Annotated in this window: 54 protein-coding genes (2 of these 54 running past the window's edge); 23 read left to right on the top strand and 31 right to left on the bottom strand. The window is 65.8% G+C overall.

The genetic code is table 11. The features are described 5' to 3' along the window. The 16 genes from hemN to ureG all read left to right on the top strand — a co-directional run. Window positions 1-868, top strand: the 3' portion of a protein-coding gene (hemN, locus tag WS54_RS17380; RefSeq protein WP_059779503.1) for an oxygen-independent coproporphyrinogen III oxidase. Its footprint begins 524 nt before the window's first position; 868 of the gene's 1392 nt are visible here — the last part of the coding sequence; its start codon lies beyond the left edge, outside the window; its stop codon occupies window positions 866-868. A 95-nt stretch (window positions 869-963) separates the two neighbouring features. Further along, the gene (locus tag WS54_RS17375; RefSeq protein WP_006488573.1) at window positions 964-1221 is read left to right on the top strand and encodes a hypothetical protein; all 258 of its coding nucleotides are present in this window, start codon (window positions 964-966) and stop codon (window positions 1219-1221) included. A gap of 104 nt (window positions 1222-1325) precedes the next feature. Then, window positions 1326-1982 (top strand): protein-L-isoaspartate O-methyltransferase family protein, encoded by a 657-nt coding sequence (locus tag WS54_RS17370; protein ID WP_006476691.1) that lies wholly within the window; start codon window positions 1326-1328, stop codon window positions 1980-1982. A 14-nt stretch (window positions 1983-1996) separates the two neighbouring features. Beyond that, complete coding sequence (locus WS54_RS17365; RefSeq protein WP_059779501.1) at window positions 1997-2320, top strand: rhodanese-like domain-containing protein; 324 nt, start codon at window positions 1997-1999, stop codon at window positions 2318-2320. A 347-nt stretch (window positions 2321-2667) separates the two neighbouring features. After that, a complete protein-coding gene (gene urtA, locus WS54_RS17360; RefSeq protein WP_034206613.1) occupies window positions 2668-3975 on the top strand; it encodes an urea ABC transporter substrate-binding protein in 1308 nt (435 codons plus the stop codon). 134 nt (window positions 3976-4109) lie between these two features. Beyond that, window positions 4110-5729, top strand: a complete 1620-nt coding sequence (urtB, locus tag WS54_RS17355; RefSeq protein ID WP_059779499.1) for an urea ABC transporter permease subunit UrtB — start codon at window positions 4110-4112, stop codon at window positions 5727-5729. A gap of 1 nt (window position 5730) precedes the next feature. Further along, window positions 5731-6918: an urea ABC transporter permease subunit UrtC gene (gene urtC, locus WS54_RS17350; protein ID WP_059779497.1), complete on the top strand. Its 1188-nt coding sequence runs from the start codon at window positions 5731-5733 to the stop codon at window positions 6916-6918. Beyond that, complete coding sequence (urtD, locus tag WS54_RS17345; protein ID WP_034206610.1) at window positions 6915-7772, top strand: urea ABC transporter ATP-binding protein UrtD; 858 nt, start codon at window positions 6915-6917, stop codon at window positions 7770-7772. The genes urtC and urtD overlap by 4 nt, the downstream gene beginning before the upstream one ends. Before the next feature lie 4 nt (window positions 7773-7776). Beyond that, the gene (gene urtE / locus WS54_RS17340; RefSeq protein WP_059779496.1) at window positions 7777-8469 is read left to right on the top strand and encodes an urea ABC transporter ATP-binding subunit UrtE; all 693 of its coding nucleotides are present in this window, start codon (window positions 7777-7779) and stop codon (window positions 8467-8469) included. Window positions 8470-8659: 190 nt separating this feature from the next. Next, entirely contained in the window at window positions 8660-9535 is an 876-nt protein-coding gene (locus WS54_RS17335; RefSeq protein ID WP_059779494.1) for an urease accessory protein UreD, read from the top strand. 234 nt (window positions 9536-9769) lie between these two features. Beyond that, on the top strand, window positions 9770-10072 hold the full coding sequence (gene ureA, locus WS54_RS17325) for an urease subunit gamma (protein ID WP_006406310.1): 303 nt from the start codon (window positions 9770-9772) through the stop codon (window positions 10070-10072). 8 nt (window positions 10073-10080) lie between these two features. Then, window positions 10081-10386 carry an urease subunit beta gene (locus WS54_RS17320; protein ID WP_034206607.1) on the top strand — a complete coding sequence of 102 codons (306 nt, stop codon included), beginning with the start codon at window positions 10081-10083 and terminating at the stop codon, window positions 10384-10386. Window positions 10387-10415: 29 nt separating this feature from the next. Beyond that, window positions 10416-12122 carry an urease subunit alpha gene (gene ureC / locus WS54_RS17315; protein WP_059779492.1) on the top strand — a complete coding sequence of 569 codons (1707 nt, stop codon included), beginning with the start codon at window positions 10416-10418 and terminating at the stop codon, window positions 12120-12122. Window positions 12123-12140: 18 nt separating this feature from the next. Further along, window positions 12141-12755: an urease accessory protein UreE gene (ureE, locus tag WS54_RS17310; protein WP_059779490.1), complete on the top strand. Its 615-nt coding sequence runs from the start codon at window positions 12141-12143 to the stop codon at window positions 12753-12755. Continuing rightward, window positions 12742-13422, top strand: a complete 681-nt coding sequence (locus tag WS54_RS17305; RefSeq protein ID WP_034206604.1) for an urease accessory protein UreF — start codon at window positions 12742-12744, stop codon at window positions 13420-13422. The genes ureE and WS54_RS17305 overlap by 14 nt, the downstream gene beginning before the upstream one ends. A gap of 16 nt (window positions 13423-13438) precedes the next feature. Beyond that, window positions 13439-14086, top strand: coding sequence for an urease accessory protein UreG (gene ureG, locus WS54_RS17300; RefSeq protein WP_034206603.1), 648 nt, complete (start codon window positions 13439-13441; stop codon window positions 14084-14086). 65 nt (window positions 14087-14151) lie between these two features. On the opposite strand, the gene waaA is transcribed toward ureG, so the two are convergent. The 4 genes from waaA to WS54_RS17280 all read right to left on the bottom strand — a co-directional run bounded on the left by waaA (window position 14152) and on the right by WS54_RS17280 (window position 19011). After that, on the bottom strand, window positions 14152-15504 hold the full coding sequence (gene waaA / locus WS54_RS17295; protein ID WP_059779489.1) for a lipid IV(A) 3-deoxy-D-manno-octulosonic acid transferase: 1353 nt from the start codon (window positions 15502-15504) through the stop codon (window positions 14152-14154). A gap of 37 nt (window positions 15505-15541) precedes the next feature. Further along, the gene (locus WS54_RS17290) at window positions 15542-16426 is read right to left on the bottom strand and encodes a Kdo hydroxylase family protein (protein WP_059779487.1); all 885 of its coding nucleotides are present in this window, start codon (window positions 16424-16426) and stop codon (window positions 15542-15544) included. Between the two features lie 23 nt (window positions 16427-16449). Beyond that, window positions 16450-17445 (bottom strand): lipopolysaccharide heptosyltransferase I, encoded by a 996-nt coding sequence (waaC, locus tag WS54_RS17285; RefSeq protein ID WP_059779486.1) that lies wholly within the window; start codon window positions 17443-17445, stop codon window positions 16450-16452. A gap of 171 nt (window positions 17446-17616) precedes the next feature. Further along, on the bottom strand, window positions 17617-19011 hold the full coding sequence (locus WS54_RS17280; protein WP_059499854.1) for a phosphomannomutase/phosphoglucomutase: 1395 nt from the start codon (window positions 19009-19011) through the stop codon (window positions 17617-17619). Between the two features lie 244 nt (window positions 19012-19255). On the opposite strand from WS54_RS17280, the gene WS54_RS17275 reads away from it, so the two are divergent. Genes WS54_RS17275 through WS54_RS17255 form a run of 5 tightly spaced genes read left to right on the top strand, consistent with a single transcriptional unit; the run spans window position 19256 to window position 24693 of the window. Beyond that, a complete protein-coding gene (locus tag WS54_RS17275; RefSeq protein WP_034206599.1) occupies window positions 19256-20512 on the top strand; it encodes a lipopolysaccharide biosynthesis protein in 1257 nt (418 codons plus the stop codon). After that, entirely contained in the window at window positions 20509-21333 is an 825-nt protein-coding gene (locus tag WS54_RS17270) for a glycosyltransferase (protein ID WP_059779484.1), read from the top strand. Before WS54_RS17275 ends, WS54_RS17270 begins: the two co-directional genes overlap by 4 nt. Window positions 21334-21384: 51 nt before the next feature. Next, the gene (locus WS54_RS17265) at window positions 21385-22521 is read left to right on the top strand and encodes a glycosyltransferase family 4 protein (RefSeq protein WP_059779482.1); all 1137 of its coding nucleotides are present in this window, start codon (window positions 21385-21387) and stop codon (window positions 22519-22521) included. Window positions 22522-22536: 15 nt separating this feature from the next. Further along, entirely contained in the window at window positions 22537-23559 is a 1023-nt protein-coding gene (galE, locus tag WS54_RS17260) for a UDP-glucose 4-epimerase GalE (RefSeq protein WP_059779480.1), read from the top strand. A 27-nt stretch (window positions 23560-23586) separates the two neighbouring features. After that, window positions 23587-24693 (top strand): MraY family glycosyltransferase, encoded by a 1107-nt coding sequence (locus WS54_RS17255; RefSeq protein ID WP_034206595.1) that lies wholly within the window; start codon window positions 23587-23589, stop codon window positions 24691-24693. 87 nt (window positions 24694-24780) lie between these two features. Here the strand turns inward: WS54_RS17255 and WS54_RS17250 are convergent, their stop codons facing one another. From WS54_RS17250 to rfbB, 17 genes are all read right to left on the bottom strand, one after another. Further along, window positions 24781-26664: a polysaccharide biosynthesis protein gene (locus tag WS54_RS17250; RefSeq protein ID WP_059779478.1), complete on the bottom strand. Its 1884-nt coding sequence runs from the start codon at window positions 26662-26664 to the stop codon at window positions 24781-24783. 12 nt (window positions 26665-26676) lie between these two features. Further along, complete coding sequence (locus tag WS54_RS17245) at window positions 26677-27693, bottom strand: MraY family glycosyltransferase (protein ID WP_059779475.1); 1017 nt, start codon at window positions 27691-27693, stop codon at window positions 26677-26679. A gap of 7 nt (window positions 27694-27700) precedes the next feature. After that, the gene (locus WS54_RS17240; protein WP_059779472.1) at window positions 27701-28666 is read right to left on the bottom strand and encodes a UDP-glucose 4-epimerase family protein; all 966 of its coding nucleotides are present in this window, start codon (window positions 28664-28666) and stop codon (window positions 27701-27703) included. Beyond that, entirely contained in the window at window positions 28663-29499 is an 837-nt protein-coding gene (locus WS54_RS17235; RefSeq protein ID WP_059779470.1) for a glycosyltransferase family 2 protein, read from the bottom strand. Before WS54_RS17235 ends, WS54_RS17240 begins: the two co-directional genes overlap by 4 nt. A 779-nt stretch (window positions 29500-30278) precedes the next feature. Beyond that, a complete protein-coding gene (locus tag WS54_RS17230) occupies window positions 30279-35174 on the bottom strand; it encodes an FkbM family methyltransferase (protein WP_236872797.1) in 4896 nt (1631 codons plus the stop codon). Window positions 35175-35219: 45 nt separating this feature from the next. Next, complete coding sequence (locus tag WS54_RS33685; RefSeq protein WP_159086682.1) at window positions 35220-35357, bottom strand: hypothetical protein; 138 nt, start codon at window positions 35355-35357, stop codon at window positions 35220-35222. Then, the gene (locus tag WS54_RS17225; RefSeq protein ID WP_059779466.1) at window positions 35354-36244 is read right to left on the bottom strand and encodes an NAD-dependent epimerase/dehydratase family protein; all 891 of its coding nucleotides are present in this window, start codon (window positions 36242-36244) and stop codon (window positions 35354-35356) included. The genes WS54_RS33685 and WS54_RS17225 overlap by 4 nt, the downstream gene beginning before the upstream one ends. Before the next feature lie 4 nt (window positions 36245-36248). Further along, window positions 36249-37283 (bottom strand): GDP-mannose 4,6-dehydratase, encoded by a 1035-nt coding sequence (gmd, locus tag WS54_RS17220; protein ID WP_059779463.1) that lies wholly within the window; start codon window positions 37281-37283, stop codon window positions 36249-36251. Window positions 37284-37393: 110 nt separating this feature from the next. Next, window positions 37394-38836 carry a mannose-1-phosphate guanylyltransferase/mannose-6-phosphate isomerase gene (locus WS54_RS17215; protein ID WP_059779461.1) on the bottom strand — a complete coding sequence of 481 codons (1443 nt, stop codon included), beginning with the start codon at window positions 38834-38836 and terminating at the stop codon, window positions 37394-37396. A gap of 98 nt (window positions 38837-38934) precedes the next feature. Then, on the bottom strand, window positions 38935-40812 hold the full coding sequence (locus WS54_RS17210) for a glycosyltransferase family 2 protein (RefSeq protein WP_059779459.1): 1878 nt from the start codon (window positions 40810-40812) through the stop codon (window positions 38935-38937). Window positions 40813-40854: 42 nt separating this feature from the next. Further along, complete coding sequence (locus WS54_RS17205) at window positions 40855-41607, bottom strand: ABC transporter ATP-binding protein (RefSeq protein WP_059779457.1); 753 nt, start codon at window positions 41605-41607, stop codon at window positions 40855-40857. Between the two features lie 10 nt (window positions 41608-41617). Then, window positions 41618-42400 carry an ABC transporter permease gene (locus tag WS54_RS17200; RefSeq protein ID WP_059779455.1) on the bottom strand — a complete coding sequence of 261 codons (783 nt, stop codon included), beginning with the start codon at window positions 42398-42400 and terminating at the stop codon, window positions 41618-41620. Between the two features lie 45 nt (window positions 42401-42445). After that, window positions 42446-43345, bottom strand: a complete 900-nt coding sequence (locus WS54_RS17195; RefSeq protein ID WP_442861318.1) for a glycosyltransferase family 2 protein — start codon at window positions 43343-43345, stop codon at window positions 42446-42448. 1 nt (window position 43346) lies between these two features. Continuing rightward, the gene (gene rfbD / locus WS54_RS17190) at window positions 43347-44246 is read right to left on the bottom strand and encodes a dTDP-4-dehydrorhamnose reductase (RefSeq protein ID WP_059779453.1); all 900 of its coding nucleotides are present in this window, start codon (window positions 44244-44246) and stop codon (window positions 43347-43349) included. Beyond that, a complete protein-coding gene (gene rfbC, locus WS54_RS17185; RefSeq protein ID WP_059779446.1) occupies window positions 44239-44790 on the bottom strand; it encodes a dTDP-4-dehydrorhamnose 3,5-epimerase in 552 nt (183 codons plus the stop codon). Before rfbC ends, rfbD begins: the two co-directional genes overlap by 8 nt. Then, window positions 44775-45668, bottom strand: a complete 894-nt coding sequence (gene rfbA, locus WS54_RS17180; protein ID WP_034206577.1) for a glucose-1-phosphate thymidylyltransferase RfbA — start codon at window positions 45666-45668, stop codon at window positions 44775-44777. The genes rfbC and rfbA overlap by 16 nt, the downstream gene beginning before the upstream one ends. A gap of 11 nt (window positions 45669-45679) precedes the next feature. Then, window positions 45680-46741: a dTDP-glucose 4,6-dehydratase gene (rfbB, locus tag WS54_RS17175; RefSeq protein WP_059779444.1), complete on the bottom strand. Its 1062-nt coding sequence runs from the start codon at window positions 46739-46741 to the stop codon at window positions 45680-45682. Between the two features lie 343 nt (window positions 46742-47084). Here rfbB and WS54_RS17170 point away from each other — a divergent pair, with 343 nt between their 5' ends. Next, window positions 47085-47924 carry a symmetrical bis(5'-nucleosyl)-tetraphosphatase gene (locus WS54_RS17170; RefSeq protein ID WP_059779442.1) on the top strand — a complete coding sequence of 280 codons (840 nt, stop codon included), beginning with the start codon at window positions 47085-47087 and terminating at the stop codon, window positions 47922-47924. Between the two features lie 32 nt (window positions 47925-47956). Here the strand turns inward: WS54_RS17170 and WS54_RS17165 are convergent, their stop codons facing one another. The 8 genes from WS54_RS17165 to WS54_RS17130 form a co-directional block, all read right to left on the bottom strand. Next, window positions 47957-48814, bottom strand: coding sequence for a lysophospholipid acyltransferase family protein (locus tag WS54_RS17165; RefSeq protein ID WP_059779440.1), 858 nt, complete (start codon window positions 48812-48814; stop codon window positions 47957-47959). A gap of 19 nt (window positions 48815-48833) precedes the next feature. Next, window positions 48834-50111, bottom strand: a complete 1278-nt coding sequence (locus tag WS54_RS17160) for a dihydroorotase (protein WP_059779437.1) — start codon at window positions 50109-50111, stop codon at window positions 48834-48836. 60 nt (window positions 50112-50171) lie between these two features. Next, on the bottom strand, window positions 50172-51203 hold the full coding sequence (locus WS54_RS17155) for an aspartate carbamoyltransferase catalytic subunit (RefSeq protein ID WP_006476735.1): 1032 nt from the start codon (window positions 51201-51203) through the stop codon (window positions 50172-50174). A 73-nt stretch (window positions 51204-51276) separates the two neighbouring features. Next, window positions 51277-51789, bottom strand: a complete 513-nt coding sequence (gene pyrR / locus WS54_RS17150; protein ID WP_059779436.1) for a bifunctional pyr operon transcriptional regulator/uracil phosphoribosyltransferase PyrR — start codon at window positions 51787-51789, stop codon at window positions 51277-51279. Then, on the bottom strand, window positions 51776-52225 hold the full coding sequence (gene ruvX / locus WS54_RS17145) for a Holliday junction resolvase RuvX (RefSeq protein ID WP_059779434.1): 450 nt from the start codon (window positions 52223-52225) through the stop codon (window positions 51776-51778). The genes pyrR and ruvX overlap by 14 nt, the downstream gene beginning before the upstream one ends. Continuing rightward, window positions 52222-52800 (bottom strand): YqgE/AlgH family protein, encoded by a 579-nt coding sequence (locus WS54_RS17140; protein WP_034206570.1) that lies wholly within the window; start codon window positions 52798-52800, stop codon window positions 52222-52224. Before WS54_RS17140 ends, ruvX begins: the two co-directional genes overlap by 4 nt. Before the next feature lie 182 nt (window positions 52801-52982). Further along, window positions 52983-54284, bottom strand: a complete 1302-nt coding sequence (locus tag WS54_RS17135; protein ID WP_059779432.1) for a hypothetical protein — start codon at window positions 54282-54284, stop codon at window positions 52983-52985. Between the two features lie 104 nt (window positions 54285-54388). Continuing rightward, window positions 54389-54559: a rubredoxin gene (locus tag WS54_RS17130; RefSeq protein ID WP_004186709.1), complete on the bottom strand. Its 171-nt coding sequence runs from the start codon at window positions 54557-54559 to the stop codon at window positions 54389-54391. Between the two features lie 254 nt (window positions 54560-54813). Between WS54_RS17130 and WS54_RS17125 the strand changes: the two genes are divergently transcribed. Further along, entirely contained in the window at window positions 54814-55680 is an 867-nt protein-coding gene (locus WS54_RS17125) for a hydroxymethylpyrimidine/phosphomethylpyrimidine kinase (protein WP_034206568.1), read from the top strand. Window positions 55681-55865: 185 nt separating this feature from the next. Here the strand turns inward: WS54_RS17125 and groL are convergent, their stop codons facing one another. Together groL and groES are read right to left on the bottom strand one after the other, a co-directional pair. Then, the gene (gene groL / locus WS54_RS17120; RefSeq protein ID WP_034206567.1) at window positions 55866-57506 is read right to left on the bottom strand and encodes a chaperonin GroEL; all 1641 of its coding nucleotides are present in this window, start codon (window positions 57504-57506) and stop codon (window positions 55866-55868) included. Window positions 57507-57551: 45 nt separating this feature from the next. Further along, a protein-coding gene (groES, locus tag WS54_RS17115; protein WP_004186661.1) for a co-chaperone GroES crosses the window boundary here: on the bottom strand, window positions 57552-57671 show its end. It continues 174 nt past the right edge of the window; 120 of the gene's 294 nt are visible here — the last part of the coding sequence; the start codon falls outside the window, past its right edge; it ends in the stop codon at window positions 57552-57554.

The following is a 57671-nucleotide window of genomic DNA, read 5'->3' as shown; positions in this document are numbered from 1 at the left end:
CCTCGGCGTGCAGGATTTCGACCCGGTCGTGCAGCAGGCGATCAACCGCATCCAGCCGCGCGCGATGACCGCCGACCTGCTCGCCGCCGCACGGGCGACGGGCTTCCATTCGGTGAGCGTCGACCTGATCTACGGGCTGCCGCACCAGACGGTCGCCGCGTTCGCGCGCACGCTCGAGACGATGATCGAGCTCGCGCCCGACCGCCTGTCGGTGTTCGGCTACGCGCACATGCCGCACCTGTTCAAGATGCAGCGGCAGATCGACGATGCGGCGCTGCCGCCGCCGGAAACGCGCATCGCGCTGCTCGGCCTCGCGATCGACATGCTGACGTCGGCCGGCTACGTGTACATCGGGATGGATCACTTCGCGCGGCCGTCCGACGAACTCGTGCGCGCGCAGCGCAACGGCACGCTGCAGCGAAATTTCCAGGGCTACAGCACGCGCGCGGATACCGACCTGATCGGCTTCGGCGTGTCGTCGATCGGCAAGGTCGGCGACGTCTACGCGCAGAACGCGAAGGACCTGCCCGCCTACGGCGCCGCGCTCGACGCGGGGCGGCTGCCGATCGCGCGCGGCGTACGGCTCACGCCGGACGACCGGCTGCGCCGCGACGTGATCACGCAACTGATGTGCAACCTCGATCTGCCGTTCTCGCATGTCGAGGCCGCGCACGGCATCCGCTTCGCCGATCATTTCGCGCGCGAGCTCGACGCGCTGCGCCGGTTCGAGCGCGACGGGCTGCTGACGATCGCACGCGACCGGCTGACGATCCATCCGGCCGGCCGCATGGTCGTGCGCAACATCGCGATGGCGTTCGATGCGTACCTCGGCCAGACGCCGCGGCAGCGCTATTCCCGCACCGTCTAGGGTGCGGTTCGCGCGGGCGCCGGGCGGGCGCCGAACGCACGCGGGCGACCGGTTTGATAGAGTGTGAGGCTTACATCCGCTTCGCCCCTCCCAAGATGCGCACCACCAAAGCGACCCACGCGGTCGAACGCCTGAAGACCCGCTCCGGCAACCCGCAATTCGCGGCCGTCGCGATGGCGGGCGGCCTGTTCTATCTCGTCGACCGCTCGGGCGGCACCGCCGAGAAACGCTGCGAGCCGCTGCCGCTCGACGAGTTCGTCAAGTTCGTCGACGAATTCGGCCCCAAAAAGCCGCGCAAGGCGAGCAAGCTCGACCTCGCCTTCGAGGCGCAGATCAAGAAGAGCAAAGGGTAAAGGTCCGTTGCAGGCCGCCTGAAGGCTTCGCGGCCGTGCCGTTTGGTACAATCACGAAGTTTCTCTATCCCCGCTGATGGCCGACCAGGCTGCGTGACCACACCATGAATATCGAAAACGCGCGTTTCAACATGATCGAACAGCAGATCCGTCCGTGGGACGTGCTGGATCTGGATGTCCTGGGCCTGCTGTCGATCGTCAAGCGTGAAAACTACGTGCCGGCCGAATACCGCGATCTCGCGTTCGCCGATCTCGAACTCCCGCTGCCCGGCGGCGCCAGCAAGATGCTGTTCCCGCGCGTCGAAGCGCGCGTGCTGCAGGAACTGGCCGTCAAGAAGCACGAGAACGTGCTCGTGATCGGCGCGGGCTCGGGTTACCTGGCCGCGCTGTTCGCGCACCGCGCGCAGCACGTGACGGCCGTCGAGATCGATCCGACGATCGCGAAGTTCGCGGAAGACAACCTGCGCAACGACGGCGTGACCAACGCCGAAGTCGTGCTCGGCGACGGTTCGCGCGGCTGGGCCGCGAAGGCGCCGTACGACGTGATCTGCGTCGCGGGCGGCCTGCCGGTCGTGCCGCAGGAAATGCTCGAACAGCTGAAGATCGGCGGCCGCCTGTCGGCGTTCGTCGGCGGCCGTCCGGTGATGAAGGCGCAGATCATCACGCGTATCGACGACAAGCAGTACCGCGTCGCCGACGTGTTCGAAACGTACATCGACCACCTCGTCAACGCGATCGAGCCGTCGCGCTTCAAATTCTGAGCGGCGGAGCCTCCATGCAGATCCTGACACCCGCGATGCTCGCGGAATGGCTCGGCGACACGGCGCGCCCCGCGCCGATCGTGCTCGACGTGCGCGAGCCGTGGGAAATCGCGACCGCGCAGATCGCCGGCAGCGTGGCGATTCCGATGCAGCAGATTCCCGCACGCAGCGAAGAGCTCGACGACGAAGCCGAAATCGTCTGTGTGTGCCATCACGGGATGCGCAGCGCACAGGTCGCGATGTTCCTCGAATCGCGCGGCTTCACGAAGCTGTACAACCTGCAAGGCGGGATCGACGCGTGGTCGCGCGACGTCGATCCGTCCGTGCCGCGCTACTGATCGATCCTTCCGGCGGCGCATCACGCGCCGCCGCGCCGCCCGGCACCCTGCCGCCGGCCGCACGAAATCGCCGAACGGGCGCGCACTGCGCGCCCGTTTCTCTTTTCCGCTCCTCCGTTTCCTGCGTTGCGACGCCGCAGCACCGCCGTGCACCATTTGCGCCCGTGCGTCTGCACCGCAACGGACCGCGCATGCTGCACGGCGCGTCATCCGCACCGTCCCGATGCTCGCCCGCACCCCGCGCAGGCACGCCAGGCGTGCATCCGCACGACTGGCACATGCCTTGCGTTACACGATGGCCGGCGCCGCCACGGCGCACGCACATCCAACACGACAAGGGGATCCCGATGAAACGTCGCAGTCTGTTGAAGTTCGGTTCGATGGCCGGCGCACTCGCGCTGGCGGGCAAGAGCCCGTTCGCGCACGCGGCCGATGCGGGCACCGGCCCGATCAAGGTCGGCATCCTGCATTCGCTGTCGGGCACGATGGCGATCTCGGAGACGTCGCTGAAGGACACCGCGCTGATGACGATCGCCGACATCAACAAGAGCGGCGGCGTGATGGGCCGCAAGCTCGAACCGGTGGTGGTCGATCCCGCGTCGAACTGGCCGCTGTTCGCCGAGAAGGCGCGCCAGCTGCTCACGCAGGACAAGGTCGCGTGCGTGTTCGGCTGCTGGACGTCGGTGTCGCGCAAGTCCGTGCTGCCGGTGTTCGAGGAACTGAACGGGCTGCTCTACTACCCGGTGCAGTACGAAGGCGAGGAAATGTCGCGCAACGTGTTCTACACGGGCGCCGCGCCGAACCAGCAGGCCATTCCGGCCGTCGAGTACCTGATGAGCGCGGAAGGCGGCGGCGCGAAGCGCTTCTTCCTGCTCGGCACCGACTACGTGTATCCGCGCACGACCAACAAGATCCTGCGCGCGTTCCTGAAATCGAAGGGCGTGAAGGACGCCGACATTCAGGAGGTCTACACGCCGTTCGGCCACAGCGATTACCAGACCATCGTCGCGAACATCAAGACTTTCTCGCAAGGCGGCAAGACGACCGTGGTCTCGACGATCAACGGCGACTCGAACGTGCCGTTCTACAAGGAGCTGGGCAACCAGGGGATCAAGGCGACCGACGTGCCGGTCGTCGCGTTCTCGGTCGGCGAGGAAGAGCTGCGCGGGATCGACACGAAACCGCTCGTCGGCCACCTCGCCGCGTGGAACTACTTCATGTCGGTGAAGAACCCGACCAACACGAAGTTCAAGGACCAGTTCGCCGCGTGGGTGAAGGCGAACAACCTGCCGGGCGGCGCGAAGCGCGTGACCAACGATCCGATGGAAGCCACCTACGTCGGCATCCATATGTGGAAGCAGGCCGTCGAGAAGGCGAAGAGCACCGACGTCGACAAGGTGCGCGTCGCGATGATCGGCCAGACCGTGGCCGCGCCGTCGGGCTTCACGCTCGCGATGGACGGCAACCATCACCTGCACAAGCCGGTGATGATCGGCGAGATCCGCGGCGACGGGCAGTTCAACGTCGTGTGGAAGACGAAGACGGCCGTGCGCGCGCAGCCGTGGAGCCCGTTCATCGCGGGCAACCAGGGCAAGCCGGACGTCGTCAGCTCGATTCCGGCGTTCCTGCGCCGGCAACGCGCGGCGCTGGCCTGACGCAAAGCGGCACGTCGCGCTTCGTGCGCGACGTGCCGCTCGGCCGCCCGCTGCCGATGCGCCGGCCGCGCTTGCCGTGACGAACCGCCCGCGCCGGCGCCGCTCCACTTCCCCACGCCCGACAGGACTTCCCGATGCCTACACGCTTTCGCCGAGCCGCCCGCGCGATCGCGGCATGCGCCGCCCTCGCGGGCATGCTGCCGCACGCCGCGTTCGCGCTGACGGCGGCCGATACCGCCGCGCTCGCCGGCGACGACTTCGACGCGAAGACGGCCGCGATCGAACGGCTCGCCGCCGACACCGATCCGCGTGCCGTTGCGGTGCTCAACGCGCTGTCGAGCGGCGATGCGCTCGCGACCGGCGACGGCCGCCTGCTGATCCAGGCCGGCGACACCGCGCACGACGCGCTTACGCAGGCCGCGACGCCGGCCGGCGACGCGCAGCCGGTGATGCTGAACAACCTGCTGCGCACGAAGATCGCCGGCGCGCTGTCGGGCCTCGCGCTCGCGTCGCCCGACGCCGCCGCGCGCCGCGACGCGATCGACGCGCTGCTGAAGTCGCCCGACCCGGCGCTCAAGCCGATGATCGACCGCGCCCGTGCAAAGGAAACCGATCCGGCATTGAAACGTCGTCTCGATGCGCTGTGGGCGATCGCCGCGCTGCACGACGCCGATCCGGCCAAGCGCCTCGAAGCCGTGCAGGTGGTGGCCGCGCGCAGCGATCTCGACATGATCGAACAACTGCGCCCGCTGGTCGCGAAAAACGCCGACGGCAGCTACGCGGAACCCGATGCACAGGTCCGCGCCGCAGCGCAACAAGGACTCGACGCGCTCCACGCGCTGCAGCGCCGCGGCGAAATCGCCGGCACGCTGTTCGCCGGCCTGTCGCTCGGCAGCGTGCTGCTGCTCGCCGCGCTCGGCCTCGCGATCACGTACGGGCTGATCGGCGTGATCAACATGGCGCACGGCGAATTCCTGATGATCGGTGCGTACGCAACCTATGTCGTGCAGACGCTGATCCAGCGCTACGCGCCCGGCGCATTCGACTGGTATCCGCTCGTCGCCGTGCCCGTGTCGTTCGCGGCGGCCGCGCTCGTCGGCATCGTGCTCGAGCGGCTCGTGCTGCGGCACCTGTACGGCCGCCCGCTCGAAACGCTGCTCGCGACCTTCGGCGTGAGCCTGATCCTGATCCAGGCGACGCGCATGCTGTTCGGCGCGCAGAACGTGCAGGTCGCGAACCCGTCGTGGATGAGCGGCGGCGTGACGGTGATGCAGAACCTGATCCTGCCGTACAACCGGCTCGCGATCCTCGCGTTCGCGCTCGCGGTGGTGTTCGTTGCGTGGGCCGTGCTGACGAAGACGCGGCTCGGGCTGTTCGTGCGCGCGGTCACGCAGAACCGCCGGATGGCCGCCTGCGTCGGCGTGAAGACCGCACGCGTCGACGCGTATGCGTTCGCATTCGGCGCGGGCATCGCGGGCCTCGGCGGCTGCGCGCTGTCGCAGATCGGCAACGTGGGCCCCGATCTCGGCCAGAACTACATCATCGATTCGTTCATGGCCGTCGTGCTGGGCGGCGTCGGGCAGATCGCCGGCACCGTGTTGGGCGGCTTCGGGCTCGGGCTCGCGAGCAAGGCGATCGAACCGTTCTGGGGCGCCGTGCTCGCGAAGATCGCGGTGCTCGCGATGATCGTGCTGTTCATCCAGAAACGCCCGCAGGGCATGTTCGCCCCGAAGGGCCGCAGCGCGGAGGCTTGACGTGACTTCATTCACCGATTCGATGCCGAACCCGGTCGCCGATACGTCGAAGCCCGCCGCCGGCGCGCGCGCGGCGGACGGCTTCGCGCTCGGCCTGCCGCCCCGCCCTGCGCTGCTGTCGCGCCGCGCGTGGCTCGCGCTCGTCGCGCTGTGCGTGGCGATCGGCATCGGCGTGCCGCTCGCCGCGCTCGTCGTGCCGGAAACCAGCGCGCTGCATCTGTCCGCGTACACGATGACGCTCGCCGGAAAGCTGATGTGCTACGCGATCGCCGCGCTCGCGCTCGATCTCGTGTGGGGCTACTGCGGGATCCTGAGCCTCGGCCACGGGTTGTTCTTCGCGCTCGGCGGCTATGCGATCGGCATGTACCTGATGCGCGAGATCGGCCGCGACGGCAAGTACGGCAGCGACCTGCCCGACTTCATGGTGTTCCTCGACTGGCACCAGTTGCCGTGGTACTGGAACGGCACACAGCATCTCGCGTGGGCGCTCGCGCTCGTCGTACTCGTGCCGGCCGTGCTCGCGTGGGTGTTCGGCTTCTTCACGTTCCGCTCGCGCGTGAAAGGCGTGTACCTGTCGATCATCACGCAGGCGCTGACGTTCGCCGCGATGCTGCTGTTCTATCGCAACGAGACGGGCTTCGGCGGCAATAACGGCTTCACGGATTTCAAGCGCATCGCCGGCTTCGCGATCACGTCGCCGGGCACGCGCACGGTGCTGCTGCTGCTGACGTTCGCGACGCTCGTGCTCGCGTTCGTCGCCGCGCGCGCGATCGTCACGAGCAAGCTCGGGCGCGTGGTGACCGCGGTGCGCGACGGCGAGACGCGGCTGATGTTCCTCGGCTACAGCCCGCTCGCGTACAAGCTGTTCGTGTGGACCGTGTCGGCCGTGCTGTGCGGCGTCGCCGGCGCGCTGTACGTGCCGCAGGTCGGCATCATCAATCCCGGCGAGATGTCGCCGGGCAACTCGATCGAAATGGCGATCTGGGTCGCGGTGGGCGGGCGCGGCACGCTGATCGGGCCGATCGTCGGCGCGTTCGCGGTGAACGGCGCGAAGAGTTTCTTCACCGCATACTTCGCCGAATACTGGCTGTTCTTCCTCGGCCTGATCTTCGTGCTCGTGCCGCTGTTGCTGCCGCGCGGCATCATGGGCCTCGTCGAAACCGTGCTCGCAAAGGGGAAACGCGCATGAACGGAACGGCGCTCTACCAGTTCACGCCGCCGCCCGAAGACGAACTGCTCGCCGTCAGCGGCAGCGCGTCGATGGGGCGCGTCGTGCCGCCCGGCATCGACACGTCGCACGGCACGATCCTGTATCTCGAGGATATCGAGGTGAGCTTCGACGGCTTTCGCGCGCTGAAGAAGCTGTCGCTCGCGATCGACGCGGGCGAGCTGCGCTGCGTGATCGGCCCGAACGGCGCGGGCAAAACGACGATGATGGACGTGATCACCGGCAAGACGCGGCCCGATGCGGGCAAGGTGTTTCTCGGCCAGACGATCGATCTCGCACGGATGAACGAGCCCGAGATCGCGCGTGCGGGCATCGGCCGCAAATTTCAGAAGCCGACCGTGTTCGAACAGCATCCGGTGTGGGAAAACCTCGAACTCGCGATGCAGACCGACAAGGGCTGGCTCGCGTCGCTGCGCGCGCGGCTCGACCGCACCGCGCAGGCGAAGATCGAGGAGACGCTCGCGCTGATCGGCCTCGAAAGCCACGCGTATCGCGCGGCCGGCGAACTGTCGCACGGGCAGAAGCAGCGGCTCGAAATCGGCATGCTGCTGATGCAGCGCCCCGCGCTGCTGCTGCTCGACGAGCCGGCGGCGGGGATGACCGACCACGAGACGATGGAGCTCGCCGAGCTGCTGAACACGCTGCGCGGCACCTGCTCGATGATGGTCGTCGAGCACGACATGGAATTCGTCGCGGCGCTCGCGGGCGACACGGGGCGCGTGACGGTGATGGCCGAAGGCGCGGTGCTCGCGCACGGCACGCTCGACCAGGTCAAGCGCGACGACGCGGTGATCGAGTCTTACCTCGGACGATGATGCGATGCTGAAAATCGAAGCGCTGAACCAGTACTACGGCGGCAGCCATATCCTGCGCAACGTGAACCTCGCCGCCGACGACGGCCAGCTCACCGTGCTGCTCGGCCGCAACGGCGTCGGCAAGAGCACGCTGCTGCGCTGCCTGATGGGCGTCGTCGCCGCGAAGAGCGGCAGCGTGTGGTGGCGCGGCACCGCGCTCGGCGCACTGCCGCCGTATGCGCGCGTCGCGGCCGGGCTCGCGTACGTGCCGCAGGGCCGCGACATCTTTCCGCGGCTCACCGTCGAGGAGAACCTGCTCGTCGGCGCGGCGAGCCGCAAGGCGCCCGCGAAGGTGCCCGATCGCATCTACGACCTGTTCCCGGTGCTGAAGGACATGCGCGCACGGCGCGGCGGCGACCTGTCGGGCGGCCAGCAGCAACAGCTCGCGATCGGCCGCGCGCTGATGAGCGAGCCGCAGTTGCTGATCCTCGACGAGCCGACCGAGGGCATCCAGCCGTCGATCATCCAGGACATCGGTCGCACGCTGCGCCAGCTCGTCGACGAATCGAAGATGACCGTGCTGCTCGTCGAACAGTATTACGATTTCGCGCGATCGATCGCCGATCGCTACTGGGTGATGAGCCGCGGCGAGATCGTCGCGGGGGGCGATGCGCGCGACATGGAGACGAACGGCGTGCGCGAGCTGATCGCGGTGTGACGCGCGGCACGGCGGTAGGCACGGCGGTAGGCACGGCGGCTGGCACCGCGCATGACGACGCAGGCCGCACGGGCGGCCGGCTCGCGGAGCGTCCGCACGCGGCGCTTTCGGCGAACGCGGCATCTGCATTATTGTTCCGGTAGCATCCACGTTCTTCACGCCCGTTTCCTTCGTTTCCCGTTCGCCGCCGATGTCCGCCCCCGATTCGCATGCCTCGCTGTCCCGCCCTGCCGTCGCCAAGTCGTGGCGCGGCCGCCTCGAACTCGGCTTCGAGCGGCACGGCGCGCGCACGACGCTCGCGCACCGGCTGCACGACGGCCCGTTGCGCGTGCAACGGCCGCTGTACCCGGAAGGCGACGCGATCTGCCACGCGGTGATCGTCCATCCGCCGGGCGGCGTCGCGGGCGGCGACCGGCTCGACATCGACGTCGCGCTCGGCGACGGCACGCACGCGGTACTGACGACGCCCGGCGCGACCAAGTGGTACAAGTCGAACGGGCTCGATGCGACGCAGCGCATCGGCGTGACCGTCGGCGAGCACGCGAAGCTCGACTGGCTGCCGCAGAACAACCTGTTCTTCGACGCCGCGCACGCGTCGCTCGACTTCACGGTGACGCTCGGCGCCGGCGCGAGCGCGATCGGCTGGGACGCGACGCAGCTCGGCCGGCAGGCGGCCGGCGAAACCTGGTCGGCGGGACGCCTCATGTCGACCTCGGCGCTCGTCGATGCCGACGGCCGGCCGCTGTGGACCGAGCGCGCACTGCTCGACGCGCGCGACCCGCTGCGCGGCGCGCTGCAGGGCCTCGCCGGCTTTCCCGTCTACGGCACGCTGTGGGCCGCGGGGGCCGCGTGCGACGCCGCGCTCGCCGAATCGCTTGCTGCGCGCATGCCGTTCGACGACACGCTACGTGCGGGCGCCACCTGCGTGACGCCCGGCGTCGTGCTGGTGCGTGCGCTCGCGACGTCGATGGAAGCGCTGCAGCGCCACTTCGCCGACTGCTGGCTGCAGTTGCGGCCGATCGTGCACGGCGTCGACGCGCGACCGCTGCGTCTCTGGCAAACCTGAACGCGCTCGCGCCACGCACCGTTTCGGCGCATTCCACGTCGGGCGCCGCACGTTACCCATGCATCGCGCACCACGAACGCGCATTGCGCTGCATTCGATGCCCATGGCACGCGCCTTGCTGCTTACATAACCGATACACGGCGCGCACCGAACAGCGCGGTGCTACGATGCCCGTGCATCCGTCCGGTTACGGGTGCATCGACAAAAATTACGTTTTACTGAACGTCTGCCTTCATGAAACTGACTCCCCGCGAAAAGGACAAGCTGCTGATCTTCACGGCGGCGCTGCTCGCCGAACGCCGCCGCGCGCGCGGCCTGAAGCTCAACTATCCGGAGGCGGTCGCGTTCATCACCGCCGCGCTGATGGAAGCCGCGCGCGACGGCAAGACGGTCGCCGAGGTGATGCACTACGGCACGACGCTGCTCACGCGCGACGACGTGATGGACGGCGTGCCGGAAATGATTCCCGACATCCAGGTCGAAGCGACCTTCCCCGACGGCACGAAGCTCGTGACCGTCCACCACCCGATTCCGTGAGGCACCGCATGATCCCCGGCGAAATCCTCACCGACGACGGCGAGCACGAACTGAACGCGGGCCGCGAAACGCTGACGCTCGTCGTCGCGAACACCGGCGATCGCCCGGTGCAGGTCGGCTCGCACTACCACTTCTTCGAAGTCAACGACGCTTTGTCGTTCGACCGCGCGGCCGCGCGCGGCTTCCGGCTCAACATCGCGGCCGGCACGGCCGTGCGCTTCGAACCGGGCCAGACGCGCACCGTCGAGCTCGTCGCGCTTGCGGGCGAGCGCGCCGTCTACGGTTTTCAGGGCAAGGTGATGGGGCCGCTGTAAGCCGCGCCCCGCTCTTCAGGAACAGCAACATGACACTACGCTTGAGCCGCCGCGCGTACGCGGAAATGTTCGGGCCGACGACGGGCGACCGCGTCCGGCTCGCCGATACCGAACTGCTGATCGAGATCGAGCGCGATTTCACGACCTACGGCGAGGAAGTGAAATTCGGCGGCGGGAAAGTGATCCGCGACGGGATGGGCCAGTCGCAGCGCGTGGCCGCCGACGTGCCCGACACGGTCGTCACGAACGCGGTGATCCTCGATCACTGGGGCATCGTGAAGGCCGACATCGCGATCAAGCACGGCCGCATCGCCGCGATCGGCAAGGCCGGCAACCCCGACATTCAACCGGGCGTGACGATCGCGATCGGCGCCGCCACCGAAGTGATCGCCGGCGAAGGGCTGATCGTCACCGCGGGCGGCATCGACACGCACATCCACTTCATCAGCCCGCAGCAGATCGACGAGGCGCTCGCGTCGGGCCTCACGACGATGCTCGGCGGCGGCACGGGGCCGGCCACCGGCACCAATGCGACGACCTGCACGCCGGGCCCGTGGCACATGGAGCGGATGCTGCAGGCCGCCGACGGCTGGCCGATCAATCTCGGCTTTCTCGGCAAGGGCAATGCAAGCCTGCCGCAGCCGCTCGTCGAGCAGATCGCGGCCGGTGCGATCGGCCTGAAGCTGCACGAGGACTGGGGCACGACGCCCGCCGCGATCGACAACTGCCTGTCGGTTGCCGACGACACCGACACGCAGGTCGCGATCCATACCGACACGCTGAACGAAGCCGGTTTCGTCGAATCGACGGTCGCGGCGTTCAAGGGCCGCACGATCCATACGTATCACACCGAAGGCGCGGGCGGCGGCCATGCGCCCGACATCCTGAAAGTGTGCGGCGAGGCGAACGTGCTGCCGTCGTCGACCAATCCGACGCGCCCTTACACGATCAACACGCTCGACGAGCATCTCGACATGCTGATGGTGTGCCATCACCTCGATCCGTCGATCGCCGAGGATCTCGCGTTCGCCGAATCGCGGATCCGCCGCGAGACGATCGCGGCCGAGGACATCCTGCACGATCTCGGCGCGCTGTCGATGCTGTCGTCCGATTCGCAGGCGATGGGCCGCGTCGGCGAAGTGATCATCCGCACGTGGCAGACCGCGCACAAGATGAAGGTGCAGCGCGGCGCGCTGCCGGAAGACGGCGCGCGCAACGACAACTTCCGCGCGAAGCGCTACGTCGCCAAGTACACGATCAACCCGGCGCTCACGCACGGCATCGCGCACGAAGTCGGCTCGATCGAACCCGGCAAGTGGGCCGACCTCGTGCTGTGGGAACCGGCGTTCTTCGGGATCAAGCCGTCGATGATCCTGAAGGGCGGGATGATCGCCGTCGCGCAGATGGGCGACCCGAACGCGTCGATCCCGACGCCGCAGCCGGTTCACTATCGCGAGATGTTCGCGACGCGCGGCGGTGCGCTCGCGCGCACGTCGCTGACCTTCGTGTCGCAGATGGCGGCCGATGCGGGCATCGCGCAGCGCTATGGCCTCGCGAAACGCATCGTGCCGGTGCGCAACTGCCGCACCGTGACGAAGGCCGACATGATCCACAACGCATGGCGTCCGTCGATCAGCGTCGATCCGGAAACCTACGACGTGATCGCCGACGGTCAGTTGCTCACCTGCGAACCGGCAACGGTGCTGCCGATGGCGCAGCGCTACTTCCTGTTCTGATTCGGAATCCTTGGTTTCATGCGCACCCTCGACAAACGCATCGCCCCGAACGTGAAACTCGCCGCGTCGCTCGTCGCACGCGCGCCGACGCTCACGCTCGCCTATGACGCCCGCTGCAAGAGCCGCCTCGCGGCGACGCTCGACACCGGCGAGGACGTCGCGGTCCTGCTGCCGCGCGGCACCGTGCTGCGCGACGGCGACGTGCTCGTCGCCGACGACGGCGCGCTCGTGCGCATCGCCGCGGCGCCCGAAACCGTGCTGCTCGTGCGCGCGGCCGACCCGCTCACGCTGATGCGCGCCGCGTATCACCTCGGCAATCGCCACACGCCGGTCGAGATCGGCGAAGGCTACCTGAAGCTCGAGGCCGATCCGGTGCTCGCGGACATGCTGCGCCGGCTCGGCACGCAGGTCGAATCCACGCGTGCGCCGTTCCAGCCGGAAGCCGGCGCGTACGGCGGCGGTCACAAGCATGGGCACGACGCGACGTTCGCCGAGGATTACGCGCTCGCGCAACAGGTGTTCGGCGAACACCACGGGCACTCGCACTCGCACGATCACGATCACGATCACGATCACGATCACCAGCATGGTCCCGGCTGCACGCACGGCCACCACGGTCATGACCACCACTGAACTCGTCGCGCTGCTGCACCTCGCGTCGCCCGCTTTGCCGATCGGCGCGTACAGCTATTCGCAGGGCCTCGAAGCCGCGCTCGACGCGAACCTGATCCGCGATGCCGACTCCGCACGCGACTGGATCGCGAGCGGCCTGACCGACGTGCTCGCGCACGGCGAATTGCCGTTCCTCGCGCATCAGCTCGCGCGCTGGCAGACGCACGACACGCACGCGCTCGCCGCCGAAAACGCCTGGTTCGTCGCCAGCCGGGAATCGGCCGAACTGCGCCGCGAAACCGAACAGATGGGCTGGTCGCTCGCGCAGCTGTGCGCGTCGCTCGAATGGGGCGACGCCGCACGTCGCGCGACGCTCGCATCGCTGTCGCCGGTCGCGCTGCCGACCGCGTTCGCGTATGCGGCCGCCGCCCACGACGCCAGCGCCGACGCGACGCTCGCCGCGTACGCATTCGGCTGGGTCGAGAACCAGACGTCCGCCGCGCTGAAGGCCGTGCCGCTCGGCCAGCTCGCCGGGCAACGCATCGTCGTCGCGCTGCGCGGCGCGATCGACGCGGCCGTGCGCCGCGCGCTCGCGACGCCGCCCGACGCCGTCAACACGTTCGCGCCGCAGCTCGGCATCCTGTCCGCGCGGCACGAAACCCAGTATTCGCGGTTGTTCCGCTCCTGAACCTCATCGCCCGACCATGAACGCACCTGCACCCTCCTCCGCTCGCCGCACGAAGAAACTGCCGCCGCTGCGCGTCGGCATCGGCGGCCCCGTCGGCTCCGGCAAGACCACGCTGCTCGAAATGCTGTGCAAGGCGATGCGCGAGCGCTACGACCTCGTCGCGATCACGAACGACATCTACACGAAGGAAGACCAGCGGCTGCTGACGGTCGCGGGCGCGCTGCCCGAGGAACGCATCATGGGTGTCGAGACGGGCGGCTGCCCGCACACGGCGATCCGGGAAGATGCGTCGATCAACCTCGAAGCCGTCGACCGGATGCTCGCGCGTTTTCCCGATGCCGACATCGTGTTCATCGAGTCGGGCGGCGACAATCTCGCGGCGACCTTCAGCCCCGAGCTGTCGGACCTGACGATCTACGTGATCGACGTCGCCGGCGGCGAGAAGATTCCGCGCAAGGGCGGCCCCGGCATCACGAAGTCCGACCTGCTCGTGATCAACAAGACCGACCTCGCGCCGCTGGTCGGCGCGAACCTCGACGTGATGGCGTCCGATACGAAGAAGATGCGCGGCGAGCGGCCGTACGTGATGACGAACCTGAAGGCGCTCGACGGCGTCGCGGACGTGATCGCGTTCATCGAAAAGAAGGGCTTGCTGACTGTGTGAGCCGCGTGGCGGCGCGCGGCGACGCTGCCGCGCGTGTCCGGGCGGCATCGCGCCGCCCGTTCCGTCTATGCGTCGTCGTCGGCGGCGTCCGGCAACGCGCGCGCGCCGGCTTCGGCGGGCGGCAGCAGTGCGGCGAGCACGTCGACCGTGCGCGCGGTCGCGCCGCGGTGACGCGACGCGAAGGCCGCACCGGCCGCGCCCATCGCGATGCGCCGCGCCTTGTCGGCGAACAGCGCGTCGAGCACGTGCGCGAGATCGAGCGGATCCTCGACCTGCATCGCGGCGCCTGCCGCGACCGCATCGGCGGTCGCCTGCGTGAAGTTGAACACGTGCGGCCCGATCAGCACCGGCACGCCGACCGCGCATGCCTCGATCAGGTTCTGCCCGCCGAGCGGCAGCAGGCTGCCGCCGATGAACGCGATGTCGGCCGCCGCGTAGTACGCGCCGAGCTCGCCCATCGAATCGCCGAGCAGCACCGTCACGTCGTCCGGCAGCGGTTCGGCGGCCGGACGGCCCGCCGCGAGCGCGGCCGCATCGGCGGCCCAGACGGAGCGCCGCACGCACTTGAGCCCGCTGCGCGCGACGAGCGCCTCGACTTCCGCGAAGCGCTGCGGATGACGCGGCACGAGCACCAGCAGCGCGCCGGGCGTGCGCATTTCCGCGAACGCCTGCAGCACCAGCGCTTCTTCGTTCTCGCGCGTGCTGGCGGCGACCCACACCGGCCGCGCGCCGATCGCCTCGCGCCACGCATGGCCGCGCGCCGCGAGTTCCGGCGGCGTCGTCATGTCGAACTTCAGGTTGCCGAGCACGGTCACGTTGCGCGCGCCGAGCGACGTGAGCCGCTCCGCGTCGGCCGGGCTCTGCGCGAGCACGCGCGAGAAGCCGCCGAACACGTCGCGCGTCGCCGCGCCGAATTTCGCCGCGCGCCGGAACGAACGCGCGGACATCCGCGCATTGGTCAGCACGAGCGGCACGTCCGCGCGGCGGCACTCGTCGATCAGCGTCGGCCACACCTCGGTTTCCATCACGAGGCCGAGCGTCGGCCGCCATGCGTGCAGGAAGCGCCGCACCGCGCCCGGCATGTCGTACGGCAGGTAGCAGCGCAGCACCCGGTCGCCGAAGATCTGTTCGCCGGTCGCGCGGCCGCTCGGCGTCATGTGCGTGAGCAGGATGCGTGCATCGGGACGGGCGCGCAGCAGCGCATCGATCAACGGCTGCGCCGCGCGCGTCTCGCCGACCGACACCGCATGCACCCAGATCAGCGGCGCGCGGTCGTCGCGCGAGCGGCCCGCGACGTGGCCGAAGCGCTCGCCGATATGCTCGCGATAGCCGCGCTCCTTGCGCGAGCGCACGTAGAGCCGGATGACCGCGGCCGGCGCGACGAGCCACCACAGCGCACGATAGATCGCCCTCAGCATGCGGCCGCCCGGGTGTGGCGTCGAAGCAGGTGCGCGCTCAAACCAGCGCCCTGCCCGTCAGGCGCTCGAGAATGCCGAGCGGCGCGCACTCGCGGCGGACCATCGCGTCGACCGGCAGGAAGAAGGTCTGCTCGAGCATGAACTGTCCGGACATCACAGCGTGCGAAGTCTGATCCGAGAAACATATCCACACGCTGCCCGGCGGAAACGGCATCGTCTGCTGTGGGCAAGTCTTCTGGTAGTCGAGATCGGCCTTCATCCCGTCGTGCAGGTTCAGCATCAGATGGTCGTACGCGCTGCGCGGCGATTTCGTCACGTGCAGCAGGTTCAGCAGCCACGCCGAGCCCGGGAACTGCGGCCGGATCTTCGGCAGGAAGCGCTTCGTGACGTCCTCGAACGGCTCGCCGACACGCCATACGCGCGGCACGCCGGCCGGATTCACGTTCGTGAACACGCGCAGGATGCGCTCGCCGTAGTTCGGCCGCGACGGGAACGCGTCGACGTGCAGCCGGCTGTCGTCCTTGCGCCACGACGTCTGGCGCGTCTCGACCTGCATCAGCCGCAGGCTCGTCGGCGCGACGCGCAGCTTGCCGCGGTATTCGGGAAAGAGGCCGTCGACGAGCGTGCCGGCCTGCTGCTGGAAGCGCGCGACGAGCGCGCGCACGGCCGATTGCGTGACGCTGTCGCCCAGCACGCCGGCGAGCGCGCCGCCGTTCGGCGCGAGGCTGATGTTCTTGCGTTTCGGATCGGCGAGCGCCGGATCGAGCAGCGCTTCCTCGCCGCCTTCGATCGCGAAACGCAGGTGCGGGAAATACAGCACCTTGCCTTCCTCGACCGCGGCCAGCAACTGCTCGCGCGGCGCCGACAGGTTGTGTCCGCTCCAGTCGGCGGACGGGACTTCGATGATCTGGGATTCGCTCATGATCGGTTCGCGTGTGGACAGCGTTACAGGAGACCGAAGCCCGCGAGCGCCGACTTCACCTGCGCGATCGACGGGGGCTGCCCCGCCGTGCCGAGATTGACGACGTTCGGCGACCAGTAGCCGCCGGTCCGCCAGGCCGTCGCGAAATTGTACAGTTCGATCGTCGGACGCTTCAGCGCGGCCGCGATGTGAACCAGACCTGTGTCAACCCCGACCGTCGCGGCCGCACCGTCGATCAGCCCGACCACGGCCGGCAGCGACAGCTTCGGCGGCACGATCGCCGCCGCGCCGAATTCCTTCGCGAGCCGCTCGCTGGTCGCCCGTTCCGCATCGTTGCCCCACGGCAGCACGAGCGACGCGCCGCGCCGCACGAGCGCCTGGCCGAGCTCGATCCATGCGGCGTCCGGCCACTGCTTGTCGGCGCGCGACGTCGCATGGACGAACACGACGTACGGCACCGGCAGGTTCAGGCCGAGCGCGGCCACCGCGCGCGCCGCCGCGCGCGTGTCGAGGCCGAATTCGACCGGATGGGCCGGGGTCGGCGCCGGGTCGTCCAGCGCGGCCGCGACGAGCTGGCGCGAGCGCTCGACCACGTGCGTGCGCGGCGCGATCGGCACGCGCTTGCGGTAGAAGAAACGCACCGGCCATTCGTAGCCGGCGCCGTCGGTGCGGTTGCCGAGCCCGACGAGCGGCCCGCGCGCCCAGCTCGCGACCCACGCCGTCTTGATGAGGCCCTGGCAGTCGATCACGAGGTCGTACTGCTCGGCCGCGAGCCGCCGACGGAAGGCGCGGATCTCGCGCCACGTCGCGCCCGAGAACGGCTTCTTGCGCCAGCGGCGCAGCGAGAACGGCAGCACGTTGCGCACGCCGTCGACGAGCCGCACGAGGTCGACGAAGCTTTCCTCGACGAGCCAGTCGATCTGCGCATCGGGGTGACGGCGCCGGATATCGGCGATCACCGGCATGTTGTGCACGACGTCGCCCAGCGACGACACGCGCACGATCAGGATCTTTTGCACGCTGAAAAAACGCCGGCTGGCAGCCGGCGACGGACATAAAGGGGGGATTTTATCCCGGCCGAAGCGCCGGATAGACAAAAAGCGGCCGCGCGCCGAGGGCGCGCGCCGCTTTTCGGGACGAGCACGGCCGATGGACGGCCGTCGTACGGGCGGCCCGCCGGCCGCCGGCGCTCAGAACGGCAGCTTGACGTCCGGCTTCGCGGCCGTCAGCACGCGGCGGAAGTCTTCCTGGATGCGCTTGAGCCCTTCCTGCGTCTCGGCCTCGAAACGCATCACGACGACCGGCGTCGTGTTCGACGAACGCGCGAGGCCGAAGCCGTCCGGGTACTCGACACGCAGGCCGTCGATCGTCACGACTTCCTCGGCGCCGTCGAACTTCGCCTCTTTCTGCAGCTTGTCGATCAGGCGGAAATTCTCGCCTTCGTCGAGCCAGAGCTGCAGTTCGGGCGTGCTCATCGCGTCCGGCAGGCTGTTGAGCAATGCGCTCGGATCGGCCGTCTTCGCGAGGATCTCGAGCAGCCGTGCACCGGTGTACAGGCCGTCGTCGAAGCCGTACCAGCGATCCTTGAAGAACACGTGGCCGCTCATTTCGCCGGCGAGCGGCGCACCCGTCTCGCGCAGCTTCGCCTTCACGAGCGAGTGGCCCGTCTTCCACATCAGCGGCTCGCCGCCCTTCGACTTCACCCACTGCGCGAGGTGGCGCGTGCACTTCACGTCGTAGATGATCTGCGCGCCCGGGTTGCGCGACAGCACCTCTTCCGCGAACAGCATCAGCTGGCGGTCCGGATAGATGATCTGGCCGTCCTTCGTGACGACGCCCAGGCGGTCGCCGTCGCCGTCGAACGCGAAGCCGAGCTCCGCATCGGTGTCCTTCAGCGCCTGGATCACGTCCTGCAGGTTTTCCGGGTGGGCGGGATCGGGGTGGTGGTTCGGGAACGTGCCGTCGATGTCGGTGAAGCGCTCGACGAGTTCGCAGCCGAGCGCCTTGAACAGGCGCGTCGCGAGCGGGCCCGCGACGCCGTTGCCGGCGTCGACCACGAGCTTCAGCGGCCGTGCGAGCTTCACGTCGCCGACGATGCGTGCGATGTATTGGTCCGCGACGTCGATCGCTTCATAGGTGCCGCTGCCCGTCTCGAACCGCTCGTCGACGATGCGGCGGTACAGCGCCTGGATCTGCTCGCCGTAGATCGCGGCGCCGCGCAGCACCATCTTGAAGCCGTTGTAGTCGGGCGGATTGTGGCTGCCCGTGACGACGATGCACGAATCGACGCGGCGCTCGCCGCCCTTCAGCGCCAGCGGCACGTTCGCCGCGAAATAACCGACCGGCGTCGGCACCATGCCGACGTCCACGACGTCGACACCCGCCGCACGCAGGCCGTCGGCCAGCGCGCCGACCAGCTCCGGCCCGGACAGGCGGCCGTCGCGCGCGACGACGACCGCATCGCCGCCCTGCGCACGCACTTCGCTGCCGAATGCCCGGCCGATGCCGCGCGCGGTGTCGACGTCGAGTGTCTTGCCGACCACGCCACGAATGTCATATGCCTTGAAGATGGATTGGGAAATCATCGATTCTCTTCTCTCGGTTGCGTGCATGGAAAATTGTCTGGCTTGCGCGGCCGCCGCTCGCGGGTGCCGCACATGATACGTGGCTGCCGGCACGACACGGCGAGCAACGGCTGGAGCAGCCGCGATCACACTTATAATCGCGGGTTTTGATGACGCGCATGTCGCCCATTTTAATGCCTAGCCGTCCCGCCGCCGCCCACCCGCCGTTTCCGGCCGCCCGCCGCGCGCGCCGTCGCTGCCGCGCATGCTGAAGCGCTTCGGCAACCCGGACGTCGCGAAGGCCGTCGCGAACCTCGTCTGGCTGGGGCTCGAACGGCTCACGCAGATCGGCGTCGCGATCGCGATCAGCGGCCTGCTGGCCCGTTATTTCGGGCCAGATGTGTTCGGCAAATGGCAGTATGCGAATACGCTTCTCCTGGTACTGGCGCCGCTCACCTGGGTGTGCGGCGCGGAAATCCTCGTCCCGACCATCGTCCAGCGCCCGCCCGCCCAGCTCGGCGCGGTGCTCGGCAGCGCGTTCGTGCTACGCATCGCCGTATCGGCCGCCGCGCTCGTCGCGACCTGGATCGCGATCGCCGCGGGCGCCTTCGACCCGCTGGTCGGCGCGATGCTCGCGGGCCTGGCGGTCACGATGGTGTTCCGCGAGCCGTTCGTCGGCGTGATCAACGCGTGGCTGCAGAGCATGACCTACAGCAAGCCGCAGCTCGTCACCAGCATGGTCACCGCGCTCGCCAAGGCGCTGCTCGTCTGGCTGCTGGTCCGCGCGGCCGCCGGCCCCGCCCGCTTCGCGTGGCTGTGGGCGCTGGAAGCCGCCGCGATCGGCTTCGCGCTGCTGCTGTACTACCGCCACCGTAACGGCGGTGCGCTCGGCTGGACGTTCGATACCCCGCTGTTCCGGCACTTTGCGACGGCCGGCACCGTGTTCTGGCTCGGTCTCATCTGCATGTACCTGTTCCTGAAGCTCGACCGCCTGATGCTCGAGCGCCACGTGTCGTTCGCCGACCTCGGCCGCTATTCGGCCGCGCAGCAGCTCAACGAGAACTGGATCACCCTCGCGCTGATGCTCGCACAGACGATCGCGCCCGCCTTCGTCTACCGCGTGCAGGACGTCGCCCGGCTGCGCCGCAACATCGTCCGGCTGATCGCGATGACGGCCGGCCTGATGACCGCCGGCGCGCTCGTGCTCGACGCGGCCGCCCCGCTGATCGTCGGCAAGGTGTTCGGCCGCGGCTACGAGGCGTCGGTCGACATCTTCCGCTGGGCCGTCTGGCTGTCCGTGCCGGCCGGCATCGAGGCGATAGGCAATCTTATCGTTCTCAAATATCAAGCAAAATTCGTGTTGCTGACGAAATGGCTGCTCGCGCTGGCGATCGCCGCGCTCGTCAACCTGTTCGCGATCCCGCGGCTCGGCCTGTACGGCGCGCTCGTCGGGCTGGCGGCCGGCTATCTGGCCGCCGCCGCCGTCAACTTTTATTACATCCGTTTCAAGCTGCGAACATGACGTCCCCCGATTGCCCGCCCCCGCTCGACGACGTGGCCGTGCTGATGCCGGCCTACAACGGGCACGACGACGTCGTCCGCACCCTCGCGTCGTTTCGCGAGGATGCGCCCGTGCACGTGCTGATCGTCGACGACGGCAGCACGCCGCCGATCGTCGCGCCCGACTTGCCCGGCCTGTCGATCGACGTGCTGCGCATGCCGCGCAACGGCGGCATCGAACGCGCGCTGGCGGCCGGCATCGATGCGCTCGCGGCGCGCGGTTTCCGCTACGCGGCGCGCATCGACGCGGGCGATCTCGCCGCGCCGCACCGCCTCGCGAAAGAGCGCGCCTATCTCGGCGCCCACCCGCGCGTGGCCTGCGTCGGCATGTGGACGCAGGTCGTGTCGCGCGCCGGCGAGCCGCGCTTCATGCTGACCCCGCCCGCCGATCCGCGCACGCTGCGCCGCACCCGCTTCCTGCGCTCGCCGCTCGTGCATCCGTCGGTCATGTTGCGCATCGACGCCGTGCGCGAAGTGGGCAACTATCGCGCGAAGTACCGCGCGGCCGAGGATCTCGATCTTTTTTTACGGTTAATGCAACGCTACGATTGCGCGAACCTGCCGGAACTCGGCCTGTATTACGAGCTCAACGAGGGCGGGATCAGTGCGACCAAACGCCGGCGCCAGCTCGTGTCGACGCTCACGCTGCTGCTGCGCTACTTCAACGTGCTCAACCCGTACGACTGGGCCGGCCTCGCCAAGAACCTGCTGCATTTCGTGACGCCGTACCGTACGCTGCAGCGGATCAAGCAGACGCTGTTCGCCGCGCGGCCGTCCGCCTGACGCGTATCCGGCCCGCTCGGCAATTTCGACGCTTTATTTTTTCTTTTTTTCATGTCCGCCACCTCCCCGCTGCGCATCGCGCTCGTCTGCAACACGGCCTGGGCGATCCATACGTACCGCCACGGGCTGATCCGTGCGCTCGTCGCGCGCGGCGCCGAGGTCGTCGTGATCGCGCCGCACGACCGCACGGTGCCGCTGCTCGAGCAGATGGGCTGCCGCTACGTGGCGCTCGCGGTCGCGTCGAAAGGCACGAGCCCGCGCGAGGATCTCGGCACGCTCGCCGCGCTGGTGCGCCACTACCGCGCGCTGCGGCCCGATCTCGTGTTCCATTACACGATCAAGCCGAACATCTACGGCTCGGTGGCCGCGTGGCTTGCGCGCGTGCCGTCGATCGCAGTGACGACGGGGCTCGGTTACGTATTCATCCAGAAGAGCCGCGCGGCGAGCGTCGCAAAACGCCTGTACCGGTTCGCGTTCCGCTTCCCGCGTGAAGTCTGGTTCCTGAACCGCGACGATCTCGCGACCTTCACCGACGAACGGCTGCTCGCGCATCCCGAGCGCGCGCGGCTGCTGCACGGCGAAGGCGTCGATCTCGACCAGTTCGCGCCCGTGCCGCTGCCCGCCGGCGACGCGCCCGTCTTCATCCTGATCGGCCGGCTGCTGTGGGACAAGGGCGTGCGCGAATACGTCGAGGCCGCGCGTCGCGTACGCGAGCGCTACCCGAACGCGCGCTTCCAGTTGCTCGGGCCGCTCGGCGTCGACAATCCGAGCGCGATCGGCCGCGCGGATGTCGACGCGTGGGTCGCCGAAGGCGTCGTCGAGTATCTCGGCGAAGCGCACGACGTGCGCCCGCACATCGCGGCGGCCGATTGCGTCGTGCTGCCGTCGTACCGCGAAGGCGTGCCGCGCACACTGATGGAGGCATCGGCGATGGGGCGGCCGATCGTCGCGACCGACGTGCCGGGCTGCCGCGACGTCGTCGCCGACGGCGAAACGGGTTTCCTGTGCCGCGCGCGCGACAGCGCGAGCCTCGCGGAGCAACTGAATCGCATGATCGCGCTCGGGCCGCAAGGCCGTGCGGCGATGGGCGCACGCGGCCGGCACAAGGTCGCGGCGGAATTCGACGAACAGCAGGTCGTCGAACGTTACCGGGAGACCATCCATTCGTTGACAGGATTCACACTCTGAAGGAGCGCATCAGCAATGACCGCTAAAGGCACCATCCTCGTCACCGGCGGCGCCGGCTATATCGGCTCGCACACGGCCGTCGAACTGCTCGACAACGGCTACGACGTCGTGATCGTCGACAATCTCGTCAACAGCAAGGCCGAGTCCGTGCGACGCATCGAGCGGATCACGGGCAAGACGCCCGCGTTCCACCAGGTCGACGTGTGCGACGAAGCCGCGCTGGCGAAGGTGTTCGACGCGCATCCGATCACCGGCACGATTCACTTCGCGGCGCTCAAGGCCGTCGGCGAATCGGTCGCGAAGCCGCTCGAGTACTACCAGAACAACATCGGCGGCCTGCTCGCCGTGCTCAAGGTCATGCGCGAGCGCAACGTCAGGCAGTTCGTGTTCAGTTCGTCCGCGACCGTGTACGGCGTGCCCGAGCGCTCGCCGATCGACGAATCGTTCCCGCTGTCCGCGACCAACCCGTACGGCCAGTCGAAGCTGATCGCCGAGCAGATCCTGCGCGATCTCGAGGTGTCGGACCCGTCGTGGCGCATCGCGACGCTGCGCTACTTCAACCCCGTCGGCGCGCACGCGAGCGGGCTGATCGGCGAAGATCCGGCCGGCATTCCGAACAACCTGATGCCGTACGTCGCGCAGGTTGCGGTCGGCAAGCTGGAAAAGCTGCGCGTGTTCGGCTCCGACTACCCGACGCCGGACGGCACCGGCGTGCGCGACTACATCCACGTCGTCGATCTCGCGAAGGGGCACATCGCCGCGCTCGACGCGCTCGCCAAGCGCGACGCGAGCTTCGTCGTGAACCTCGGCACCGGCCAGGGCTACAGCGTGCTGGAAGTCGTGCGGGCGTTCGAGAAGGCGTCGGGCCGCCCGGTGCCGTACGAACTCGTCGCGCGCCGCCCGGGCGACATCGCCGAATGCTATGCGAACCCGCAGGCCGCGGCCGACATCATCGGCTGGCGTGCGACGCTCGGCATCGAGGAAATGTGTGCCGACCACTGGCGATGGCAGGAGGCGAACCCGCGCGGTTTTGTATAATCCGCTGTCCATTTTTCGAGCGATCCCATGCTCAGCTTCGCGTCCGGCTTCATCGTCTCCTTGCTCGTCACGCTGTTCATCGTGCGCTACGCGCACCTTCACGAGAAATTCTCGATCGACAGCGATCTGGCCGGCGTGCAGAAATTCCACGTGCGGCCGGTGCCGCGGGTGGGGGGCATTGGGATCCTCGCCGGCGTCGTCGTGGCCGGGCTGCTCGTATCGCGGCGCTATCCGACGATCGCCGGCAGCATTCTCGGGATCGCTGCCTGCGGGTTGCCGGCGTTCCTGTCCGGCCTCGTCGAGGACCTGACCAAGCGCGTGTCGCCGCGCGCGCGGCTGCTCTGCACGATGGGCGCGGCCGCGCTGGCGTTCTGGCTGATGGGCATCGCGGTCAAGCGCATCAGCGTGCCGCCGCTCGACTTCCTGCTCGGGTATGTCGCCATCTCGGCGTTCATCACGGTGCTCGCGGTCGCGGCGCTCGCGAATGCGATCAACATCATCGACGGCTTCAACGGGCTCGCATCGATGGTCAGCTTCATGATGTTCGCGTCGCTCGCGTACGTCGCGTTCCACGTCAACGACCCGGTCGTGATGTCCGCGTCGATCATCATGATGGGCGCCGTGCTCGGCTTCTTCCTGTGGAATTTCCCGGCCGGGCTGATCTTCCTCGGCGACGGCGGCGCGTATTTCATCGGGTTCATGCTCGCGGAGCTCGCGATCATGCTCGTGATGCGCAATCGTGAAGTGTCCGCGTGGTACCCGGTGCTGCTGTTCATGTATCCGATCTTCGAGACCTGCTTCTCGATCTACCGGAAGAAGTTCATCCGCGGGATGTCGCCGGGGATTCCGGACGGCGTGCACCTGCATATGCTCGTGTACAAGCGGCTGATGCGGTGGGCCGTGGGGACGAAGCATGCGCACGATCTGACGCGACGCAATTCGCTGACTTCACCTTATCTGTGGCTGCTGTGCCTCGTCGCGGTGATTCCGGCGACGCTGTTCTGGCGGCATACGGTGCATCTGTTCGTGTTCGTCGTGCTGTTCGCGCTCACTTATGTGTGGCTTTATCTCAGCATCGTGCGGTTCAGGGCGCCCAGATGGATGGTGGTGCGCAAACACCGACGGAGCCGCTGAGCGATACGTCGCTTCCTTCCAGACAAAAAAAGCGCCCTGCCGGGCGCTTTTTGTTCGTCGCAACGTGCGACTCGCAGCGTGATCGCGTCACCCGTTCGATGCGACGCGCACCGACGGCACGCTCTGCAACACGGGGGCAACGGCCGTCTGGTATTCCGGCACCCAGCGCCGCAGATCGCGCCGCACTTCGTCGTCGGACAATACGCGATGCTGCATCAACCACGGCAGCAATTCATCGAGCAGGTTGTCCGGTACTTCGCGCGCGCGCGCGATCCGCAGTTTCGGGTGCGGCGTACGCGTCGTCGCCTCATCGTCCGCCAGCAGTTCCTCGTACAGCTTCTCGCCCGGCCGCAGCCCGGTGAACTCGATGCGGATCTGCTCTTCCGAGAAGCCGTACAGGCGGATCAGGTCGCACGCGAGGTCGACGATCTTCACCGGCTCGCCCATGTCGAGAATGAAGATCTCGCCGCCCTGCCCCATGCTCGACGCCTGCAGCACGAGCTGCGATGCTTCCGGAATCGTCATGAAGAAACGCGTGATTTCCGGGTGCGTGACCGTCACCGGGCCACCCTTCGCGATCTGCTGCTGGAACTTCGGGATCACGCTGCCCGCGCTGCCGAGCACGTTGCCGAACCGCACCGTCTCGAACTGCGTGCGCCCGCTCGTCTGCTGCAATGCCTGGCACGCCATTTCGGCGAGGCGCTTGCTCGCGCCCATCACGTTGGTCGGATTGACGGCCTTGTCGGTCGAGATCAGCACGAAATGACGCACGTCGTGGCGGATCGCCGCCCGCGCCACGCGATAGGTGCCGAGCACGTTGTTGCGCAGCGCCTGCCATGCGTTGTGCTCTTCCATCAGCGGCACGTGCTTGTAGGCGGCTGCATGGAACACGATGTGCGGCGCGTGGCGCGACATCACCTGGTCGAGCAGCAGCGAATCCTTCGCATCGCCGATGATCGGCAAGACGGGAAGATCGGGGAAGCGCTCGCGCAGCTCCTCCGTCAGCCGATACATCGCGTATTCGGACAGGTCGAACGCGACGAGCTGCGCCGGCGCGAAGCGCAGGATCTGCCGGCACAGCTCGGAGCCGATCGAGCCGCCCGCGCCCGTCACCATCACGACGCGGCCGCGCAGCAGCGCCTCGACGTGCGGCGTGTCGATCGTCACGGCATCGCGGCCGAGCAGATCCTCGAGGTCGATGTTCCGCACCTGCGACAGGAAGCCCTGCCCCGGCATCAGTGCGGTCAGCGAAGGCAGCACCATCGCCTTGACGCCGGCGCGCACGCACAGCGTCGCGACGCGACGCTGGGTTTCGACCGACGCCGACGGAATCGCGATGATCGCGTATTCGACCTTCATCGCATCGGTCCAGTGCTTGAGATCGTTGAACGAGCCGAGCACCTTGTAGCCGTAGATTTCGCGGCCCTGCTTCGTGACGTCGTCGTCGAGCAGGCCGACGAGGCGCCATTCGCCGGAGCGCGACAGTTCGCGCGCAAGGCTCGCGCCGGCCGTGCCAGCGCCGAGCACCAGCACCGGCTTGCCCTTGCCGACGAGCCCGCCGTACAGGTAGTACTCCTTGGTCGCGCGATACAGCGCGCGTGCGCCGCCCATCGCGAGGAACAGCATCAGCGGCGACACGAGCAGCACCGAGCGCGGGATGATCGGCTGCGGCTGGAACATCACGGCGCCGATCATCACGATCACGCCGCCGCCGACTACGGCCTTTGCGATGCGCATCAGGTCGGGCAGGCTCGCGAACACCCACAGCCCGCGGTACAGACCGAACCCGTGGAACATCAGTGCGTAGACGGGCAGCACCCACGTCAATGCCATTAGCGCGCCGCTCAGGAAATCATGCGGAACGCTGCCGTTGAAACGAACGAGATAAGCGAACAACCATGCGGCGACGACGGCCGTCAGGTCGAACAGGAAAGCACTCAGGGACAGCCAAGATGCTCTGGATCGCAACATCGGCGGGAAACCTCAAGAATTGTTTTCGGCGGCCGCTTGAAACCGGTGCCAGCGCCTGTCGATCAACCATCCGAACCACGCCAGGACGCCATACCACGCGAGGAACGACAGCCATTGCTGCAGTTCGGGGCGGCCCTTTGCCCACACGGCCAGAATTATGCCTGCGAGCATGATGAGGTACCAATAAAGAGCGGTCCGACCGTGACCTACGCCCGACCGGACCATCCTTTGATAATAGTGCTCACGGTGTGCTTGCCAGAACTTTTCGCCGCGTAACAGACGTCTCAAAAGTGTTACAGATGCGTCAGCAATAAAGGGCGCGAATACCATCGCGGGGAACCAGATCGGCCAGACATCGGTACGCCAGCCCCAGTAGCCCAGCGCGCCGGCCAGGAAGCCGAGCGGAATCGAGCCGGCGTCGCCAAGAAATAGTCTCGCCGGGTGGAAATTGAGCAGAAGAAAGCCCAGCGCCGCGCCGGCGACCGCTGCCCCGGAAACGACGAGATCGGGCGACGCCTGTGCCCCACTGAGCGCCGCGACCGCGTACCCGCCGAAGCCGAACAGCGCCATGCCGCCCGCGAGGCCGTCGGCGCCATCCATGAAGTTGTACAGGTTCGTCAGCCAGACCATTGCGAAACCGACACCGGCGAGCAGCCACCAGGGCGCATCGGCCGGGAACACGACGATCAGTGCGACGACGGCCACGAGGTGCGCCGAGAACCGCACACGGGCTGGCAGCCCGCGCCGGTCGTCGATCTGCGACATCGCAGCCAGCCCGGCAGCGGCGATCGCGATCAGCCACAGTCGCGGCGCCAGCATGAGCAGCGCAACGACACAGACCGGCACGATGCCCCATCCGCCGACTCGCGGTGTCGGCAGTGTATGGAGCGAACGATCGTTCGGAACATCGGTGGCAAGACGCCAGGCCAACCCGGTGGCGAGCAGTACGCGGAGAATCGTCGTCGAGGCGAATGCGGCGGCCAGAGCTACCGCGGCCGTGGTGAGCCAGGTGGGATTCGCGAGAAGCATGTGGCTTTTATTTTCGTGTATCGCGCGAACGATACCATGCGGCGGTCGCTTCGAGGCCCTGGCGGGTCGTATAGGGTGGATGCCAGTCGAGCACGCGCTTGATCCGGCCGGTGTCGAGTTGCAGGCTGCCCGTCAGGCGGTCGATAGCCGCGCTGCGGCCGGTCAGGTTGCCCGCCACACGCAACAGGGCCGGCGGAACCGCCAGCAGCCGCGCCGGTTTGCCGAGCGCGTCGCCCACGAGGCGCAGCAGGCCTGCGACCGTCGGTGCGTCGTCGTCGGCGACGTGAAAGCATTCGCCGGCTGCGCGCGGATCGACTGCGCAACGCAGCAGCGCATCGGCGAGATTGTCGACGTAGACGATGCTGCGGCGCGCTGAAACCGCGCCGAGCGGCAGCGGGACTCCACGTGCGACGGCATCCATCATCCGCAGGAAGTTGGCCCGGACAGTCGGACCATAGACGAGCGGCGGACGCACGACGACGACGTCGAGCCCGGCCGACGCGCCGAATTGCGCGAGTTGCCGTTCAGCACGCAACTTCGAACGGCCGTATGCATCCTGCGGGGCGGGTTCGAACGCTTCCGACAGCGGTACTCCGCCGTCGCCCTCGCCAACCGCCTTGATGCTGCTCGCGAACACGATGCGGCGCACGCCGTGATGGCGCGCGGCGTCGGCGAGACGCAGCGTGCCGGCGACGTTGGTGGCATCGAACGCAGCGTCGGGATCGGGGGATTCGTCACGCATGACGTGCACGCGGGCGGCGAGATGGATCACGCAATCGGCGGCCAGGTCGACGGGCCACGCGTCATCCACACCCGCGAAATCGGCAGCGTCGTGGATCCATTCGCGCACGCCGTCGATGCAGCCGCCCGGACGTCGTACCAGCGCGGTAACCGTGTGCCCGGCTTGCAACGCGAGTCGGCAAACTGCCCGGCCGACGAAGCCGTTCGCGCCGGTGACGACGAGGTGACTCACCAGAGCCTCCAGCCGAAGCGGTTGTAGAACTTGAAGGCCGATGCCGCAAACATGCGGATGTGCGCGAAGCCCTTGCGGGATGCGCCGCCGCCGTGATGGATCACGCGCACCGACGGGACGTACGCGACGCGGGCAACCTCGTGCGTACGCAGGCTGAGGTCGTAGTCCTCGAAGTACAGGAAATAGCGCGGATCGAAGCCGCCGAGTTGCTTCAGGACTTCAGTGCGGAACAGCATGAAGCAGCCGCTGACGATGGGGGGATCCCAGACGATGTCACGGTCGTTGATCACGTCGCGCATTTCGTAGTGGGCGAGGCGGTTGGCAAAAGACGCACGGAACCGCGCCGGCAGGAAGCCGCGCACGAGCAGATCGAGTACCGCCGGATAACGGCGGCAGAGATACTGCTGCCCGCCCGTGTCATCGCCGATCCACGGTGTGAGCGCACCTGCTTCGGGACGTGAGTCGAGAAATGCACGGGCGGCAACGAGCGCGTCTGCGTCGAGATCGACGTCGGGATTCAAGATCAGGTGAAACGGGCGTGTCGACAATTCGATCGCGAGATTGTGCCCACGTCCGTAACCAACGTTGCCGTGGCCTGACAGAATCCGGGTGGTAATGCCTTTCGTAGCGAGATCATCAATCAATGCAGCAACGTCGCTCAGTCCACCGTTATCAACGAGGAACAGTTCGACCGGAGAGGCAGCGCAGAGGCGCGCACACGCTGCACATAGGCTAATCAGCGTCTGCCCCAGCTGAGCGCTATCGGGCTGATAAACGACGATAGAAACCGACAATCCTTCGGCATCACGGGGTTGCTGGCTTGTTACATTCATCCGTAGTTCGGCTACGCGCTTATCAGACGAAGCGCAGGTTAGGCAGTCCGGCAGATTGCGGGAAGGCGGGTGTCGCCACCGCCTCGACCTGGCGGGCGAATTTGCCGGCGCGTTTCACAGTGCCCACGACGCAATTCTAACGTCAGCATGGTCATCGTCGGCATAAAAAGCTGCCCCTTATTTCCGGACGCCATTCAATGTCGTTGGTGAGCACCACGCGACACTGCGCGATCCCGCACATCGCGTCTCGGCAAAAATAGAAACACCCTCGCGAACACACGTATCGCCTCGCAGCATCATTGCCTTCACGCCGACCATGGTTCGGCATCCGTACGATGTGTCGTCACAACATTCATCCGTTGCTCCGAAGCAGGACAACACGTCGATACGTGATGCGACGCCAGCAACAATGACAAGGACTTCTTCGAAGATCGAGATATCAAGAGCGTCGCATGGACCGACTCCGTGCAATACGCTTGCGTCTTGCGTGCCAAATGCGACGGCAAAATCGTCGGAAGGGCTCGAAAATTGCGCAGCTGCCGCGGTTTCTGACAACCAATCTTCTCAGCCTTGAAAAGACCTCAGGTCACTGGCACGCGCTTATCGGTTTCGCCCCCTCAAGCTACGGCCGATAAGGCACTACGCACTCGCCGGCGGCGGCCGAATCCGGCGGACATTGCCGGACACGCCACCGTCCGGCAGTGCCGCTGCGAAACGTCGGATCAAGTTACGGCGCCGACGCTCAACCGAGACTGATGCCGGCATCATGTGGCAACTGGTTACCGGCTGCCGGACTTCCCGGGCATCGCGTCGAGGATTTCATTGATACGATCCGCCGCATGGTAACCCGCCGTGGTCAACGACAGATTGACGCGCGCGCTCTCGCGCGCGCGGGCACCGAGTTCGCGCGCCCATTCCTGATTTTCGAATACCTTGCGCATCGCTTTTGCCGCCTCATCCACCGAAGGCTCCGCCCAGTGGAGATTGGCGTCGTACGGAGGAATCGGTCGTCCCAGTTTCACGAGATCGTACGGTACGAGAAGGCTGTTGCTGTCGTCCATGAAGTCCACGTTGCCGGAGTAGTTCGTCGCAATGACGGGCTTGCCCATCAGCATGGCCTCCGCCATCGTGAGACCCAATCCTTCGCTTCGATGCAGAGACACGTATGCATCGCATGCATCCATGAGCGACAGTACCTCGTCCGGCGAATACACCTGATCGATGATCTTGATCTTCACCCCCGACATCTCGGCCGCGAGCTGCAATTCCTTGATCTGGGCCGGATGACGATCACCGAACGAAGTCTTCAGCACCAGACAGACCGGGTCGTCCGGCCCGAATGCCTTGCTGAACGCGCGAATCAATCCCATCGGGTTCTTGCGCTCCATGACGCTCATCATGTGGAACGTAAACAGGAACGTATACTCGCCGTCGTTCAGTCCGAAGTACGATCGATCCCGGCGCTGATATTGGCCAAGCTGCACCCCCGGGAAAATCGTCCTCACCGGAATGCTCAATCGTTCGCGTAACCCCTTGGCAACGAACTCGGTTGCAGTCCAGACTTCATCGACGCGTGCGGCTTGTTCGAGCCAGCTGTCCGGTATCGAATCGAACTCCCAGTACCAGTATGCGATCCGGTAGGTTCGCTGCGCGCGCTCGAGCAAATCGGACCGCCCGTACGCATCGTCGAAGAACGGTTCCGGCTGCGTATGAATGATCGTGACGTCGAAATCTTCCGTACCGGAGAAATCGACGTGATGCGGATCATCCCTCTGATCGGTACGAAGATCGCGTAAGGACGTCTGCATGTCGACCTCGCGCATGCCCTTCACCAACGCTTCCGCCGAGACGCGCAGACCCGACGGATAACAGAAGTGCGCGATCACGTTGACGCCAGGCTTCGCCAGCGACGCGGCCACTGCGTCGGTCTCCAGCGATTCACACCATGAACGAATGTCGTGCGGCAACGCGGCTTCGTCCGTTCGCAGCCATTCAATCAGCGCACGCGCCTCGGCCGCGTTACGCAGCGCCGCCGGAAAACGATCGCGCCAGTCTTCACGGGCGTTGTATGCCGTTCGAATCTGCTCGGCAGGCGACAAGTCGATCGGCCAGGTCTCCGGCACTCCCCACGACTCGTGGACCCGGTATGTTGCGGCAAACCACGCAGCAAATGCCGAACGCCCGAAAACCGTCAACCCGTCCGGATGGAGTCGCTGCCACGCTGGTGTAAAGCGATAGGCTTCCACGACCTCACGGGCCGGCGCTTCCGACGCTTGCCAAAAGAGCCACCAGATTTGCTCGAGTTGCAGGTCCGCGTCGACACGCCCATGCTGGATAAACCATTCGAACAGATCCGCCTGTCCGGCCGGCGTCAGCCCGTGCGGCATGAGTGCCCGGACATCCTGACGGAACATGAAAACCTGTCGTGCCGGCGCACCAAAATCCTGTTCGAACAATTGATCGATCGCCGCGACGCCCGCGTCAGTCAGGCCGAGGTCACGTCCGCCGCCCGCAAGCAGCCATTGCGCAAATGCGCCGTTGCGTCCGGCCGAAAGTGCCTGCGGGAACCGGACGCGAAGATCGGCCCGGCGACGCAGCAAATCCAGACACCAGCGCGCGGCGCTCCAGATATCCGAAACCTTGTGGACCGGCTGCGGGGGCCACACGACCTCGTCTCGCGCCAATCCCGCGATTTCCATGCAAATGCCTTCGTCATCGAGACGAAGCTCCCTCGCCGACAACGGAAGCGAACCGGTGTCTCGAAGCTGCCGGTCGAGTTCCGCACGAACACCGACGCTACCCTGCAAACGAAGGGTCGGAATGGCGCAATGTCCATCCAGTTCGGGGTGAAGATACGGGTCCTCGTCGATGCCCAAGTGACGGATGTCGTCGGCCAGGCGCCGGATATCCTCGACCGGATTGCTGTTCCCTCTCGTCGCCCCTTCGTGATGCACGAGACAGGCGTATGGCGTATAGGCCGTACGATAACCGGCACGCCAGATGCGCATGCACAGCGCGACGTCGCTCATCGCAATCAGATACGATTCGTCGAACCCGCCGACCTCTTCGAAGGCGCTTCTGCGCACCATCTGGCAGGCGCCCATGATCGCAAGCCAGTTTCGCGGATGATCCGGCGAGCCGAATACATCCCATTCGATGCCGCCGCCGCTCCGGTACATCAATGCGGCGAGATGAATGCCGATCGACACGCCTGCATGCTGCAATTCCAGCGATGGGTAGATGAGCTTCGTACCCACCACACCTACGCCCGGACGCATCGCAAATCGGACCAGTTCCTGCAGCCAGTCGCTCTTGATGATCTCGATATCATTGTTCAGGAACAGCAGAAACTCGCCACGCGCTCTCACCGCACCGAAGTTGCACGCGGCCGAATAATTGAACTTGTTCCGGAAATGGACGACTCGAACCTGCGGTTCGGATTCCAACTGCTCGTAGTATGCGAGCGTCTCGGCATCATCCGATCCCGTATCGACGATGACGATTTCCTTGTTTGAATAGTCCGTTGCATGCAGCAGGCCCTCCAGGCACATCCGGAGCAGTTCCGGCTTGTTCTTGGTGGGAATGACAATCGAAACCAACGGCGCCCGCTCGATCTGCCAAGTGGCATGCTGGGTGCCGTTTTGCTGGGTTTCAACGGTCACCGCGCTGCTAACACCGTGACGCTCCCAATATCGCCGAATGACCGCACGATGATCGCCGGCTTCAATCGTGTCGGGCGCGGGCCGTTCCTGGCTGGCCCCCGGCTTGCGATGGCACAGTACCTTTGGAACACGAATGATGTTCTGCGCATGGTCGCTCACGCGCAGGTTGAGATCCCATTCAACGGCGGTCGCGGCAGTGATGTCCACCCCTCCCGCCTGCGTCACCAACGCGCGGCGAAGCAACGTCAACCGTCCGAAGTAGTTGAACGCATAGAGAAGATCTGGTGACCAGGATGGCTTGAAATACGGTCGTTCCCGCGTTTGCGACGTCGACTGCACATCCTCGTCGCCATAGACAATGTCCGCCCGCGGCGACTTTGCGAGTACGGAAACAACGTCGCTCAGCGCACCGGGCGACAGAATATCCCCACTATCGAGAACGGCGACGAACACGCCCTTGGCGTGATCAAAGCCCGTTGCAAGGTTCGCCGGCCGCCCCGGGGCCACGCCAGACGCGGCAACAGCGATCACGCGCGAATCGGCGCTCGTCCACTCTTCGACGAGTTTCAGCATCGCCGCATCGCAGTCGGAGTGAACAACGATGGCTTCCCAGTTTCGATACGATTGTGCGCGAATCGAGCCGACCGTTCTCGACACGCTCTCGATCGATTCCACATCGGCAAGCAAAAAGCTCACGAGGGGCCCATCGACCTTGATTCGGGCATCGGGGCTCGACCGGGTTTCGACCGTGCGAATCCAGTCGGCGTACCGACCCGACGACGCGGCACCGGGAATACCAACGTCTTGCAGGACTTCGACCTGATCACTCACGGCCTGCTGCTCGCGAAGCAGGGTCGCGCGCCGCTGCCGCAAGAACTCCAGCCGCGCCGGCATCCGCCACGGAGTAGCCAGCCACCATGCAGCCTTAGCTACCTGACGCGCGCGCCGCCGCGCAGCCGGGGGCATCATCGCCCCGATCCGGCGCGCCGGGGAGGTCGCGCGCCAGAACATCGATTGCGTAACGGCCTGATACTGCTGCTCGACCAGCTCGGCTCGATGACTGGCTTGTTGTACCACCACGTCCCGGCCGGACAGCGCCGAACGTAATTCAGCGATCTGGTTCTCCGCATCCTTGTGCCGACGCTTGTGTTCGTGCTCCGTCTCCATCCGCCGGCGTTCCATCGCCTCTGCCTGGCGCATCAACTCCTTGTTCAGGCGTTCAAGCTCCTGGTACTTTGCTTCGTGCTCTTCCAGTATCTTTTGCACCTCCGTCCGCCGCACGGATTCCACGGCATCGCGTTCCCGTTGCTCCGCAGTCGCCACCTGAGCGGACAATGTCTCGACTTGCGCAGCTAACTCCGCCGTCCTCGCGGATACGAAATCATCAAAAACGTTGGGCGGATACTTGAACGCGTCGACGAGTTCGGATCGCTCGCCAGCGACATAGAACCGGTTGAGCCCATCCGAATAGACATGCACGTAGCTCGCGCCCAGAAGAATGCCCTCCCACTCCTGATGGGATTCCTTCTGGGTCAGCGGCAGCGTTGCCTCCACCACGACGATCCACGGCCGGTTGCGTTTCCAGTCGTTACCGGCCAGCACCGCGCGCTCGGCCCCTTCGACGTCGACTTTCAGAAAATGCACCTCTCGCCCGGCACTGACGTATTCGCGCCAGATGTTGTCAAGGGTCGTCAGGGCAACATCCTGGACATTCTCGCTCCACCCAGCCGCAACGTGTTCGCCGGCAATCGTGCCGTCAAGCGTCGACAAACCGGTGTCTTGAAACAAATGGATACGTCCCGTACCCGCGCTTTCACCGACCGCGACCCGAAGGTTGATATCGCGGGGACGCCGACTTTCGAGCTCGGCAAAATACATCGGATTGGGTTCGACATTGATGCCGCTCCACCCCATCTCACTGAATGCCCGAGTCACCGAATGCTCGTCGGGAGACCATGCGCCTACGTCGATGTAGAAACCGGCCATCACATGCTGCAGCGCGCGATGCAGCATGACGTCTTCGAGATTTTGCGCGTAGGAAACTAGAGGCATAAATTTTCACTTACCTGGGCTATGAGAATTCGAGTCGGTATCGAAGAAAACGTCGGCACCACCCCGATTTCCTGCATGTCTGGCCATGACCGTGCCGTGCATGCCGGCCATGCCTGACATGCCGTCAACAGTCAGTTCGCTCATGGACGCTCCAGCATCCATGCAAGCGTATTGCGAAGCGGTATCGCGTGAGTCGAACCGATCGCATGTTCGAGCGCCCGGCAATTTCCGACGAGCTTGTGGACCTCGTTCGCACGCACGAACTGTAGATTCACCGCCACTTCCAGTTCGTGCCCGGATAGTTCCTGCACCATCGCCAAGACATCCTGCAGCGAATATCCGACGCCTGAGCAGACGTTGAACGTGCGTCCTGCGAAGTCTGCTTCGATCAGCTTCCGATACGCTGCGACCACCATGCGCACATCCGAGAAATCCCGCACGACATTCAGATTGCCCAACTCGATGCGTGCCGCGCGCTCGCTGAAATGCCGAACGATCTTGGGCAGCAGGAATCGCTCGTCCTGACCGACGCCCGTGTAATTGAACGGTCGCACGACGACGATCGGAAGTTTGTCCTGCCACGTGCGCGCGACCATTTCCATCGCCAGCTTGCTGATCGCGTAATCGTTTGCGGGCGCCGGCGCAGTGGATTCGTCGATCACTTCCCTGTCGGAATTGCCATAGATGTTCGCGCTGCTTGCCAACAACACGGCTCGCGGCTGACACGCAGCGCGGGTCAGCGCATCAAGCAGGTTGCGTGTCCCCACCACGTTGGTCTGGTAGATCGCACCGACGTCACCGTGCTGAACGAACGCGATGGCCGCCAGATGCACGACGGCATCCGGCTTTTCGTCCGACAGCACGCGAACCAGCGCGTCGGTATCAAGCAGATCGCACACGTGCGTGCGCCACGGCGCACCGGCAACCGGCTTGTGAACGATCCCGCAGACTTCGTGACCCGAGTGGATCAACTCCTCCGCCATATAGCGGCCGGTAAATCCGTCCAGGCCCGTTACGAAGACTTTTGCCATGGCCTTAGAACGAGAAGCCCGCTTCGTTGCGACGAATGTCAGCCTCGACCATCATCTGGCAAAGCTGTTCGAGCGTCGTCTTCGGCACCCAGCCGAGTTCCTTGCTTGCCTTCTCGGGATTGCCGATGAGCAGATCGACTTCGGCCGGCCGGTAGAATTTCGGGCTGACCTTGACCACGGCCTTGCCGGTTCGGGTGTCGACGCCCGTCTCGTTCTCGCCGGCACCTTGCCACGCGAGCTCGATACCTGCCGCCTGTGCCGCCATCGCCACGAAATCCCGGACCGTCTCGGTCCGGTTCGTCGCGAGCACGTAGGTATCGGGGCGTTGCGCCTGCAGCATGCGCCACATGCCTTCGACGTATTCCTTCGCATAGCCCCAGTCGCGCTTGGCGTCGAGGTTGCCGAGTTCCAGTACGTCAAGCTTGCCGAGACGAATCTTCGCAAGACTGTCCGTAATCTTCCGCGTCACGAACTCACGGCCGCGTAGCGGCGATTCGTGATTAAACAGGATGCCGCTGCAGCCGAAGATGTTGTAGCTCTCGCGATAGTTGATCGTCATCCAGTGCGCGTAAAGCTTGGCGACGCCGTACGGGCTGCGCGGATAGAACGGCGTGCTTTCAACCTGTGGCACGGCCTGTACCTTGCCGAACATTTCCGACGTGCTGGCCTGATAGAAGCGGATCGCAGGATTGACCGTGCGAATCGCCTCGAGCAGGTTGAGCGCGCCGAGCCCGGTAATTTCGGCGGTGGTCGCCGGCTGATCGAACGACACGCCGACGAAACTTTGGGCCGCCAGGTTGTAGACCTCCGTTGCCTGCGTCGTCTGAAGCAGGCGGATGCTTGCGCCAAGGTCAGTCAGATCGTATTCGACGAGGTGAAGATTAGGATGATTGCTGACACCTAGCTCGTCGATACGCCAAAAATTCACCGAGCTAGTGCGCCGATAGGTTCCGTAAACAGTGTAGCCTTTCTCGAGCAGAAGCTCCGCAAGATACGCACCGTCCTGCCCCGTAATGCCAGTAATGATCGCAACAGTCATGTTCTTTCCAGTTTATTCAGTATGTTGAAACTCCGGCCCGAATCGTCGATCGCGGTCACGCCATGCGAATGGCTGATGTGACATGAATTCACGCCGGATTCCAATCGTGGTTACTTGCCCGTCGCCGCGACGACGTCCCGCCCATAGTTGTCATCGAGGCGGACGATGTCGTCTTCGCCGAGATAGGAGCCCGATTGAACCTCGATCAATTCGAGCGGAATCTTTCCCGGGTTCTGCAAGCGATGCGTCACGCCCAGCGGAATATAGGTCGACTGATTTTCGCTCAGCAAAATGACCTGGTCGCCATTGAACACCCGCGCAGTACCGCGGACGACGATCCAGTGTTCAGCCCGATGATGGTGCATCTGAAGGCTGAGCGACGAGCCCGGGTTGACGATGATGCGCTTGACCTGAAAGCGTTCCCCTTGGTCGATACTCTCGTACGAACCCCACGGCCGGATGACCTTCCGGTGCGTCACCGATTCGTGTCGCCCCGACGCACTGAGACGCTCGACGATCTTCTTCACGCGCTCCGACTGATCACGATGCGTGACGAGGACCGCGTCCGCCGTTTCGACAATGATCAGATCCTTGACGCCGATGGCCGTGACCATTCGATGATCGGCCCGGATATAACTATGGGAAACCTCGTCGGTCAGAACATCGCCCGACAGCGTGTTGCCCGTATCGTCGGTATCCGAAATATCCGCGAGGGCGGCCCACGAGCCGATATCGCTCCAGTTCAAATCGGCGGCCGCGACCATCACCGCGTGCTCAGTTTTCTCCATCACCGCGTAGTCGATCGAGATGTTCGGGCATGCCTGGAATGCATCGGAGTCAAGTCGGACGAAATCCTCGTCTCTCTTTGCCTGCTGGACCGACATCGTGACCCGGTCGAGCACTGCCGGCTCGAAACGCTTGAGTTCGTCGAGATACACCGAGGCCTTCAGCATGAACATGCCGCTGTTCCAGTAATAACCGCCTTCCGACACGAAACGCGCCGCCGTTTCCGCATCTGGTTTCTCGACGAACGCATCGACACGGAACGCGTCGTCGTGCGACGCCAATGCATTGCCGCTACGGATGTAGCCGTAGCCTGTATGTGGCTTGGTTGGCTCGATACCGAACGTGACGAGATGCCCGTCGTTTGCGATATCGCGTGCCTTATCGGCCAGCCTCGCGAACACCGCGTCGCTCAGGATCACATGGTCGGACGGCAACACGAGCAGCAACGCGTCCGGCGATTGCTCCATCGCGAGCAACGCCGCCGCCGCGACCGCAGGCGCCGTGTTGCGCCCTACCGGCTCCAGCACGACCGCCGACGCAGTCACGTCGATACTGCGCAACTGATCGGCCACGATGAAGCGTTGTTCTGCATTGGTGATCATGATCGGCGCTTCGACACCAGGCACGCCCCGCAGACGCAGCACGGTTTGCTGAACCAGCGTGTGTTCTCCGGCCAGCTTGAGGTACTGCTTCGGATAACCACCCCGAGACAACGGCCAGAGACGGGTGCCGCTACCGCCACACAGGACTACAGGGAAGATGTTCACGTCAACTCCGTTACGATATACCTTCGATTTTTCCGACCGCCGAATCAGTACGACTCATTGATTCCGGCGGCATCCGGCCTGCATCGCCGGGCACGCGCTCAGACGAGCGCACCCGCCCGCGACGGCCAGGCCAGACCGATATCCTCTTCGTTCAACGTCAGATTTGGACTGTATGAGGAATCATTCCGCAGCAGCTCTCCCCAGTGCTTTTGCATGTACTCGGTCTCGCCGTCGAATCGAGCCTGTTTGACAGGATCGTCCTCGTAACCGCGCGTCGCCGACTCATGGTGATACAGTTCCGCATACGGGGTCCAGACATTGCGATAGCCGGCTTTCAGCAAGCGGAGACAGAAATCGATATCGTTGAACGCGACGCCCAGATCCTGTGCGTTCATTCCAGCCACTTCACGATAGACCGCCTTGCGCACGATCATGCATGCAGCAGTCACCGCTGAGAAAGCGCCGATCAGGCTCGCGCGACCGAAGTACCCGAACGATGTGCGAGGAATGTGCTTGTGCACATGTCCGGCCACGCCGCCCAGCCCCAGCACTACGCCGGCATGCTGGACGGTATCGTTCGGATAGAGCAGTTTCGCGCCCACCGCGCCAACGCCGGGTTGCAATGCAATGCTGACCATTTCCGTCAACCAAGCGGGGGAAATCACCTCGATATCGTTGTTGACCAGTCCGATGACCTCGCCAGCCGCCACCTCGACGGCCGCATTGCACAGCGCCGCGAAATTGAACGGTCGATCGTCGCGCAATACCCGGAAACGCGCGTTGCCCTCGAGCGACGCGAGGTAGTCCAGTGTTTCTGGGTCATCCGAGCCGTTGTCGACGATGATGATTTCGTAGCGTTCGTACGTCGTCTTGCCAACGATGCTCATGATGCACTGCCGAATCAGGTTCAACCCGTTTCGCGTCGGGATGATCAGGCTGACGAGCGGCGCCGGATCGGGCATCGCATAACGCGCACGGTAGCCGTTTCCCGCGTACTCCGCCACACCGCGGACACCTGTTCGCTCGAAATGGTCGTTGAGCGCCCGCTCGCCGGCCACTACCGCATAGGGCTTTGCGTCGGTCCCCGACGAAGTGCTTTCCGCATGGACGCGCCAGTGATACAGCACCCGCGGAATGTGATGAATTGCTGCGGCGCCCGCCCGGTCGACACAACGAAGGGCCAGATCATAGTCCTGGGATCCTTCATACCCCTCGCGGAACCCTCCGACTTCATCGAGCAGCGCCTTTTGGAATACTCCCAGATGACTAAACATATTCTGCGAAAGGAACAGATCGGGGTTCCAGTCACACTTGAAGTAAGGTTCACGGCGCTTGCCCGAGCCATCGATCTTGTCTTCATCAGAATAGATCATCCGAATCGACGGATCCCGCACGATCACGTCCGCGACGCAATACAGCGCGTGTTCCGGCAGCAGGTCGTCGTGATCGAACAGCGCGACCCACGTTCCTGTCACCAGTTCGAGCGCAGTATTCGATGCGGCGGAAATATGGCCATTCTTCTGCCGAAACGCGACCTTGATCCGAGGGTCCCGGGAAGCGTAACGTTCGAGCAGTGGGCGGATGGCCGGATTCGTCGACACGTCGTCGGCAATGCAGAGTTCCCAATGCGGATAAAGTTGTCCACGGATGGACTCGATCGCCTCCGCCAGCCAGCCAGGATCGGGATTGTAGACGGGCATCACCACCGAAATCAGCGGCGGATTCTCGAAACCGTCGATGCGCTCGCGAATGGCCGCTCGCGTTGCGTCGTCAACCTGATCGTAACGGCGCACCCATTCTGCATAGAGAACCGGATCGATGACACCCGGCGCGCCCGCACGCAACCACGCTATCCGGCTCCTCACGCCCGCGAACCCTTCCCGGCGAAAGATGCCGTAAGCCTTGCGCGCGACCAGTCGCAATCCACCGTCACCCGCCACCCGATTCACGAACGAACGTGCTTTGCGCAACTTCATCGGTTCAGCACCCAGCCATACCCGCGTTCGACTTCACAACCATCACTCCCCCACCGAAGCAGCATATTGCGACACGACGTCGTCGACCTCTCCGAAAGCACGCACACGCCCGCGCTCCATCCAGAGCGCCTTGTTGCACACTTTGCGGATTTCCTTGTTCGAGTGCATGGCGAGCACGACAATCTCAGCACGGTCGTGCAGTTCTTCGAGACGTGCCTCGGCCTTGTGCATGAACGACGCATCACCCACGCCCATGACTTCGTCGAGCAGCAGGATCTCGGCGTCGACCGCCGTCGAAACGGCAAATGCGAGCCGCATCTTCATGCCGCTCGAATAGGTACGGATAGGCAGATCGAGGTAGTCGCCTAATTCGCTGAACTCGGCGATATCGTTCTGCTTTCTGCGGATCTCCCCGTCGGTCATGCCGAGCAGCAGGCCACGTAACCGGATGTTCTGCATGCCGGTCGAGTTCTCGTCCATACCGAGACTAATATCGAGCAGCGGCACGACCTTGCCCTCTCGCGACAACGTACCGCCCGTCGGGGAATAAATGCCCGCCATCGCACGCAGCAGCGTCGATTTGCCTGCGCCGTTGTGTCCGATGAGCCCCACGCGATCGCCGCGATCGAAGCGAAAACTCAGGTCGTCGAGCGCACGGACGACAATGACGCCATCGTTGCCCTCCGCAATCCGGTTGCGTCGTCCCATGCGAAGCACCTGCTTCTTCAGCGAACGGCCTTGCACGTCGTAGATTGGCAAATCCAGCGTCACGTTCTTCAGTTCGATGTGTGCCATGTCGTCCTCTTCAGATCCAGTACGGCAGACGTTTCAGATAACGACCAGTCATCAGCAACGCGATCGGCCATCCGATGACCGCCATGCCGATGGTCACTTCCCACGTCAGCATGCTCGGCATCTGTCCGATCAGCGGACCCCGCACGACATCGATCAGATAGGCAAGCGGATTCCACTCGACGATGAACGAGAACCGGTTCAGTGCGTTGGGACGGAAAATGATCGGCGTGACATAGAACGCGACCTGGAGCAGCGCACCGATAATCTGCGGAAGATCGCGAAAGCGTGCTGACAACAAGCTTGTCAGCATCGCGATCCACATCGCATTCAGAACGTACACCAGCAACCCCGGAATGAACATCGGCAACGTCTCCCAGCTTTTGACGCCGAAGATCATCAGGAGACCGATGATGATGACGAAGTTGTGGGCCAGGACGATCAGATTTCGCCATACGACTTGTAGAATGTAGATCAGTTTTGGCGTGGGAACCTGGCGGATGTAGGACCCGCTACTGATATACGCGACGCTTCCCTCCTGGATCGTCTGCGAGAAAAGCCCCCACAGCACGATACTCGACGCGAGGAACGGCAAATAGTCACTCATCTTCTGACCGAACAATGTGCCGTAGACTACGCCGAGCGACGTAATCATCACGCCCATGCTGATCGTGAGCCAGAACGGGCCGACGCTCGAGCGCGCATAGCGCTGCCTGATTTCGAGCCATCCGAGCAGCGTCCACAACCGCCAGGACGCGATGCTCTGTTTGAGGTCAGCAAGTGAAAGAGTCAGCATGCAAGCTTTTTAGTTGAATGAGATTGAAAAATGGGCACCGGCGCGTCACAGCGCGCCGGTACGACCGGTCAGTCCGTGCCAGATCCCGAGCATCGACAACCGCAGATGCGCCATTCGCGGCTGCATGAACAACGCGTAGATCGCAAGCCGGACCGGCATCTTGACCAGTTCGGTCGACTTCCAGCTCCAGGGTACGTAAGAACGCCGAACCAGCGCGACCGCATTGCGGAACAGATAGTAATGCCGAACCGCACTATGCCCCGGGTAGCTCCGCCCGAACACCTTCACTGGTTCACCGCCCAGTTCGTGCTTCAACCGCAGCGCCGGCGCGCCGAGCACCGCGTACCCCTTCGAGCGCGCGCGGACACACCATTCGAGATCGACGAAGTCGATGAACAGCGAGTCGTCCATCGGGCCGATGTCGCGCCATACAGCGAGATTCACGCACGATCCCGACGTGATCAGAAAGTCGACGTCGACCGGCTGCACACCGTCCGGCTGAATCCGGCGCAGCTTCACGTACCCGAAGCGGACGAACGGCGCGACGCCGCCCAATCGTGCATCCTCGTACGCGGGGCCGATGAGCGCTACGCGACGATTACGCATGCGTTCGGCCGCCATCGTCCGAGGCAGCTCGATCAGCAATTCGTCCGACGGCTCGCTATCCTGATCGAACAGCAATGCTGCCGTACAACCGGCCGCGATCAGGCGCTCGACCCCCTGGTTGAGCGCCGTCGCAATGCCGAGGTTCGCACCATTGGCGACATAATCAACTCGCCGGTCGAGGCCGAGCGCCTCTGGCGTCGACACGGTCTCCGTGTTATCCACCACCACGCACGGCCATACTTTGGCGAGCCGGTTTGCACGAGCCACGCAACCGCTATCCGGTCGGTAAAACACGATCACGACGCCGGCCCGCTCCTGAACCGCGGAATTCTGATCCAAGTTACTCACTCAGGCACAGCTTCAGCGCATCGGCCCAGTCCGGCAACCGCAACCCGAACGCTTCGGTCAGCTTGTCGTGAGACAGTCGCGAATTGGACGGGCGCTTGGCCGGAACCGGGTAGTCGCTCGCCGGAATCGGCAGCACCTTCGGCGCACGCTCGCCCATTGCATGGGCGAAGATTGCCTCGGCAAACCCGTGCCACGACGTGGCACCGGCCGACGTGAAGTGATAAACGCCGGAACGCTGCGCCCACCAGTCCGCGCTATCGGCCGCCAATGCCTGTGTGACGATGTGCGCGGTCGCGGTGGCGATCGTCTTCGACCACGTCGGCGCACCGACCTGATCCGCGACGACACGCAACTCCGGACGCTCGCTCCCGAGCTTCAGCATCGTCAGCAGGAAGTTCTTGCCGCGCCGGCCGTACACCCAGCTCGTTCGCAGGATCAGGTGCGCGCATCCTGTTGCCGCGATGGCCTGCTCGCCCTCGAGCTTGGTCAGCCCGTACACGTTCTGCGGGTTGGTCGCGTCCGTTTCGACATAGGCGCCCTCTTTGGTCCCGTCGAACACATAGTCGGTCGAGTAATGAATCAGCGCTGCACCGAGGCGCGCCGCCTCCTCCGCAAAGGCACGCGGGACGTCGGCATTCAGCCGACGCGCGGCGTCGACGTCCGTCTCCGCCTTGTCGACGGCCGTGTACGCAGCCGGATTCACGATGATCGACGGCTTCAGCTCGCGTACGACGCTGCGCACCCGATCGAGATCGGTCAGGTCGAGCATCGAACGGTCGCACGCCACCACGTGGCCGAGGCCTTGCAGCGAACGCAGCAGTTCGAACCCGACCTGGCCATTCACACCCGTCACGAGGATCGTCGGTTCAGGAGTCACACCCACCTCACGCATAAACTTCGGCTTCGCTCAACCGCTTGCCGGCCGAATCCTTCGCCGCCAGCAGCGGCTCGAAATCGATCGGCCATTCGATCCCGATCTCCGGATCGTTCCACACGATGCTGCGCTCGTGTTCCGGAAACCAGTAGTCGGTCGTCTTGTAGAGGAACTGCGCGGCCTCCGACAGCACGACGAACCCGTGCGCGAAACCGGGCGGCACCCACAGTTGGCGGTGGTTGTCGTTCGACAGCACCACGCCCACCCACTTGCCGAAGTTCGGCGACCCCTTGCGAATGTCGACGGCCACGTCGAACACTTCGCCTTCGACCACGCGAACGAGCTTGCCCTGCGCGTGCTGGATCTGATAGTGCAGCCCGCGCAGCACGCCCTTCGACGAGCGCGAATGGTTGTCCTGTACGAATTCGACGCCGGGCGCGACCTGCTCGGCGAATTCCTTCCCGTTGAAGCTCTCGTAGAAGAATCCGCGCGCGTCGCCGAACACCTTCGGCTCGATGATCTTGACTTCGGGCAGCGCCGTTGCCGTTACTTGGATGGCCATGCGACTTGATCCGTAAGAATGTTCTTCAGGTACTGACCGTATGCGTTCTTCGCGAGCGGCTGGGCGAGCTTCAGCACTTGCTCCGCGTCGATCCAGTTGCGGCGATACGCGATCTCTTCCGGACAGGCGACCACAAGACCCTGTCGCTTCTGCAGCGTCGCGATGAAACTGGCCGCCTCGATCAGCGAATCGTGCGTGCCGGTGTCGAGCCACGCATAGCCGCGCCCCATGATCTCGACATTCAGCGCGCCGCTATCAAGATAGCGCGAGTTGACGTCGGTGATTTCCAGCTCGCCGCGCGGCGACGGCTTGATGTCGGCCGCGATGTCGCATACGCGGTTGTCGTAGAAATACAGGCCCGTCACCGCGTAGTTCGAGCGCGGCTTGGCCGGCTTCTCCTCGATCGACAGCGCGCGGAACGACTTGTCGAATTCGACGACACCATAACGCTCCGGGTCGTGCACGTGATACGCAAACACGGTCGCGCCGCTTTCCTGCGCATGCGCACGCTCGAGCTGCTTCGCGAGATCGTGCCCGTAGAAGATGTTGTCGCCGAGGATCAGCGCCGACGGATCGTTGCCGACGAATTCCTTGCCGATGATGAACGCCTGCGCAAGACCGTCGGGCGACGGCTGCACCGCGTACTGGATGTTCATCCCCCACTGGCTGCCGTCGCCGAGCATCGACTCGAAGCGCGGCGTGTCCTGCGGCGTCGAGATGATCAGCACATCGCGAATACCCGCGATCATCAGCGTAGACAGCGGGTAGTAGATCATCGGCTTGTCGTACACCGGCAGGAGCTGCTTCGATACGACGTGCGTGATCGGATACAGCCGGGTACCGGAACCGCCGGCGAGAATGATGCCTTTACGTGCCATCGCTTCTCTCCTCAGGTGCGTTTCGCGTAGTTCGTCTCGACCCACTTGCGGTACTCGCCCGATGCGACCTCGTCGGCCCAGGCCTGGTTGTCGAGGTACCAGTCGACCGTCTTCGCCAAGCCCGTCTCGAACGTTTCCGCCGGCTTCCAGCCGAGCTCGCGTTCGAGCTTGCGCGCATCGATCGCGTAGCGGCGATCATGGCCGGGGCGGTCGGTCACATAGGTGATCTGATCGCGGTACGACCCGGCTGCCTTCGGGCGCGCCTTGTCGAGCAGGTCGCACAGCGTATGCACGACTTCGAGGTTCTTCTTCTCGTTCCAGCCGCCGACGTTGTACGTCTCGCCCGGCACGCCGCGCGCGAGCACTTCGCGGATCGCGCTGCAGTGATCGCCGACGTACAGCCAGTCGCGCACGTTCTGGCCGTCGCCATACACCGGCAGCGGCTTGCCCGCGAGCGCATTCGCGATCATCAACGGGATCAATTTCTCGGGGAACTGGTACGGGCCGTAGTTGTTCGAACAGTTCGTCGTCAGCACCGGCAGACCGTACGTATGATGGTATGCGCGTACCAGGTGGTCGGAGCCCGCCTTCGTCGCCGAATACGGGCTGTTCGGCGCGTACGGCGTCGTCTCGGAGAATTGCGGGTCGGTGGCCGACAGCGAACCGAATACCTCGTCGGTCGACACGTGCAGGAAGCGGAACGCGGCCTTGTCGGCGTCGTTCAGGCCGTTCCAGTACTGGCGGGTCGCCTCGAGCAGCGTGAACGTGCCGACGACGTTGGTCTGCACGAAGTCCGCGGGGCCGTGGATCGAGCGGTCGACATGGCTTTCGGCCGCGAAATGCAGCACCGCGCGGGGCTTGTGCTGGGCCAGGAGTGCGTCGAGTGCATCACGGTCGCAGATGTCGACGCGGGCAAACACGTGCTTCGGGTTTCCGTCCAGCGACTGCAGCGTGCGCAGGTTCCCTGCGTACGTCAGCTTGTCAACGTTGAGCACGGCTTCGTCGGATGCGCGCAGCCAGTCGAGTACAAAATTGGCACCGATAAAACCCGCGCCGCCCGTAACCAGGATCATGAGGCTCCCTCAAATAGTGTGCGGCAGGCGCCATCAGGCGCCGGCCACATCGGATTCGCAAATGCCGGTAGCTTGTGATTGCCACGTCAGACCGGGAATTTTAACCGGTCGACATGGCCTCCAAAGTCATGAAATGCTAATTTTGTTGGGGAAAGCGACGATTATAGGGAGCCGCCCCCTGCAAAAGCCATGCCGCTAACAACTTGATACAGCGCTTCGAACCCTTTCCGAGCGCGAAATTTATTGCCAGATTGCCGCGCCGTTGCGGAACAGAAATCGCACTGCGCCGCATTGACTGGATAATTTTTCCCGCGTTCTCGATACTCGCAAAGTCCGCCGCCCCATGACCCTCCCTCCCATCGCCATCGGCGACATCCAAGGCTGTCATTCCGCTTTCCAGTCGCTGCTGGCCAAGCTTTCAGCCCCCGCCGACACCCCGCTCTGGATCGCCGGCGACGTCGTCAACCGCGGCCCGGGCTCGCTCGCCGCCTTGCGCGCCATTGTCGATCTCGGCCCGCGCGCGACCGTCGTTCTCGGCAACCACGACCTTCATTTGCTCGCCGTCTCGGCCGGGATCCGCACCGAACGCCCCGGCGACACCATCGGCGAGATCCTCGACGCGCCCGACGCCGACGCGCTGCTCGACTGGGTCCGCCACCGTCCGTTCGTGCATGTCGAAGACGGAAAACTGCTCGTGCACGCCGGCGTGCTGCCGCAATGGGACACCGCGCTTGCGCTCCAACTTGCCGACGAACTGCAGCACGCGCTGCGTGCCCCCGACTGGCGCGACACGTTGCAAGGCCTGTACGGCAACGAGCCGAACCAGTGGAGTCCGAACCTGAAGAAACGCGACCGGATGCGCGTCGCATTCAATGCGTTCACGCGCCTGCGCTTCTGCACACCCGACGGCGCGATGGAATTCAAGGCGAACGGCGGCCCCGACAGCGCGCCGCCCGGCTACCTGCCGTGGTTCGACGTGCCGGGGCGCCGCACCGAGGACGTGACGGTCGTGTTCGGGCACTGGGCCGCGCTCGGCCTGATGCTGCGCGACAACGTCGTCGCGCTCGATTCGGGTTGCGTATGGGGAAACCAGTTGTCGGCCGTGCGACTGACGGCCGATCCGGCGCAGCGCACGGTCACGCAGGTGCAGTGCGAAGCGTGCCGCTCGCCGGGCGGCGAGTGACGGCACGCCGATTCACGCGCCGCGGTGGCGCGTCAGCCCTCGCGCCCCGGCACGGGCGCGTCGGTCGTCGCATCGCCCGCAGCATCGGCGCGGAGCTCGGTCGCCGGATACGCATGCTTCTGCAGCTCGGCAAGCGACTCGGCCGTCGGCTTGCCGACCTTCTCCTGCAGCGTCGCCAATGCGGCGGCGATCGCGTCGCGCGCCGCCGCGGACGTCGCCCGGCGGTCGCCGCCCGGCGCGATCGGTTCGCACACGTACAGGTGCGCGACGAGCGGGCCGCCGCGCAGCACCATGTCGAGCGACTTGCCGAGCGACAGGTCGCCCGTGTACGCCGGCGCGACCGACTGCCGCCCGTGCGCGTCCTCGTACATCAGGCAAATCGGCTGCACCGCGCAGCCGGCCGATACCGCGGCCTGGAACAGGTTCGCATGGAACGGCAGCAGATCCTGGCCGTCGGACGTCGTCCCTTCCGGAAACACGCACATCACGCCGCCGTTGCGCAGGCGCTCGGCCATCTCGTGCATGATCCGCATCGCCTCGGTACGCTTCTCGCGCTGCAGGAACACGGTGTCGAGCTTCTCGGCGAGCCAGCCGACGACCGGCCACTGCCGCACCTCGGCCTTGGACACGAACGGCGTCGGCCGCCACGCGTTGACCGCATAGATGTCGAGCCACGAGACGTGGTTGCCCACGACGAGCGCGCTCGCGTCGAGCCGCGCGCCGTCGTTGTGGACGACGAGGCGCATCCCGCAGATTCGCAGCATCTTGAGCGACCAGCGGCGTATCAGCTCGGCGCGGCGCGCGGGCGTGACGTGCGAAAAACGCAGCGCGACGATCGCCATGCCGCGCAACAGGTGAAAGACGAGACGCAGCTTGCGAATGGCGTTCATGGCGAAGGTCCGACGGGGTTCAGTGGCGCTCGAACGCGATCTGCCCGGCGACGAGCGTCGTGCGCACGATGGCCGGCAGTTCGTAGCCGAGGAACGGCGAGTTGTGGCCCTGGCTCTTCAGCGCACGCGGCTCGACGCGCCAGTGCGCGCGCGGATCGAATACGCACAGGTCGGCCGCGCCGCCTTCGGCGAGGCGCCCCGCCGGCAGTTGCAGCACGTCGGCCGGCGCGGACGTGATGCGGCGCAGCGCCTGCGCGAGCGGCGTGCGCGTCTCGTCCGCCCACTTCAGCGTCAGCGACAGCAGCAGCTCGAGCCCCGTCGCGCCCGGCGTCGCTTCACCGAACGGCAGCAGCTTCTCGTCATCGTCGACCGGCGTGTGATCCGAGCAAATCGCATCGATCGTGCCGTCGGCGAGCGCCGCGCGGATCGCTTCACGGTCGCGCTCGCCGCGCAGCGGCGGGTCGAGCCGGAACTGCGAATCGAAGTAGCCGATGTCGACGTCGATCAGGTGCAGGTGGTTCGCGCTGACGTCGCAGGTCACCGGCAGCCCTTCGGCCTTCGCCGCGCGCACGAGCGCGAGCCCGGCCGCCGACGACAGGCGTGCGAGGTGCACGCGCGCGCCCGTGACGCGCATCAGTTCGAAAATGGTGTGCAGTGCGATCGTCTCGGCCGCGACCGGCACGCCGGAGAGCCCGAGCCGCGACGCGAGCGCGCCGCTCGCGGCCACGCCGCCGCGGCCGATGAACGCGTCGAGCGGACGCAGCCACGTCGTGTAGCCGTAGGTGCTCGCGTATTGCAGCGCGCGCAGCAGCACCTGCGTGTCGCGCACCGGCACGTTGGCGTGCGTGAAGCCGACGCAGCCGGATTCGGTCAGCGCGACCATCTCGGTGATCACCTCGCCCTTGAGGCCGACCGTCAGCGCGCCGAGCGGATGCACGTTCGCCTGCCGCAGGTTGCGCGCGCGGAACTTGAGCATTTCGACGAGGCCCGGCTCGTCGAGCACGGGGTCGGTGTCCGGCGGGCACACGAGCGTCGTGACGCCGCCCGCGACGGCCGCGGCCATCTCGGACGCGAGCGTCGCCTTGTGCTCGTAGCCGGGCTCGCGTAGCCGCGCGCACAGGTCGACGAGGCCGGGCGCGACGATCAGGCCCGACGCGTCGATCGTCCTGTCCGCGTTGAAACCGGCCGGCGCGCTGCCAAGCGCGGCGATCTTGCCGTCCGCGACGAATACGTTGGCCTGCCCTTCGGTGCCGGCGACCGGGTCGATCAGCGTGCCGCCTTTGATATGAATCTTCATGCGCTGTCTGTGAATGCGTTGATTGCGTTGAATGCGTGGATCGGATGCGCGACAGCAGGCTCAGTCGCTGTTGCCGGCGACGATGCCCATCACCGCCATCCGCACGGCGATGCCGAACGTGACCTGGTTGAGGATCACCGACTGCGGACCGTCGGCGACCTGTGAATCGATCTCGACGCCGCGGTTCATCGGGCCCGGGTGCATCACGATCGCGTCGGGCGCGGCGAGCGCGAGGCGCTCGGGCGTCAGGCCCCACGTCTTGAAGTACTCCTGCGCGGACGGCAGCAGCGCGCCGCTCATCCGTTCGTTCTGCAGGCGCAGCATGATGATCACGTCGACGCCCTTCAGCCCCTCGTCGAGGTTGTGGAACACCTTCACGCCCATCTGCTCGAGCCCGCCCGGCAGCAGCGTGCGCGGGCCGATCGCGCGCACTTCCGGCACGCCGAGCGTGGTGAGCGCATGGATGTCGGAGCGTGCGACGCGCGAATGCAGGATGTCGCCGACGATCGCCACGCGCAGCTTCGTGAAGTCGCGCTTGTAGTGGCGGATCGTGTACATGTCGAGCAGGCCCTGCGTCGGGTGCGCGTGGCGCCCGTCGCCGGCGTTGATCACGTGCACGTGCGGCGCGCAGTGCTCGGCGATCAGGTACGGCGCGCCGCTCGACGCGTGGCGCACGACGAACAGGTCGGCATGCATCGCCGACAGGTTGTTGATCGTGTCGAGCAGCGATTCGCCCTTGCTCGTCGACGACGCATTGATGTTCAGGTTCAGCACGTCGGCCGACAGGCGCGTCGCGGCGATCTCGAAGGTCGTGCGCGTGCGCGTCGAGTTCTCGAAGAACAGGTTGAACACGGACTTGCCGCGCAGCAGCGGCACCTTCTTCACCTCGCGATCCGTCACGCTGACGAACTGCTCGGCCGTATCGAGGATGTGATTGACGATCGAGCGCGGCAGGCCCTCGATCGACAGCAGGTGCTTCAGCTCGCCGTTTTTCGTGAGCTGCGGGTTGCCCTTCAGGAACCCGTAGCGAAACCGGTCGGGGCTCGCGGCCGCCGCGGGATTGCCGGTGCGGCCAGTGGTGTCGGTGGTCATGGTGTGCGTGATTCCAACTATGCAAACGGGCCGCGGTGCAAACCAGCGGCCCGGGATACGGTTCGCGTGTCGTTCAGGTGCCGTGCGGCTCGGCGTGCAGCGTGAACCGCGTATCGTCGCGCGCGAGCACGAGCGTCGCGTCGGCCGGCACGTCGAGCGTGCCGCCCGCGAAGCGCGCGGCGACCGGCAGCTCGCGGCCGCCGCGATCGGCGAGCACCGCGAGTTCGACCGCAGCCGGACGGCCGTAGTCGAACAGCTCGTTGAGCGCGGCGCGCACGGTGCGGCCGGTGTACAGCACGTCGTCGACGAGCACGATGCGCGCGCCGTCGACGTCGAACGGCAGCGACGTCGGGCTGGCCTGGCTGTGCAGCCCCTTCTTCGCGTAGTCGTCGCGGTGCAGTGCGACGTTGACGACGCCGAACGCCGGTGCGCCGAGATCGCGCGCGAGGCGCTCGGCGAGCCATGCGCCGCCGCTATGAATGCCGGCGAGCCGCGGGCCGCCCGGTTCGGCGAACGCCGTGCCGTACGCGGCGCGGATCTGGTCGAGCAGGACGCGGTAAAGCGCCTCGGCGTCAATGGGGCTCATGGTCGGACAATTGATCGAGATACTGTTGAAGGATGACGCGCGCGGCTTCGGCATCGAGCATGTCGGTGCGTGCGCGGCCGCGCACGTTGCGCTCGCGCAGCCCGGCCTCGGCCTCGACCGACGAATAGCGCTCGTCGATCCACGTGACGGGTAGCCCGAAGCGGCCGTTCAACTGGTTGCCGAAGCGCTTCGCCTGCTGCGTCATGTCGTGCGGCGTGCCGTCCGGATGCATCGGCAAGCCCACGACGAGCGCATCCGGCCGCCATTCGGCCAGCAGGTCGCCGACCGCCTTGAAGCGGTGTTCGCGGTTCAGGTTCTGGATCACGACGAGCGCACGGGCCGAGCGCGTGAGCGCGTTGCCGATCGCGACGCCGATCCGTTTCTCGCCGTAGTCGAACGCCAGGAGCGTCGCATCGCGCGCGCTCGCGCCGCTCATGCGTGCCCTGCCTCGCCGGACAGCATCGACGAGCTGACGCCGAGCAGGCCGAGCGCCGCTTCGAAGCGCTCTTCGGCCGGCGTGTCGAACACGATGCGCGGATCGGCGGCGACCGTCAGCCAGCCGTTGCGGGAAATTTCTTCCTCGAGCTGCCCGGCGCCCCAGCCTGCATGGCCGAGCGTCAGCAGGAAGCGCTTCGGGCCGGTGCCCGTCGCGACCGCCTCGAGCACGTCCTTCGACGTCGTCATCTCGAGCCCGCCGTCGACGGACATCGACGAGTTGTAGCTCGCGCCCTCGACCGGCTCGTGCAGCACGAAGCCGCGCTCGGTCTGGACCGGGCCGCCGAAGTACACGGGAATGTGCAGCAGCGGCTCGATGTCGAGCTTCAGATCGATGCGGTTGAACAGCGATTCGAGGTCGATGTCGGTCGGACGATTGATGACGAGGCCGAGCGCACCGCGCTCGCTGTGATCGCAAAGATAGATCACCGTTCCCGAGAACGTCGGATCGGCCATGTTGGGCATGGCGATCAGGAACTGGTTGGTGAGATTGATGCGATCGGAAGGCTTTGACATGGTTTGAATTTTAGCAAAGACGCCGCGACCTGACCGGGCCGCGATCAACAAGCAACGCCGCGCCGCGCTGGCAACGACGCGCGCGGATCACACGGCACTCTAACACGCGCGCGGGCGCTGTCGGCAGCGTGTTGCAGGCCCGCGCGACAAGGGCCGCCGGCGCGTGTCCGTCCCCTTGTTCGTCAGGTCCGGCCGAGCGCGGCGCCGAGCGCTTCGGACGCCGCCGTGAGGTCCGGCGGCGCGACGCCGGCCGCGATCTTCAGGAGCGCCGCGCGCAGCATGTCGGACGCGTGGCGGTGCGCATCGAGGCCGCCGTCGGCGAGCGGCACGCCGTGCGCCGCACGGCGCCACGCCAGGCCGAGCGTGTCGGCCAGCAGCGCCGCGTGGCCGAGCCCGAGCGCGCAGGCGGCCGTGCCGACCCGGTAGGCCGCGCCGGACGCATGCCACGCGGCGCCGGTGTCGGCCGCGGCCGGGTCGGCCGCCAGGTCGGCCATCGACGCATCGGCGGTCTGCAGGAAATCCTCATAGGCATGCGCGTTGACGGTCACGACGCCGAGCGCGCGGGTCGGTGCGACGGCGACCGCCTCGTGCTCGGCCCGCGCGGCATCGGCCTCCCACAACGCTTCGGACGCGGGCGTGCCGGCGACGTGCCAGTCGACCGTCAACCCGTAGTCGTGCAGCACGTCGACGAGCGCGACGTCCTCGGCCGCGGCGCCGAACAGCGCGAAATCGCGCCATAGCAGCGCCGCCGTCTCGCGCACCAGTTCGGGCGGCGCGCCGCGCCGGCCCTGCGCGTGTTCGCCGAGCAGCAGGTTGGTTCGCGCGAGAAAGCGCTTCAGTTCGGGCGCGCCGCTCGCGCGCAGCGCGCGCACGCACGCGGCCGCGAGCCGCCAGAAATCGTACGGTGCGTCATCGGTGAGCGCGGCCAGCATCGCGTCGAGTTCGTCGAGCGCCGCCCCCGGCGCGCCGTGTTCGGCACGCAGCACGCCCAGCAGCGCCTGCTCGTAGCGGGCGCGAATCCGGGCCGCGAATGCATCGGGCAGCGCGCGCAGCGTGGCAGGCGGCACCGCGCGGCCGACCAGCGCGAGCGCGTCGAGCGGCGCGCTCGCGCGCAAGTCGGCGGCGCTTTGCGCGCGCAACGCACGGAAATGCTCGAAGAGAACGGGCGAGCACGCGAGCTCGCGCAGGTTGTGGCGCCCGACGGCCGCACGAAAATCGTGCAGCGCGGCCCGCCAGCCGGCCGAAGTCGGCTCGGTGCCGACGAGCGGCACGGCGGCCGACAGTTGCCCGGCGAAACGCGCGGCCGGCAGCCAGCCGGCTTCCGCCAGCACGGCCGCGGCCGCGGCAAGCGGCGCCACGGCATCGTCGCGCCGCTCGAATGCATCGGCAGCCGCTGCCAGCCATGCCTCGGCCGCGCGCACGGCTCCGCCACGCGGATTGGGCAATGCGTCAGGGTGGGGAACGTTCGCCGGATCGGACGTCATGGGCACGCGCGCCTGTCATCGTCGAGTCGCTCGCGCGAATCGCGGCACGCGAGCGCCGGATCCGTGCAAGGCCTGAGCGGAGTGTGCGTGGGCCAGCGGTCCGATCAGATCTGGACCATCTCGAAGTCTTCCTTGCGGGCGCCGCATTCGGGACACGTCCAGTTGATCGGGACGTCTTCCCAGCGCGTGCCCGGGGCAATGCCCTCTTCCGGCAGCCCGGCTTCTTCGTCGTAAATCCAGCCACAAATCAGGCACATCCAGCTCTTGTATTCCATCTTAAGCCGCGTCGGGGAAAGTCGGTAAATTCGGGAGCCATGATGGTACCGTGTCGGGGCCGGACTGCCTAGCAATCGCGCTGGAGGACGGCGACTACGTTGCGCTGCGCTAAAAAATCCGTCGTACCGGCCGGATTCCACCGCATAATGGTTGAACGTGCGGCCTGCCGGGCAACACAGGGCCGAAACAGCCCCACTCGCCTCGCCGTCCGCATCTCCGTCGCTTTTCCGTTTTTCTCTTGCCCCATTTTTACATGTCCAGCAACGCCCCTCCGATCGTCCTCACCTTCGGCCTGTCCGATCCCACCGGCGGCTCCGGCCTCCAAGCCGATCTGATGACCCTGGCGAGCATGGGCTGTCACGGCGTGTCCGTCCTGACCGGCTATACCGTGCGCGACTCGGCCGCCTGCGATGAAGTGACCGGCCTCGACCCCGACGTCGTCGCCGCGCAGGCGCGCATGCTGCTCGAAGACATGCCGGTGGCCGCGTTCAAGATCGGCGCGGCGACGCGCGCGGAAGTCGTGAGCGCGATCGCCGAAGTCGTCGCCGACTACGACGGCGTGCCGCTCGTGCTCGCGCCGGACTTCACGCTCGACGACGAACACGTGCTCGCCGCCGACGACCTGCGCGAATCGATCGCCGACCTGCTGGCGCCGCAAACCACCTTGCTCGTCGCCGATCACGCGACGCTGATCGCGCTCGCGCAGCCGGACGGCGATGCCGAAGCGCCGAATCTCGATGCGGCCGTGTCGCACCTGCTGTCGCAAGGTTGCGAATACATCCTGTCGTCGGAAACGGGCTCGCACCGGCTCGTCAATACGCTGTACGGCGAAGAAGGCCAGCTTCGTGAAGACATGTGGGACCGCTCGCCGCACCGGCTGATGGGCATCACCGATACGCTCGGCGCGGCCATCGCGGCGCTGCTCGCAAACGGCCAGGAGCCGCCGGAGGCCGTGCGCGAGGCGCAGGAATACCTGTACCAGGCCGTGCGCGACGCGTTCCGGCCCGGTATGGGCGCATACCTGCCCGACCGGTTCTTCTGGGCGCGCAGCAACGACGATTCGGACGCGCCGCCGGCCGTGAAGGCCGATCCGGCGCCGAGGACGTCGCACCGGCATTGAGTCGCGACGCGGCGAGCAGGTCCACCGCCACACGTCGCGCCGCTTGGAGGCGTGACGTATCCGGTTGCCTCGCGCACGCATCGAAAACCGCGCGCACATAAAAAAAGACCCGCATCGCTGCGGGTCTTTTCTTTTGGCTGGAACGCGCATCGCTGCGCGCTCCGGACACCGTCGACCGAAGTCGATTACATGTCCATGCCCATGCCGCCCATGCCGCCCGGCATGCCGCCCGGCATCGGTGCGTCTTCCTTCGGCAGTTCTGCGACGGCTGCGTCCGTCGTCAGCAGCAGGCCTGCAACCGAAGCTGCGTTCTGCAGTGCGGTGCGCGTGACCTTGGTCGGGTCGACGACGCCGGCTTCGACCATGTCGACGTACTCGCCCGTCGCTGCGTTGTAGCCGTAGTTGCCCTTGCCTGCAGCAACCGCCGCCACCACGACGCTGGCTTCTTCGCCGCCGTTCGTGACGATCTGGCGCAGCGGCTCTTCCATCGCGCGCAGCACGATCTTGATGCCGGCGTTCTGGTCGGCGTTCACGCCGGTCAGGCCTGCGATCGCGGTGCGTGCACGGATCAGCGCGACGCCGCCGCCCGGGACGATGCCTTCTTCAACGGCAGCGCGGGTTGCGTGCAGCGCGTCTTCGACGCGTGCCTTCTTTTCCTTCATTTCGACTTCGGTCGCAGCGCCGACCTTGATCACCGCAACACCGCCGGCCAGCTTCGCCACGCGCTCTTGCAGCTTCTCGCGGTCGTAGTCCGACGTCGCTTCTTCGATTTGCGTGCGGATCTGCTTGACGCGCGCTTCGATGTTCACGGCTTCGCCTGCGCCGTCGATGATCGTCGTGTTTTCCTTGCCCACTTCGATGCGCTTCGCCTGGCCCAGTTCTGCCAGCGTTGCCTTCTCGAGCGTGAGGCCGGTTTCTTCCGCGACGACCTGACCGCCGGTCAGGATCGCGATGTCTTCCAGCATTGCCTTGCGACGGTCGCCGAAGCCCGGCGCCTTGACCGCAACGGTCTTCAGGATGCCGCGGATGTTGTTGACGACCAGCGTTGCGAGCGCTTCGCCTTCGACGTCTTCGGCGATGATCAGCAGCGGACGGCCTGCCTTCGCGACTTGCTCGAGCACCGGCAGCAGATCGCGGATGTTCGACACCTTCTTGTCGTGCAGCAGCACGAACGGGTTCTCGAGGACGGCGACTTGCTTGTCCGGGTTGTTGATGAAGTACGGCGACAGGTAGCCGCGGTCGAATTGCATGCCTTCGACGACGTCGAGTTCGTCGGCCAGCGACTTGCCGTCTTCGACGGTGATGACGCCTTCCTTGCCGACCTTGTCCATCGCTTCAGCGATGCGATCGCCGATCGACGAATCGCTGTTCGCCGAGATCGAGCCGACCTGTGCGATTTCCTTGTTGGTCGTGCACGGCTTGCTGATCTTCTTCAGCTCTTCGACGGCCGCTGCGACGGCCTTGTCGATGCCGCGCTTCAGGTCCATCGGGTTCATGCCCGACGCGACGTACTTCATGCCTTCGCGAACGATCGATTGCGCGAGCACGGTTGCCGTCGTCGTACCGTCGCCTGCGTTGTCGCTGGTCTTGGAAGCGACTTCCTTGACCATTTGCGCGCCCATGTTCTGGAGCTTGTCCTTCAGCTCGATTTCCTTCGCGACCGACACACCGTCCTTGGTGACCGTCGGGCCGCCGAAGCTGCGCTCGAGCACGACGTTGCGGCCCTTCGGACCCAGCGTGACCTTGACTGCGTTGGCGAGAATGTTCACGCCTTCGACCATCTTCGAACGGGCGGAATCGCCGAATACGACGTCTTTAGCTGCCATCTTTAACTCCTTGAATTCTTGGGAATATGTACCGTCGGAGGACGCTTACTTGGCGTTGACAACGGCCATGATGTCTTCTTCGCGCATGACCAGCAGTTCCTGGCCGTCGACCTTCACGGTCTGGCCTGCGTACTTGCCGAACAGGACACGATCGCCGACCTTCAC

This window comes from Burkholderia sp. NRF60-BP8, assembly GCF_001522585.2.
Classification (GTDB): domain Bacteria; phylum Pseudomonadota; class Gammaproteobacteria; order Burkholderiales; family Burkholderiaceae; genus Burkholderia.
Note: the sequence above shows the minus strand (reverse complement) of the source record. Positions and strands in the feature narration are given on the sequence as shown.

Excerpts from the sequence above, each read along its gene's own strand:
- WS54_RS17375 (WP_006488573.1), top strand. The coding sequence starts at position 964 with ATGCGCACCACCAAAGCGACCCACGCGGTCGAACGCCTGAAGACCCGC.
- WS54_RS17370 (WP_006476691.1), top strand. The coding sequence starts at position 1,326 with ATGAATATCGAAAACGCGCGTTTCAACATGATCGAACAGCAGATCCGT.
- WS54_RS17365 (WP_059779501.1), top strand. The coding sequence starts at position 1,997 with ATGCAGATCCTGACACCCGCGATGCTCGCGGAATGGCTCGGCGACACG.
- urtA (WP_034206613.1), top strand. The coding sequence starts at position 2,668 with ATGAAACGTCGCAGTCTGTTGAAGTTCGGTTCGATGGCCGGCGCACTC.
- urtB (WP_059779499.1), top strand. The coding sequence starts at position 4,110 with ATGCCTACACGCTTTCGCCGAGCCGCCCGCGCGATCGCGGCATGCGCC.
- urtD (WP_034206610.1), top strand. The coding sequence starts at position 6,915 with ATGAACGGAACGGCGCTCTACCAGTTCACGCCGCCGCCCGAAGACGAA.
- urtE (WP_059779496.1), top strand. The coding sequence starts at position 7,777 with ATGCTGAAAATCGAAGCGCTGAACCAGTACTACGGCGGCAGCCATATC.
- WS54_RS17335 (WP_059779494.1), top strand. The coding sequence starts at position 8,660 with ATGTCCGCCCCCGATTCGCATGCCTCGCTGTCCCGCCCTGCCGTCGCC.
- ureA (WP_006406310.1), top strand. The coding sequence starts at position 9,770 with ATGAAACTGACTCCCCGCGAAAAGGACAAGCTGCTGATCTTCACGGCG.
- WS54_RS17320 (WP_034206607.1), top strand. The coding sequence starts at position 10,081 with ATGATCCCCGGCGAAATCCTCACCGACGACGGCGAGCACGAACTGAAC.
- ureC (WP_059779492.1), top strand. The coding sequence starts at position 10,416 with ATGACACTACGCTTGAGCCGCCGCGCGTACGCGGAAATGTTCGGGCCG.
- ureE (WP_059779490.1), top strand. The coding sequence starts at position 12,141 with ATGCGCACCCTCGACAAACGCATCGCCCCGAACGTGAAACTCGCCGCG.
- WS54_RS17305 (WP_034206604.1), top strand. The coding sequence starts at position 12,742 with ATGACCACCACTGAACTCGTCGCGCTGCTGCACCTCGCGTCGCCCGCT.
- ureG (WP_034206603.1), top strand. The coding sequence starts at position 13,439 with ATGAACGCACCTGCACCCTCCTCCGCTCGCCGCACGAAGAAACTGCCG.
- waaA (WP_059779489.1), bottom strand. The coding sequence starts at position 15,504 with ATGCTGAGGGCGATCTATCGTGCGCTGTGGTGGCTCGTCGCGCCGGCC.
- WS54_RS17290 (WP_059779487.1), bottom strand. The coding sequence starts at position 16,426 with ATGAGCGAATCCCAGATCATCGAAGTCCCGTCCGCCGACTGGAGCGGA.
- WS54_RS17280 (WP_059499854.1), bottom strand. The coding sequence starts at position 19,011 with ATGATTTCCCAATCCATCTTCAAGGCATATGACATTCGTGGCGTGGTC.
- WS54_RS17275 (WP_034206599.1), top strand. The coding sequence starts at position 19,256 with ATGCTGAAGCGCTTCGGCAACCCGGACGTCGCGAAGGCCGTCGCGAAC.
- WS54_RS17270 (WP_059779484.1), top strand. The coding sequence starts at position 20,509 with ATGACGTCCCCCGATTGCCCGCCCCCGCTCGACGACGTGGCCGTGCTG.
- WS54_RS17265 (WP_059779482.1), top strand. The coding sequence starts at position 21,385 with ATGTCCGCCACCTCCCCGCTGCGCATCGCGCTCGTCTGCAACACGGCC.
- galE (WP_059779480.1), top strand. The coding sequence starts at position 22,537 with ATGACCGCTAAAGGCACCATCCTCGTCACCGGCGGCGCCGGCTATATC.
- WS54_RS17255 (WP_034206595.1), top strand. The coding sequence starts at position 23,587 with ATGCTCAGCTTCGCGTCCGGCTTCATCGTCTCCTTGCTCGTCACGCTG.
- WS54_RS17250 (WP_059779478.1), bottom strand. The coding sequence starts at position 26,664 with ATGTTGCGATCCAGAGCATCTTGGCTGTCCCTGAGTGCTTTCCTGTTC.
- WS54_RS17245 (WP_059779475.1), bottom strand. The coding sequence starts at position 27,693 with ATGCTTCTCGCGAATCCCACCTGGCTCACCACGGCCGCGGTAGCTCTG.
- WS54_RS17235 (WP_059779470.1), bottom strand. The coding sequence starts at position 29,499 with ATGAATGTAACAAGCCAGCAACCCCGTGATGCCGAAGGATTGTCGGTT.
- WS54_RS17230 (WP_236872797.1), bottom strand. The coding sequence starts at position 35,174 with ATGCTGCATCGCGCGCTGCAGCATGTGATGGCCGGTTTCTACATCGAC.
- WS54_RS33685 (WP_159086682.1), bottom strand. The coding sequence starts at position 35,357 with ATGAGCGAACTGACTGTTGACGGCATGTCAGGCATGGCCGGCATGCAC.
- WS54_RS17225 (WP_059779466.1), bottom strand. The coding sequence starts at position 36,244 with ATGGCAAAAGTCTTCGTAACGGGCCTGGACGGATTTACCGGCCGCTAT.
- gmd (WP_059779463.1), bottom strand. The coding sequence starts at position 37,283 with ATGACTGTTGCGATCATTACTGGCATTACGGGGCAGGACGGTGCGTAT.
- WS54_RS17210 (WP_059779459.1), bottom strand. The coding sequence starts at position 40,812 with ATGAAGTTGCGCAAAGCACGTTCGTTCGTGAATCGGGTGGCGGGTGAC.
- WS54_RS17205 (WP_059779457.1), bottom strand. The coding sequence starts at position 41,607 with ATGGCACACATCGAACTGAAGAACGTGACGCTGGATTTGCCAATCTAC.
- WS54_RS17200 (WP_059779455.1), bottom strand. The coding sequence starts at position 42,400 with ATGCTGACTCTTTCACTTGCTGACCTCAAACAGAGCATCGCGTCCTGG.
- rfbD (WP_059779453.1), bottom strand. The coding sequence starts at position 44,246 with ATGCGTGAGGTGGGTGTGACTCCTGAACCGACGATCCTCGTGACGGGT.
- rfbC (WP_059779446.1), bottom strand. The coding sequence starts at position 44,790 with ATGGCCATCCAAGTAACGGCAACGGCGCTGCCCGAAGTCAAGATCATC.
- rfbA (WP_034206577.1), bottom strand. The coding sequence starts at position 45,668 with ATGGCACGTAAAGGCATCATTCTCGCCGGCGGTTCCGGTACCCGGCTG.
- rfbB (WP_059779444.1), bottom strand. The coding sequence starts at position 46,741 with ATGATCCTGGTTACGGGCGGCGCGGGTTTTATCGGTGCCAATTTTGTA.
- WS54_RS17170 (WP_059779442.1), top strand. The coding sequence starts at position 47,085 with ATGACCCTCCCTCCCATCGCCATCGGCGACATCCAAGGCTGTCATTCC.
- WS54_RS17165 (WP_059779440.1), bottom strand. The coding sequence starts at position 48,814 with ATGAACGCCATTCGCAAGCTGCGTCTCGTCTTTCACCTGTTGCGCGGC.
- WS54_RS17160 (WP_059779437.1), bottom strand. The coding sequence starts at position 50,111 with ATGAAGATTCATATCAAAGGCGGCACGCTGATCGACCCGGTCGCCGGC.
- WS54_RS17155 (WP_006476735.1), bottom strand. The coding sequence starts at position 51,203 with ATGACCACCGACACCACTGGCCGCACCGGCAATCCCGCGGCGGCCGCG.
- pyrR (WP_059779436.1), bottom strand. The coding sequence starts at position 51,789 with ATGAGCCCCATTGACGCCGAGGCGCTTTACCGCGTCCTGCTCGACCAG.
- ruvX (WP_059779434.1), bottom strand. The coding sequence starts at position 52,225 with ATGAGCGGCGCGAGCGCGCGCGATGCGACGCTCCTGGCGTTCGACTAC.
- WS54_RS17140 (WP_034206570.1), bottom strand. The coding sequence starts at position 52,800 with ATGTCAAAGCCTTCCGATCGCATCAATCTCACCAACCAGTTCCTGATC.
- WS54_RS17135 (WP_059779432.1), bottom strand. The coding sequence starts at position 54,284 with ATGACGTCCGATCCGGCGAACGTTCCCCACCCTGACGCATTGCCCAAT.
- WS54_RS17130 (WP_004186709.1), bottom strand. The coding sequence starts at position 54,559 with ATGGAATACAAGAGCTGGATGTGCCTGATTTGTGGCTGGATTTACGAC.
- WS54_RS17125 (WP_034206568.1), top strand. The coding sequence starts at position 54,814 with ATGTCCAGCAACGCCCCTCCGATCGTCCTCACCTTCGGCCTGTCCGAT.
- groL (WP_034206567.1), bottom strand. The coding sequence starts at position 57,506 with ATGGCAGCTAAAGACGTCGTATTCGGCGATTCCGCCCGTTCGAAGATG.